The organism is Enterobacter cloacae complex sp. 2015409 (assembly GCF_041365315.1).
In the GTDB taxonomy this organism is placed as follows: Bacteria; Pseudomonadota; Gammaproteobacteria; order Enterobacterales; family Enterobacteriaceae; genus Enterobacter; species Enterobacter pseudoroggenkampii.
Genome location: NZ_JBFTVM010000002.1, coordinates 1 through 57671, shown reverse-complemented (window position 1 = coordinate 57671; position 57671 = coordinate 1). Strand labels below are relative to the sequence as shown.

Here is a 57671-nt window from a genome sequence, read left to right as displayed (position 1 = left end):
TCGAAACTCCTTAATGAGCAGAGACTTCTGCTGTTTGTTTTTCCGCATCTTCTTCAGCTCGCAGCGAACGGCCAGCGAAGAACATATAAGCCAGAGCAATCAGGATGATGACGGCCATAAAGACCACCCCGACGGAGGCAAAGCCCTGCATCATCGGCGGTGCCAGAATTGACCAGTCCGCCATGCCCATCCAGGCACTCATACCGGTGAGCTTCACCGCCCACACGCAACCAAAGATTTCCACCATGCCCATCACCAGGCAGATCTTGAGCGCCGCGCGCCAGCCGCCGAAGTGGTTAGCGAAGACGCCGATGGTGGCGTTGGAGAAGAACATCGGGATAAAGCCAGGAATAATCAGGATTGAGGAGCCGCAGCCGACCAGGATGCCCACCGCAATCAGCTGGCCGATGGTGCCCCACATAAAGCCCCAGACCACCGCGTTTGGCGCGAAGCTGTAGATAGCGGCACAGTCAATCGCCAGCACCGCACCAGGGATCAGGCGCTGCGAGATGCCGTTGAAGGCTTCCGACAGTTCGGCGACGAACATACGCACGCCCTGAGTGATGATGAAAATGGCCACCGCGAAGGAGAAGCCGGTCTGCAGGATATAAACCGTCCAGTGCGTTTTACCCGCCATCGCCTGAACAACGTCAATACCGAAGGAGAGCAGAATGGCGCCGAAGAAGATGGTCATCACAATCGCGGTTGAAACGATGTTGTCGTGGAAAATATTCAGCCAGCCCGGCAGCTTGAGGTCTTCAACGCTCTCTTCTTTTTTGCCCAGGTACGGTGCAACTTTATAGGCAATCCAGGAGGCAAACTGCTGCTGATGGCCGATGGAGAAACCGCAGCCGTCAGTCACTTCCTGAGTAGGCTTGTACATCATGTTAGAGGTGATACCCCAGTAGAGCGAGACCAGCACCGCGGTGCAGATAATCGTGGTCCACATTGGGTAGCCGAAGATATAGAGAGAAACCGCGATCAGCCCCGCCTGCTGGAACATGATGTGGCCGGTGAGCATGATGGTGCGAATGCCGGTAATACGGCGTAGCAGAACGTAGATGATGTTCAGCGCCAGGGCGAGCAGCACCGCATACCCCACCCAGCTATAGGCATCACCCATGCGTTCAATGGTCGCCATCATTGAGGCGTAAGTGTCAGAGATGGCACCGTTGATGCCATACACTTCGGACATTTTGGCGACGACCGGCTTAAAGGTGCTGGTCAGAATGCCTGACCCCGCCTGCAACAGCATGAAACCGATAATGGTTTTGATGGTGCCTTTAATAATCACGCTGACGCTTTTGCGCAGCAGGATATAACCCAGACACGTCACGATACCCAGCAGCAGCGGGGCGTTGGTCATTACCTGATTAAAGAACACGGTAAAGACGTTGTAGAGGATCTCCATAACTCTCTCCAGAAATGAGAACACGAGGGGCAATCCCTGTGTGGTTGGTGCCATCACTCTATTAATCACAAATAATCACCACAAGATTGCATTTGATTATTTGTGACGTATCACGCAATTTATTTCCATGATGTTAGTAATGATTTTCACTACCGTACATGAGAAATAAATTAACCTTTATAATTCATGCAATTAATGTTTAATACTGGATAGTCTAACAAGGAATAAGTGCAGAGTACGTGAAGTTGCGCAGATAAAATTCCGCATTTTTACCATTGCAAAGCGCATCAAATGGTGCCAGCATTAATCATAACAAATCACAATGTGATTATTTTTGATTAAACCAGGAGTCAAAACGATGAGTAAAGTGAACACCATCACCCGTGAGTCATGGATTCTGAGCACCTTCCCGGAATGGGGCAGCTGGCTGAATGAAGAGATCGAGCAGGAACAGGTTGCTCCTGGCACGTTTGCAATGTGGTGGCTGGGCTGTACCGGTATCTGGCTGAAATCAGAAGGTGGTGCCAACATCTGCGTCGATTTCTGGTGCGGCACCGGCAAGCAGAGCCACGGCAACCCGCTGATGAAAAAAGGCCATCAGATGCAGCGCATGGCGGGCGTAGAAAAACTGCAGCCGAACCTGCGTACCACACCGTTTGTGCTCGATCCGTTTGCCATTCGCCAGATCGACGCCGTCCTTTCTACTCACGATCACAACGATCATATCGACGTGAACGTGGCGGCTGCGGTGATGCAAAACTGTGCTGACGATGTGCCGTTTATCGGGCCACAGACCTGCGTGGATCTGTGGATCGGCTGGGGCGTGCCGAAAGAGCGCTGCATCGTGATGAAGCCTGGGGACGTGGTGAAAATTAAAGATATTGAAATTCACGCGCTGGACGCCTTTGACCGTACAGCACTGATCACCCTGCCTGCCGATCAGAAAGCCGCGGGTGTACTGCCGGACGGTATGGATGAGCGCGCGGTTAACTATCTGTTTAAAACCCCTGGCGGCTCCCTGTACCACAGCGGCGACTCTCACTACTCCAACTACTACGCGAAGCACGGTAACGAGCATCAGATTGACGTGGCGCTGGGCTCCTACGGCGAGAACCCGCGCGGTATTACCGACAAAATGACCAGCGCCGACATGCTGCGCATGGCGGAAGCGCTGAATACCAAAGTGGTGATTCCGTTCCACCACGATATCTGGTCAAACTTCCAGGCCGATCCGCAGGAGATCCGCGTGCTGTGGGAAATGAAAAAAGACCGCCTGAAGTATGGCTTCAAGCCGTTCATCTGGCAGGTCGGCGGCAAGTTCACCTGGCCACTGGACAAAGATAATCTCGAATATCACTACCCACGTGGTTTCGATGATTGCTTCACCATTGAGCCTGACCTGCCGTTCAAGTCCTTCCTCTGATTGTGCAGCCGCATCGCCAGACATGATGTCTGGCGATGTCATATTTCTTTTAGTAATTTCACGCTATTTCAAATATCATCTTTTCAAATCAATTCTTATCGGAATAGCTCATGACGGAAGCGCAACGGCATCAAATTCTCCTGGAACTCCTGGCGCAAACCGGGTTTATCACCGTCGAGAAAGTGATCGAACGTTTAGGCATCTCCCCGGCAACGGCGCGGCGGGATATCAACAAGCTGGATGAAAGCGGCAAGCTGAAAAAGGTCCGCAACGGCGCGGAAGCGATCAGCCAGCAGCGCCCTCGCTGGTCTCCGATGAATATTCATCAGGCGCAGAATCATGATGAAAAAGTGCGGATTGCCAGAGCCGCATCGCAGCTGGTGAATCCCGGCGAGAGCGTGGTCATCAACTGCGGCTCCACGGCGTTTCTGCTGGGCCGTGAAATGTGCGGCAAGCCAGTGCAAATCATCACCAACTACTTACCGCTCGCCAACTATCTCATCGACCAGGAGCATGAGAGCGTGGTGATCATGGGCGGGCAGTACAACAAAAGCCAGTCCATCACCCTTAGCCCTCAGGACAGCGAAAACAGTCTCTATGCCGGGCACTGGATGTTTACCAGCGGCAAAGGCCTGACGGCAGATGGCCTGTATAAAACCGATATGCTGACCGCGATGGCGGAGCAAAACATGCTTAACGTTGTGGGCAAGCTCGTTGTGCTAGTCGACAGCAGCAAAGTGGGCGAGCGCGCAGGGATGTTATTCAGCCGTGCCGAACAGATCGACATGGTGATCACCGGCAAAGGCGCCAACCCTGAGATCCTCCAGAAGCTGGAAGATCAGGGCGTAAAAGTGCTGCGCGTTTAAAGGTGCTGGCGGAAAAAAGCTACCGTGGCATCCAGCGCCGTTGGCGTGATGCGGTGGCGGACGCCCGCTTCCCACAGACAGGTCAGATTATCGTCCAGTTCTTCACTCATTAACGCCTGCTGCAGGCGGAAGGTTCCTTCGGGCGGGACCACATCATCCGCGTCACCGTGCCACAGCAGCAGCGGGCGATCCGCCACGCGCGGCAATGCCCGGGTCACTTCCCACTCTGCCAGCGTAGCGGTGATTTTCGTTAAATCCTGAGGGGGAAAAAGCGTCTTCGCCAGCGACGTAAAATAGCCCGAGCCCATCAGACAGGCGACAGACTTCACTTCAGGATGATGCGTCATAATCCCTAGCGCCGTCATACCGCCCATCGACGCCCCGGCGACAGCCAGACGATTGTCGGCCACCAGCCCTGCCTCATACAGCGCATCGCGCAGCCCGGCAAACTCGGTCAGACTCCCGTGCAGAATCTGCCAGAACTGCCCAAGACGCGCCTGTTCGTTACCCAAAAAGCGTGCGCCGTGGTCGGGTGCATCCGGCATCACCACGCGGAAACCCGCCTGCGCCAGCGCGACCGCAAAATAACTGTAAACCAGCTTCGATGAGGTAAACCCATGATAAAAAACCACAACAGGCAGCGGTTTATCACGTTTACCCGCTGGCATCGCGTGTAAAATTTCATGGTCGCCGAGGTGGCGTATTTCAATTTCAATCATTGTCGACCCTGTGCGAATGTATGATTCATAATGTTGAGAACTGGGTTACGCTTTCACGTCATTTTCATTCGAAATATACGTCCCAGATAACACTTCGGGAACATTCCCCCAAAACTAAATTCACAGACAACTACACTATGGCTATCAGGAAACGAGATATGGTTATGCGCAGGTTTGCTGCTTTATTGCTGGTGTTTCTGCTCAGTGGCTGTAGCGCGCTGCAGGGAACGCCGCAACCCGCTCCACCGGTCGCCGATCATCCACAGGAGATTCGTCGTAATCAGACGGAAGGATTACAACGAATGGGCACCATCTCCGCGCTGGTTCGCGGCTCTCCGGATGACGCAGAAGCGGCAATAAAAGCACAGGCCGTCGCCGCCAAAGCAGATTATTACGTCATCATTATGATCGACGAAACCATCATAACGGGACAGTGGTATTCCCAGGCCATTTTGTACCGGAAATAATGGTTTACCTTTGAACGAGATTTACACTGCTTTGCGTCCATAGAAATTTTCCTGTCCACAATAAACTCCATGCCCGCGTCAATGGAAGGGAGTTTATTTGCGAAGGATTGCCCGGCGGATACCGGATATATGTGAAATGGAGCTGACGATGAAACGAACTCTTGCTTTGACCTCACTGTTGCTCTCAGCAGGCCTGCTGAGCACCACCGCGCAGTCAGCAGAATTCGCCAGTGCTGATTGTGTGACTGGCCTGAATGAAATTGGCCAGATCTCCGTGAATAATATCTCGGGGAGCCCGCAAGACGTTGAACGTGTCGTGGCATTAAAGGCCGATGAGCAGGGTGCTTCATGGTATCGCATCATCCAGATGCAGGAAGATAACCATATCGACCACTGGCGGGTACAGGCCATTCTCTACGTGTAATCTCCCTCCTGATAAAAGCCACTTATTTTTAGTGGCTTTTCGTTTTTGCAAATTTTTTATCTTATAAAAAACAAATCAAGAACAACAAAATAACATTTTGTTACATTAAACCAGTAAACGTAATCCCCGCTCTGCCGTTGAAGAACCATACCTTTTCAATGATGAGCAATTTATGATCAACATTTTTCGCCGCGCAGGCCTGGGTGCGAAGCTGTCACTGCTTACCGGCGTCAGTGTCGCCACGCTGTTTCTGCTTTTCACTTTTCTGCTCAGTCAAAAAGCCAGCCAGCAGCTTGAAGCCCTTGCGGTAGAAGATCTGCATAATCAGTCCACCGGCATGGTCGACATGGTGCAGATGTTTAACACCAGCCTGAGTGAAGAGGTTGAGAGCTATACCCGTCTGTTCACCACCTTTTTACCGCAGCCCCTGAACATTGATGCTTCCCAAACCCAGACAATTAACGGGCTCAGCGTTCCGCTTCTGAAAGGCGGAGATACCGGGCTGCATGAAAACAACACGCTTTCGGACGCGTTCCTGAACCGTACGGGAGCCATTTCGACGCTGTTTGTACGCAGCGGAAACGACTTTGTTCGCGTAGCCACTTCCCTGCGTAAAGAGAACGGCGAGCGGGCAATGGGTACCGTTCTGGATAACGCCAGCCCGGCCTTTGCCGCCGTCAACAAAGGTGAAGTCTACCGCGGCCTGGCGCTGCTGTTTGGCAAACGCTACATCACCCAGTACCAGCCGGTTAAAAACGCCGAAGGACAGGTCATTGCGATCGTCTTTGTCGGGGTGGACATCACCCACTCCTGGAACGTCATGCGTGAGAAAATCCTCAACCGCCGCCTGGGCGAGAGCGGTCACTTCTTCGTGCTGGATCGCAGCAACGGCAAAACGCGCGGGCAATACCTTTTCCACGCCAGCGAAGAGGGAAAACTGCCGAAGTGGGACGGCACGACGCAGCAACAGCTTCTGAGTGATAAACCCGGCACGCTGGAGCGCGTAAGCGACGACGGCCGCACGCTGAAAATGGCTTATACCCCGCTGCCAGGCTGGAACTGGACTATCGTGGGTGAAGTGGATAAATCGGTGCTGCTCTCAAGCGTCACCGCCATGCGCGACGGTTTCCTCCTCGCCGGTACGGCATTGTCCATCCTGTTTGCTGGCCTGTTCGTGGTCCTGATTCGCCGCGTGCTGACCCGACCACTGCGCAATGTGATCCATCTTGCCCGGCAATATGCCGCAGGGGATCTCCGTTCCAGCCTGCCCGTGACGCGTCAGGACGAAGTCGGCCAGCTGATCGACGCCATCAACGGCATCGGTGGCGGCCTGCAAAAAATTGTCCTGCAGGTCCGCGAGGCCGCAGGTGAGATCCATTCAGGCACCAACGCGCTAGCCGCCGATACGGGCGAAATTTCAGAGCAGATCAACAAGCAGGCCAGCAGCGTGGAAGAGACCTCCGCCAGCATGGAGCAGCTGGCCGCCACCGTACAGCAAAATGCCGCCAACATGGAGCAAACGCAGCAGCTGGTGGGTGAAACCTCGCTCGCGGTTCATCAGGGCGGTGAGACAGTCACCCACGCGGTGTCGACCATGGACGACATTCGCGAAGCGTCAAAACGCATCGCAGACATCACGCGCGTGATCGAGTCCATTGCTTTTCAGACCAATATCCTGGCGCTGAATGCGGCCGTGGAAGCGGCTCGCGCGGGCGAGCACGGTAAAGGGTTTGCGGTCGTCGCGCAGGAAGTTCGCGCCCTGGCGGGACGCAGCGCTAACGCGGTGAAGGAGATTGAACAGCTGATTGGCGATACGCTCAGAAAAGTCAGTGAGGGTCATGCGCTGTCTGAACAGACGCGCCTGGCGATGGATGACATCATCATTCATATCGATAACATCAGCCAGCTGGTCACCGAGATTAACCATGCCTCACGCGAGCAGTCCGCCGGGATCGGTCAGGTGAACCTCGCCATGACCCACATTGGCGAAGCGTCGCATATCAATGCCGATCGCATCTCACGCAGCGAACAAACGGCTCAAACGCTGCGCGAGAAGGGTTCACACCTGGCTCAGCTGGTGAGCCTGTTCCAGCTAAAAGGCTAGCCGACTCTGCCCGTCGCACGCAGCAGCAGGTCACTTTGCACCTGCTCGCTCATCACCGTTCCGCCACGGGTATCCAGCATCATGCGGCACCACGCCTGCGCCACCGGAGGCGATGCGTGCCGCAGCATTTCGCTCCCGGCACTCAGCAAGAAAAGCTGCTGCGCAATTTCCCGCCCCTGCGCCTCCTGCGGTTTACGCAGTTTTTGCTGAAGCTGCCGCCAGCTGCGGTCGAAGTGTCTGTCCTGCCCTTTGACCTGTGCAAACTCATCGGCAAGCCGATCGTGTATACCCGGCTGCTTCGCCAGCACGCGCAGCACGTCCAGGCACATGATGTTGCCGGACCCTTCCCAGATGCTGTTCACCGGCATCTCGCGATACAGGCGGGGAAGTTCGCTCTCCTCGCAGTACCCGACTCCGCCCAGCGCCTCCATCGCTTCAGCGACAAACGGGATGCCCGCTTTACACACGCTAAATTTGGCGGCCGGGGTAAACAGCCGTGCCCATGCCGCCTCCTGCGGATCCGCGCGTTTATCCCACGCCCGCGCCAGGCGGAACAGCAGCGCCGTTTGTCCCTCCAGCACCAGCGCCATCCGGCTTAACACTTCGCGCATGAGCGGCTGATCGATAAGATTTTTGCCGAAGGTCTGACGCTGATGCGCATGGTACAGCGCCACGGAGAGCGCACGGCGCATCAGTCCGTGGCTGCCCAGCGCGCAGTCAAAGCGCGTCAGGCCGCCCATTTTGAGGATCTGCCGTACCCCTTCGCCTTCTTCCCCCAGCAGCCAGCCGGAGGCATCAAGGAATTCCACCTCGCTGCTGGCGTTGGAGCGGTTCCCGAGCTTGTCCTTAAGGCGCTCCAGCCGGACGGCGTTGCGCTGCCCGTCAGGTAAAAAGCGCGGCACAAAAAAGCAGGATAGTCCGCCCTTCGCCTGCGCCAGCACGAGATGCGCATCGCTTTGCGGGACGGAGAAAAACCATTTATGTCCCACCAGCCTATAACTGCCGTCGCTGCATTTTTCCGCTTTGGTGGTGTTGCTGAGCACGTCTGAGCCGCCCTGCTTTTCCGTCATCCCCATACCGATCAGCAGGCCGCGCTTTTGCGCGCCGGGCGCAAGATGAGGATCGTAGCGATCGCTGAGCAGCGGCGTCAGCCAGTCGTGAAAGGGTTTGGGGAGCGCCTGCTGCAGGAGCGGCGTAGCGGCAAACGTCATGGTGACAGGGCACAGCGTGCCCGCCTCCACCTGAGCATGAAGCACAAAGCGTGCGGCCCGCGCGACAAACGCCCCTTTACGCGCCTCCTCTTCCCACGCCAGGTTATGCACGCGGTTGGCACACAGGCCCTGCATCAGCAGGTGCCATGCCGGGTGAAAGCGGACGTCATCCAGCCGCTCACCGGTGGCGTCATAGCGAAGCAACTCCGGCGGATTCACGTTCGCCAGCCTGCCCAGCTCCAGCGATTCCGCCGTACCCAGCTGCTGACCAATGCTGGCGAGGAGTTCGATATCCCACTCGGCCCCTTCACGCGAGACCGCATCGCGCAGGGCGCAGTCGGAGAGGAAAAGGTTACTGTTGGAAAGCGGTGCAGGTTGATTGAAAACGGTATGGGTCTGCCAGTGCATGCTGTCTCCCTCCTTCAGTGGCAATGACGATAAGTATGGACAGACCGCGCACACGCTGCATGGGAGGGGAGTCACACGTTCACGATCCCGCTGATATCATTCGTGAAATAGCTCACAGAACATAAGAATAAACTATTTCATGACTTCGCTTTTGTTGAATAATTTATTCTTACCCTTTTCAGTGAGGATCGTTATGCAACCGGATGCGCACAAGCGAGCATTAATTGCAGGCTCCATTGGTAACTTTATCGAGTGGTATGAGTTTGCGGTCTACGGTTTTCTGGCGACCGTCATTGCGAAAAACTTCTTCCAGCTTGAAGGGGAAGCGGGGCTCACCAGCCTGATCCTCACCTACGCCTCGTTTGCCATCGCCTTCTTCTTCCGCCCGCTGGGTGCGGTGGTGTTTGGCCGCATCGGCGACCGGATTGGCCGTAAGCCGACGCTCATTATTGTGCTGGTGCTGATGACGCTCGCTACCGCCGCCATCGGCATTGTGCCGGTCTATGCCAGCATCGGGATTGCCGCGCCGCTCATTATTACGCTGCTGCGCATCCTGCAGGGACTGTTCGCGGGCGGTGAGTACGGCGGTGCGGTCTCGCTGATGACGGAGTTTGCCCCGCGCGGCAAGCGTGGGCTCTATGGCGCGTGGCAGTCGTTTACCGTGGCGCTGGGGCTGTTAGCGGGTGCAGGCATCGTGGCGCTGCTCTCTGCCCTCCTCACGCCGGAAGCCCTGCACGACTGGGGCTGGCGCATTCCTTTCTTCCTGGCGCTGCCCATGGGCGTCGTTGCGCTGTGGCTTCGTGTCAGTATGGAAGAGACACCCAGCTTTGTGCAGCAGCAGGATAAACCGGTTATCGCTCAGGCGGATACTGCCGCCACGCTCCGGGCCATCGCGATGGGGATTGGGCGCGTAATGGTCTGGTCTGCAGCGGGGTACACTTACCTGGTGATTATGCCGACCTATCTGCAGTCGGCGCTGCATACCGGGTTTAACCAGGCGCTGCTTATAGCGGTGATTTCGAATATTGGTTTTGCACTCACCATCATTCCGTCGGGGATCCTGAGCGACCGGATCGGGCGCCGCACGGTGATGATTATCGCCACCGCGCTGCTGCTGATCCTCGCCCTGCCGCTGCTGAAAATTCTTCAGGCAGAGTCGAGTACGCTGGCGGTGAAGGCTGTTGTGGTGTTGATTGCGGGCGGTCTGGTCGGGATGCTGGCAGGGCCAGGCCCGGCAATGCTATCTGAGATGTTCCCGACGCGCGTGCGCTATACGGGGCTGGGGCTGGCCTACTCGTTGTCGAACGCGATTTTCTCGGGATGCGCAGGGCTGATTATTACCGGGCTGATTAAGCAGACGGGCAACCTGGATATTCCGGCGTATTACGTGATGGCGACGGCGGTAGTGAGTATTTTCGCGCTGATGACGCTAAGTAAGGATGACCATTTGCGGTCGTTAGAGGAGTGAGTTTGTCACCGTCTGGTGCCCTCACCCCGGCCCTCTCCCACGGGGAGAGGGAGAAAACACAAAAGGCCGTCCTGTGGACGGCCTTGCTGTTTATTCTCCCCGCTGACGCACCGCTTCAAACAGGCAGATACCCGTCGCAACAGAAACGTTCAGGGACGACACGCTGCCCGCCATTGGGATGCTGATCAGCTCGTCACAGTGCTCGCGGGTCAGACGACGCATGCCTTCGCCTTCTGCCCCCATCACCAGCGCCAGACGGCCGGTCATTTTGCTCTGGTACAGAGTATGATCCGCTTCACCGGCGGTACCGACGATCCAGATGTTCTCTTCCTGCAGCAGACGCATGGTGCGCGCCAGGTTGGTCACGCGGATCAGCGGAACGTTTTCCGCCGCGCCGCAGGCCACTTTCTTCGCCGTCGCGTTCAGCTGCGCGGAGCGATCTTTCGGCACGATCACCGCGTGCACGCCCGCCGCATCGGCGCTGCGCAGGCACGCGCCGAGGTTGTGCGGATCGGTAACGCCATCGAGGATCAGGAAGAACGGGTTATCCAGCTCGGCAATCAGATCCGGCAGATCGTTTTCCTGATACTGGCGGCCCGGCTTCACGCGGGCAATGATCCCCTGGTGAACCGCACCGTCACTTTTCTCATCCAGGAACTGGCGGTTCGCCAGTTGGATCACCACGCCCTGCGCTTCCAGGGCGTGGATCAGCGGCATCAGACGCTTATCTTCACGCCCTTTCAGAATAAACACTTCCTGAAAACGCTCCGGTGCGCGCTCGAGAAGGGCCTGCACCGCGTGGATGCCGTAAATCATTTCACTCATTGATGGTTCTCGTAATAAGTATTTCCCCTCCCCCCGTCGGGGAGAGGGTCAGGGTGAGGGGAGACTTTACTCCGCCTGCTTTTTCTTGGCCGCGCGCTTCGCTTTGGTGGCAGCCGCTATTTTCTGCGTTTTCGCGGACGGTTTTTTCGCTGAACGGGCTTCTTTCTTCGCCGCCTTCGGCTTTTGCTTCTTCTCGCCGCGGAACGCGCTGTCCGGCTCGAAGTTTACCTTCTTGCCCGCCTGACGACGTTTACCGCCGCCCGGTTTACCGTTACCGGTTTTTTTCGCCCTTTCACGCTCGGTTTTCCCGACGTTACGCGGCGCACGCTCGCTGGAGATCAGGCTGAAGTCGATCTTACGGTCATCCATATTCACGGCTTCAACCTTCACTTCCACACGGTCGCCCAGACGATAGGTCTGGCCGCCAGATTCGCCAATCAGGCGCTGACCGACCTGGTCGAAGCGGTAGTAGTCGTTATCCAGGCTGGAGACGTGCACCAGACCGTCGATGAACAGCTCGTCCAGACGAACGAAGAAACCAAAGCCGGTCACGCTGGCAATCACGCCTTTAAAGACGTTACCCACCTGATCGAGCATAAAGTCACACTTCAGCCAGTCCGCCACGTCACGTGTTGCTTCATCAGCACGACGTTCGGTCATGGAGCAGTGCTGACCCAGCTGCAGCATCTCTTCCATCGAATAGTGGTAGCCACCGGTTTCGGTGGTGTTCCCTTTATGGCCCTGCTCCTGCGCCAGCAGATACTTGATCGCACGGTGCAGAGAGAGGTCAGGATAGCGACGGATCGGCGAGGTAAAGTGGGCGTAAGACTGCAGCGCCAGGCCGAAGTGACCGCGGTTTTCCGGATCGTAAATCGCCTGCTTCATTGAGCGCAGCAGCATCGTCTGCAGCATTTCTGCGTCAGGACGATCGCCAATGGACTCCAGCAGCTCGGCGTAATCGCGCGGCTCTGGCTTGTTACCGCCAGGCAGCTCCAGACCCAGTTCGGCCAGCACGGAGCGGAACGCGGTGATGGCTTCCGTCGACGGTTTATCGTGAATACGGAACAGCGCAGGCTCTTTGGCTTTCTCGACGAATCGTGCCGCCGAGATGTTCGCCAGAATCATACACTCTTCGATCAGCTTGTGCGCATCGTTACGCTGGGTCTGCTCGATACGCTCAATGCGGCGTTCCGCGTTGAAAATGAATTTCGCTTCTTCACTCTCAAAGGAGATCCCGCCGCGCTCTTCGCGCGCCTGATCCAGCGTTTTGTAAAGGTTATGCAGCTCTTCGATGTGTTTAACCAGCGGCGCGTACTGTTCGCGCAGATCCTGGTCGCCCTGCAGCATATGCCAGACCTTGGTATAGGTCAGACGCGCGTGCGAGCTCATCACCGCTTCGTAGAACTTGTAGCCGGTTAAGCGCCCTTTGGTGGAGATGGTCATCTCGCAAACCATACAGAGGCGGTCAACCTGCGGGTTCAGGGAGCACAGGCCGTTAGACAGCACTTCCGGCAGCATCGGCACGACCTGGGACGGGAAGTAGACCGAGGTACCGCGGCTGCGCGCTTCGTTATCCAGCGGAGTGTGCGGACGAACATAGTAGCTTACGTCTGCAATAGCGACCCACAGGCGCCAGCCGCCGCCGCGTTTTTTCTCGCAGTAGACGGCGTCATCGAAGTCGCGGGCGTCTTCACCGTCGATAGTGACCAGCGGCAGGGAGCGCAGATCCACGCGGCCCGCTTTGGACTCTTCCGGCACTTCTTCGCGCAGGCTTTCGATCTGCTCTTCAACCGCTTTCGGCCAGATGTACGGAATTTCATGGGTACGCAGCGCCATATCAACGGCCATTGTGGTGCCCATGTTGTCGCCAAGCACTTCGACGATTTTACCTACCGCTTTAGTGCGACGGGTTGGGCGCTGGGTGAGTTCCACCACCACAACAAAGCCCATGCGGGCGCCCATCACCTCTTCAGGTGGGATGAGGATGTCGAAGCTCAGACGGCTGTCGTCCGGCACCACGAAGCCCACGCCCGCGTCGGTAAAGTAGCGGCCAACGATCTGGCTGGTTTTTGGCACCAGAACGCGGACCACGCGCGCTTCGCGGCGACCTTTACGGTCAGCGCCCAGCGGTTGCGCCAGGATCTGGTCGCCGTGAATGCACATTTTCATCTGTTCAGATGAGAGGTACAGATCGTCTTTACGGCCTTCCACGCGCAGGAAGCCGAAGCCATCGCGGTGACCAATGACGGTGCCTTTCAGCAGATCGAGGCGTTCTGGCAGCGCATAGCACTGGCGGCGGGTAAAGACCAGCTGCCCGTCACGCTCCATTGCGCGCAGGCGGCGGCGAAGGGCTTCAATTTGCTCTTCACCTTCAATGTTTAGTTCAACGGCAAGTTCTTCACGATTGGCGGGTTTTTCGCGTTTTGTTAAGTGTTCAATGATGAACTCGCGGCTGGGAATAGGATTCGCGTATTTTTCGGCTTCGCGTTCCTGGAAAGGATCATGTGACATGTCGGTTCCTCCGTTGTCAGCTCCGGTGGAAATTTTCTTCATTCCACCAGCAATAATTTATAAAGCGGTTGATTCTCTTCAACCAAATCGGCCAGCGTGTAGTTATCCAGTTCCATGAGAAAACTTTGCACGGCCTTTGAAAGCGCCTTTTTCAGGCGGCAAGCGGGCGTGATGTGGCAGAACTCGCTGCTGCAGTTCACCAGAGACAGCGGCTCCAGTTCACGTACCACATCGCCCACACGAATACTCTGTGCCGGTTTACCGAGACGGATCCCACCATTCTTCCCGCGGACGGCAGCAACGTATCCGGCACGACTAAGTTGATTGATTATTTTGACCATATGATTACGGGATACGCCGTAGACCTCTGTAACTTCAGAGATACTGGTCATCTTCCCCTCGGGTAACGACGCCATGTAAATCAGCGCACGTAAGCCGTAATCGGTGAAACTTGTTAACTGCACATCAACCTCAGGAAAAAAGGGAAAACGCGGTCAAACCGCAGAGATATTCATTAATGATGATAAACCAGCCAGATAGTTAGCGGCTAATTTATTTGACAGACGGGGCGAAAAAGCGGAGATCCAGGAGCGTTCGCCGGATGGCGCTACGCTTATCTGGCCTACGGGTCACCCCGCAGGCCAGCATTCACGAAGATTATGCGTCGAACGGGTCGCGCAGGATCATCGTTTCAGTACGATCCGGGCCGGTAGAAATAATATCGATCGGCACTTCGGTCAGTTCTTCAATACGCTTGATGTAATCCAGCGCCGCCTGCGGCAGGCCGCTACGCTCTTTCACACCGAAAGTGGTCTCAGACCAGCCCGGCATGGTTTCGTAGATTGGCTCAATGCCTTCCCAGTCGTCAGCTGCCAGCGGAGTGGTGGTCACTTCGCGGCCGTCTGGCATACGGTAGCCTACGCAGATTTTCACTTCTTTCAGGCCGTCCAGTACGTCCAGCTTGGTCAGGCAGAAGCCAGAGAGGGAGTTGATCTGCACAGCACGACGCACTGCAACCGCATCCAGCCAGCCGGTACGACGACGACGACCGGTGGTCGCGCCAAACTCGTTACCCTGCTTGCACAGGAACTCGCCGGTTTCATCAAACAGCTCGGTCGGGAATGGACCCGCACCCACGCGAGTGGAGTACGCTTTGATGATGCCCAGAACGTAATCCACATAACGTGGACCCAGGCCAGAGCCGGTCGCCACGCCACCTGCAGTGGTGTTAGAGGAGGTAACGTACGGATAGGTACCGTGGTCGATGTCCAGTAGCGTACCCTGCGCGCCTTCGAACATGACGAAATCGCCACGCTTGCGCGCCTGGTCCAGCAGATCGGACACATCAACAACCATACCGGTCAGAATGTCAGCAATCGCCATGACGTCATCCAGCACTTTCTGGTAGTCAACAGCGTCAGCTTTGTAGAAGTTCACCAGCTGGAAGTTGTGATATTCCATCACTTCTTTCAGTTTTTCAGCGAAGGTTGCTTTGTCGAAGAGGTCACCTACGCGCAGACCGCGGCGCGCAACTTTATCTTCGTAAGCCGGGCCGATGCCACGACCGGTGGTACCGATCGCTTTCGCACCGCGCGCTTTCTCACGCGCGACGTCCAGCGCCACGTGATAATCCAGGATCAGCGGGCAGGCTTCGGAGAGCAGCAGACGCTCACGAACAGGGATACCACGGTCTTCCAGACCTTTCATCTCTTTCATCAGCGCAGCAGGAGACAGCACAACGCCGTTACCGATGATGCTGGTGACGTTATCACGAAGAATGCCTGATGGAATAAGATGGAGGACGGTTTTTTCACCGTTGATTACGAGAGTATGGCCTGCGTTGTGACCGCCCTGGTAGCGTACAACATATTTAGCCCGTTCAGTCAGAAGATCAACAATCTTCCCTTTACCTTCGTCACCCCATTGGGTGCCCAGTACGACGACGTTGTTACCCATTTTTTTCAAAATCACCGTTTGCTTAAAAATGGATTCTACCATCGCTTTTTCAGATATACAGCACTTTTTGACCTCAAAATACGCCGATTGCGCCTACTTTTTGATCAGCCAATCGTTTTCCTCAACATGTAGTAGATCACGATGCCCGCAACCACAAGACCACCGCCAAAACGACGCAAAATATTATCCGGCAGTTGGCTCATCGTGGCGATCATTCGACGCCAGGCGCGTGGATAGAGCATCGGTCCAAGGCCTTCCAGCACCAGGACCAAAGCCAGTGCGAGCCAGATCGTTGAATTCATTTTTATTCCTTATAAAAGAAAACCACCGCTCCGTTAAGAGCGGTGGTTTGAATACTCAAACGAGCCTGAGTTTATCGCGTTGCGTTAGTCGGCGTCTTCATATAACGGAAGAAATCGCTGTCCGGGCTGAGCACCATCACATCCTGGTTGCTCTGGAAGCTATTCTCGTAAGCACGCAGGCTACGGATAAAGGCGTAGAAGTCAGGATCCTGGCTGAAGGCATCAGCGAACAGCTTCGCCGCTTCGGCATCACCTTCACCGCGCAGGATACGGCCCTGGCGCTCAGATTCCGCCAGCGTCTTGGTGACTTCGTAATCCGCTGCTGCACGCAGCTTCTCAGCCTCTTCCTGGCCCTGTGAACGGTGACGACGGGCTACCGCTTCACGCTCGGCGCGCATACGGTTGTAAATCGCCTCAGACACTTCTGCTGGCAAGTTGATCTGCTTAATACGCACGTCAACCACTTCGATACCCAGCGCAGCCATACTGTTCGGGTTGATCACCGGCACTTTACCGTTGGTCTCCGCCTGAACGCGTTCAGCCGCTTTGGCAATCGCATCATCTGCTGCCGGGGTTGAAACTTCGTCTTCCGTGCCCGCGGTACCGGAGTTCAGGGCATCGCGAACTTCCAGGGTCAGACGACCACGGGAGTCGGTCACGATGTCTTTCACATCCAGACGACCAATCTCGGAACGCAGACGGTCAGAGAACTTACGTTTCAGCAGCACTTCTGCCTGAGAAACGTCGCCACCGCCCGTTGCCAGGAAGTAACGGCTGAAATCGCTGATGCGCCATTTGATATAGGAATCAACGATCAGGTCTTTCTTCTCTTTGGTCACGAAACGGTCAGCCTGGTTATCCATGGTCTGGATACGCGCATCAAGCGTTTTCACTGACTGGATGAACGGCACCTTGAAGTGCAGGCCCGGCTCGTAAATTACCGGGCGTTTGTCGCCATCACGCACGACGCTGCTGAACTGGAACTTGATCCCACGCTCGCCTTCTTTCACCACAAAGATCGAGGTATAAAGCACGACCAGTACGATGACGATGATCGCAATAACTGACTTACGCATCCTTATTCCCCCTGACGCTGGTAGTCGTTACGCTGCGCGTTAGCACGGCGTTGGTCCATAATGTCACCATCGTTCGAAGAAGGCGTTGTGTTCGTGCTGGCGCTGCCTGTTGAGGCTGGCGGCAGACGCAGCAGGTTGTTCGCGCCGCTGGTGTCGCCTTTCGCTGCTGGCGCAGAACTGCCTTTCAGCATCTGATCCAGCGGCAGAACCATCAGGTTTCCGCCTTTATTGTCGTTAACCAACACTTTGCGGGTGTGGCTCAGCACTTTTTCCATGGTCTCGATATAGAGACGCTCACGGGTAATTTCCGGCGCCGCTTTATATTCCGGCAGGATCTTCGCAAAGCGAGCCACTTCACCCTGAGCTTCCAGGATGGTCTGCGTCTTATACGCGCGCGCTTCTTCCAGAATACGCTGCGCCTGACCGTTAGCGCGTGGCTGAACTTCGTTGGTGTACGCTTCTGCTTCACGGATGTACTGCTGTTCGTTTTCACGGGCAGCAATCGCATCGTCAAATGCGGCTTTCACCTCTTCCGGCGGACGCGCAGCCTGGAAGTTGACGTCCAGCAGGGTGATACCCATGTTGTACGGACGAATGGTCTCTTCCAGCTCGCGCTGGGTATCGCTACGAATAACGGTACGACCTTCGGTCAGGATACGGTCCATGGTGTATTTACCGATCACACCGCGCAGGGCGCTGTCGGTCGCCTGACGCAGGCTGTCATCGGCGCTGGTCACGCTAAACAGATAACGCTCAGGATCGGTCACGCGGTACTGCACGTTCATCTCAACGCGCACCACGTTTTCGTCAGAGGTCAGCATCACGCCAGAGGCGGCCAGCTCACGAACAGATTCCACGTTTACCGCGGTCACGTCGTCAATGAAGGTCGGCTTCCAGTTCAGACCCGGCTCAACCAGATGGCTGAACTTGCCGAAACGGGTGACCACGCCGCGCTCTGCTTCTTTAATGGTGTAGAATCCGCTGGCTGCCCAGATGATGACCACCGCAGCGGCCACGATGCCCACTACGCGGCCACCCATTGGCGCGCGCGAACTCTGAGTGGAATTGCCACCCGAGCCAGAACCTTTTCCTCCGCCAAGGCCACCAAGCTTCTTGCTCAGCTTGCGGAAGATATCATCCAGATCCGGCGGCCCCTGCTCGCGACCACCTTTGTTGCCATTTCCCTCAGAGTTGCCGCCAGGTTTGCTGCTTCCCCACGGGTCGCGGTCTTGTCCGTTATTACCGGGCTGATTCCACGCCATGTATATGCTCCATATTTGTTATGCAAGGGCGAATTATTCAGGCATCCCCTTTCTGATCAGACGATATAGTCGACCAGCGCAGGTTCTTGTTTACAGAGGCGACGCCAGTCAACGATCGGCATACGCACCTGCATCCCCACGCTGCCGTCATCCTCCATCCACTCTTTTTCTATCGCCTGAAGCTGATAAAACCGGCTGCGCAGCCTGCCTTCCTGTGGCGGCAGTCGCAGCGTGTGCTGAGCTACCTCACCGGAAAGACGTTCTGTCAAAGCCTGGAAAAGCAGTGGCACACCAATACCGGTCTGGGCAGAAAGCCAGACCCGAATCGGTTTGTTCTCTTCATCTCTGTCGATACGCGGTTCGAAATCGTCCAGCATATCGATCTTATTCATGACCAACAGCGTTGGGATCTCATGGGCGTCGATCTCTTCGAGCACCACGTTTACCGCGTCGATGTTCTCCTGCACGCGCACGTCTGCCGCATCAATCACGTGCAGCAGCAGAGTCGCCTGTCGCGTCTCCTGCAGGGTGGCTTTAAACGCCGCCACCAGGTCATGCGGCAGGTGGCGGATAAACCCTACGGTATCCGCCAGCACCGTTTCACCGACGTCTGCAACGTCAATACGGCGCAGCGTAGGGTCCAGGGTCGCAAACAGCTGGTCTGCGGCATACACCTGGGCCTCGGTTATCTGGTTAAACAGGGTGGATTTACCGGCGTTGGTATAGCCCACCAGCGACACCGTCGGGATGTCGGCTTTCGTTCGCGCCCGACGTCCCTGTTCACGCTGTTTCTCTACACGTTCCAGACGTGAGAGGATCTGGGTAATTCGGCCACGCAGCAAACGACGGTCGGTTTCGAGCTGGGTTTCACCCGGGCCGCGCAAACCAATCCCGCCTTTTTGTCTTTCAAGGTGTGTCCAGCCACGCACCAGACGCGTTGCCAGATGGCGCAGCTGCGCCAGCTCAACCTGCAGTTTCCCTTCGTGGGTACGTGCACGCTGAGCAAAAATATCTAAAATCAAACCCGTGCGATCGATAACACGGCATTCGCAAAGGGCTTCCAGGTTGCGCTCCTGGGCTGGAGACAGCGCATGATCAAACAACACGACTGACGCGCCGGTTGCTTTTACGGCATCCGCAATTTCGACTGCTTTACCTTCACCAACAAAATACTTTGGGTGCGGCGCTTTACGGCTACCGGTAATCACCTGCATTGCTTCGACACCGGCGGAAGAGACCAGAGATTCAAACTCCTGGAGGTCTTCCATATCTTTGTCTTGCGAAAAATAGATGTGTACCAGCACCGCCTGCTCACCGGCATCATAACGGTCAAACAAGCGTAAACCTCTCTAAAAAGATCAGCGGGGAACGCAGGATCCCTGGCTCCCCGTGTGGATAACAGTGCGAAACCTTATTCGGTTTCGTCGCTGTCCTGCGCCGGCGTTGAAGAGCCCTGCGCGCTGCTGCCATGATGGTAGTTACTACCAGTGCCGCCGCCAGCGTTATTGCTGTGATGAGATACCGGACGGGACGGAACAACAGTAGAAATAGCGTGCTTGTAGACCATCTGACTGACCGTGTTTTTCAACAGAATCACAAACTGATCGAAAGACTCAATCTGACCTTGCAGCTTAATACCATTCACCAAATAAATAGAAACTGGAACACGTTCCCGACGCAATGCGTTCAGGAACGGATCTTGTAAAGATTGCCCCTTAGCCATTCTATCTTTTCCTTATATGCTTGTTTTGTACTTAGAACCTTGCGATTCTGAAAAATTGCGCACGATACGTCTCAATTGTACACATTCAGTGAGCGATATCACCAACAACCTCAATCACTTCGTTTAACGCCTGTTGCGGTTTTTCACTGTCTAACCAGTGAACGCCGTCCCAACCGCGCAACCAGGTGATCTGGCGCTTCGCTAACTGTCTCGTGGCGCAAACACCTCTATAAACCATTTCATCGTATGAAATCTCACCTTCAAGATACGACCACATCTGGCGGTATCCCACACAACGAATGGAAGGCATGTCCGTATGCAAATCTCCACGGGCAAATAGCGCCCGCACTTCTGCTTCAAAATCTGAAGCTAACATCTGATGAAAACGCTGCTCAATTCGCTGATGGAGCAGTTCACGGCTCGCCGGGGCGATGGCGAACTGATGCACCTGATACGGCAGAGCGTCTCCTGACGTTTGCGTCAGTTCCGTTAAAGTTTTACCCGAAATGAAAAAAACTTCCAGTGCCCGGGAAAGCCTTTGCGGATCATTTGGATGGATCCGTGCTGCGGCAACCGGGTCAATTTCCGCCAGTTGCTGATGCAAAACGTCCCAACCCTGCTCTGCCGCCTGCTGCTCAATTTTCGCTCTTATTTCCGGATCCGCGGATGGCAGGGGTGACAACCCCTCCAGCAACGCCTTGAAATAGAGCATGGTTCCGCCAACCAACAGCGGTATACGTCCCGCCGCCGTTATCTCGGCCATCTCGGCTAAGGCATCCCGGCGGAAATCCGCTGCGGAGTACGCCTGAGCCGGGTCAAGAATATCCAGCAAACGGTGCGGTGCCGCACGCAGCTCTTCTGCGTCAGGCTTCGCCGTGCCGATGTCCATCCCCCGGTAGATGAGGGCGGAGTCGACGCTAATCAACTCTACAGGCAAAACTTTACGCAACTCAATGGCGAGCGCCGTTTTGCCGGAGGCCGTTGGGCCCATTAAAAAAATTGCCTTAGGCAGGCTCGCCTTACTTGCGTCAATCATGTTTCAGGGCGTTCATCGCCGTTTGTAAATCAACAGGTTGTAATAACCCACCCGGCGGCGTTTTCACCAGATGCGGACAGAGGCGTTCCACCTCCGCCAGCACGCTAATGGCCTGCGCCATACTCCACGGCGTGTGTTCGCTTGCCAGATGGCGGGCGATCCACTGCGCGGTGTTGGCGGCATCAAACGCTGTTTGCTGCGCCAGGTAGCCTATCAGTTCAGGAATCAAGTTTTGTAAATTTTGTTGGCGTAAGGGTAAAGGCACTGCACGAATTGTCACATGTTGTGGTTCGAGCACAGTTTCAATACCCATCTGCGCCAGCTGCGACTCGGCGCGCTGCAATACCCTTGTTTCATCAGGGGATATTTTCAGGCGAACCGGAATTAACAACGGCTGCGCGCAGGCGGCATTTTCGCCAGGCGTGAGCTGCACCTGCTTAAGCCAGCGTTCGGCGACCGGCAGTGCCAGAAGCATCAATTTGCCGTCACGCTCAAGCAGTGCCATATCCGGCGCGATAATCGTCAGCACCCGGCCAAAACTCTGGCTATGGCCGTCCAGAGAAGGCTGAGCGGCCGGAATGTGCTCTTTACGTTCCACGGCTGGCGTTTCCAGCAGCTTGCGGTACAACGCGCCCTGCTGCTTCTGATAGCCAGGCTGGGCATTCGGATAGTTCGCGCCCGTTGGACGCGGCGCGCTACCAGCCGGGGAGTAACGCGGGGCTTCCGGTTCACGCGCAACGGCAGGCTCCGCAAAATGGTTGCGCCCTGCCGCCACACGGTTTTCGGGCAGCGGACGCGGTACAGTAGCGTCGTTCTCCAGCGGCAGCGTTGGCTCTGCCTGCTGCTGCAACACGGTGGCCACGCCCTGATAAATGAAGTCGTGAACCAGACGCGACTGGTGGAACCGCACCTCATGCTTGGCGGGATGGACGTTCACATCCACCTGATGGGGGTCGATTTCCAGATAAAGGACGAAAGCAGGCTGCTGATCGGCACCCAGTTTGTCTTCGCAGGCCTGGCGAATCGCGTGATTGATGAGACGGTCGCGCATCATGCGGCCGTTGACGTAGCAATACTGGATCTCCGCAAACGCAGCACTGCTCGCGTTTGGATCGGCAACCCAGCCGCGCAGCGCCAGATCGCCGTGCTGCCACTCAATGGCCAGGGCCTGTTCAAGGAACGGCGTACCGCAGATCGCCCCCAAACGGCGCTCTTTCTGTCCACCTTCTGCCACCGCGCGATACTGGCGCATCACCTTGCCGTTGTGGCTGAGGTTGATGGTGACATCGAATCGCGCCAGTGCGATACGCCGGATGATCTCGTCGATATGGCCGAACTCGGTCTTCTCGGTACGCATAAACTTGCGTCGGGCGGGGGTGTTGTAGAAGAGATCTAATACTTCAAGCGTCGTGCCGACAGGGTGTGCTGCGGGTTTAACCGTGACATCCATATCGCGCCCTTCGGCGTAAGCCTGCCAGGCTTCCTGCTGTTCGGCGGTACGGGAGGTCAGCGTTAAGCGCGAAACCGAGCTGATACTGGCCAGCGCTTCACCGCGAAAACCGAGGCTAATAATCGCCTCCAGGTCATCCAGAGAGGCAATTTTACTGGTGGCGTGACGGGCCAGCGCCAGCGCGAGCTCGTCTTTTTTAATGCCACAGCCGTTGTCGCGAATGCGAATAAGCTTCGCGCCACCGCGTTCGATATCAATATCGATGCGGGTTGCGCCCGCATCGAGGCTGTTTTCCACCAGCTCCTTCACCACCGACGCAGGGCGTTCCACCACCTCACCGGCGGCGATTTGGTTCGCGAGCTGCGGCGGTAGAACCTGAATCGGCATGAATTCTCCTTAGTTGGTCGCGGTCATCTCACCCGGCAGCGCTGCGCTGGCCGTCTGGCCAGCACCACTCTGTGGCGCAGACTGCAGCGGATGGGCATCAAAGTATTTACGCAGACCGTTATAAATCGCTTCGGCAATTTGCTGCTGGTAGCTGTCGCTTCCCAGCAGACGCTCTTCACCGTTGTTACTGATAAAGCCCGTCTCTACGAGGATGGACGGAATATCCGGCGAGCGCAGAACGCCGAGGCTGGCATGTTCCGGACGACGCTTATGCAGCACGCCAACGCTTTGCAGCTGGTTCAATACGTTAGTGGCGACATCATACCCGACGCGCTGAGAATGACCGAACTGTAAATCCAGCACCGCCTGGCTGAGGTACGGATCGGACTGGCTGTTCGCCAGCACGTCGCCCGCGCCGCCTAACAGTTCAGACTGCTTCTCATGCTCTTCCAGCCAGTTGGCCATTTCGCTGTTGGCGCGACGGTTAGACAGCACCCAAACCGAGGCGCCGGTCGCGCTACGATTCGGTGCGGCGTCCGCATGAATGGAGACCAGGAAATTCGCGTTTTGCTTACGCGCCACATCCGAGCGTCCCATTACGGAGATAAAGTAATCCCCGTCGCGGGTCAACACGCCTTTAAACATAGGGTCGTCATTGAGTAGCGAACGCAGTTTACGCGCGATAGCGATCGTCACGTTTTTCTCTCGCGTACCGCCAGGGCCAATCGCCCCCGGATCTTCCCCGCCGTGACCCGCATCAATGGCGATAATCACTTTGTCACCGCTGGCCGTCGCGCGTCGCGCGCTGGCAGCCGGACGCGTCACCGTATTGCTGCTGGTTGCCGCAGTAATGCGATCGTTCTGCGATTTAAACGGATTACGCGCAGGTTCAGAAGGACGGGGCGTATACACCGGTTCTTCCACACGCTTCGCTACGACCGGCGGCGGTGGAGGCGGTGGCGGTGCGTCGGCATTGATGGTAAAGACCACCGTATAGTTCGCCCCGTTTTGCTGTTTCACCGCCTTCGTTATGCCCTTTTCGGTCAGATCGACCACCAGGCGTAACGACTGGCTATCCTGCGGTGTTCCCGAACGGATACTTTTCACCAGGTTGTTGCCGCTGAACCGCAGCGGCAGCCCCTGGATCACGCCTGTCTGTTTGATATCCAGCGCCACGCTGTGGCTGTCTGGCTGTGAAAACGCATATTCAGGATCGCCCATAAAGCTGAACGTGATCCGGGCCTGGCTTTCGCCGTTCGATACCTGAATATCTGAGAGGTTTGCCGCCCCGGCCTGCGCGCACAGCAGCACGGTGGCAGCCAACAACCAACCTTTAACGCGATTTATCATCCCGTCATCCCTACGCTTAACCGGCCAGTCGCGCCAGTAAGGAACTGCCTGATGAGGAAACAGCACTGATGCGTGCCTCACGCCCTTGTGCCTGGTAATCTAAGTGAATTTCGACATCCGGGTCAGGCAGCACACCCGCACCTTGTTGCGGCCACTCCACCAGGCAAATGGCGTCGTTGGCAAAATAATCACGGATCCCCATAAATTCCAGCTCCTCAGGATCCGCAAGGCGGTATAAATCGAAGTGGTACACCATGAGATTTTCAAGGGTGTACGGTTCTACCAGCGTGTAGGTTGGGCTTTTGACATTCCCGTTATGCCCTAACGCCTGCAAAAAACCCCGGCTAAAGGTGGTTTTACCCGCACCTAAATCACCATACAGATAAATGACGGTTGCCCCCTGACAGGCCTGCGCCACGCGCTTGCCGAGTTCTAAAGTGGCTTGTTCATCAGGTAAAGGAATCGCTCGATTAGTCATTTTCTACGTCAATCACATCCGGGTTAACAACACGCCGCAGCGTGCAAAAAAGATCGGTGGCCAGCATACCGCGTGTACCGTAACGCGCAGCCAGTTTATCCGCCGCAACGCCGTGAGCCACGCAGCCCGCGCAGGCTGCATCATAAAGGGGAAGTTTCTGTCCAAGCAATGCGCCAATGATGCCGGAAAGCACATCGCCCATGCCGCCGCTCGCCATGCCCGCATTTCCAGCATCAATAATGCCCTGCGTCTCCTCACTGGCGACAACGGTTCCTGCCCCTTTCAAAACAGCAACACCTCCGTAACGTTTTACCAGACGCTGAGCAGAAAGTAAGCGATCGCTTTCAATTTCTGCCACGCTGCAGTTAAGCAGGCGCGCGGCTTCGCCGGGGTGTGGCGTCAGAATACGATTGTGACGCTTATACGGGTTTATTGCCAGAAGGTTAAGCGCGTCGGCATCCCACAGCATCGGTTTACGAAAATTCTCGACCTTTTGCAGAGCCTGTTTACCCCATGTCTGCTGCCCAAGCCCAGGGCCAATCACCACCACATCCGCCCATTCAAGGCTCTCTTCAAGCGACTGGGGCGTAAGCTCGTGCACCATCAGCTCCGGTCGGGCTGTAACGATCGGCGCAATATTTTCGATGCGAGTGAGTACTCGCACTAATCCGGCGCCGCTGCGCAAAGCCGCTTCGCCGGTCATGCGAATCGCACCTGCCGTACCATGGTCGCCGCCAATAATCACCAGCCGGCCGTGATCGCCCTTATGGGAGGTCGGCCGGCGCGGCGGGAGCCACGCAGCAAGCTGCGATGCATCAAAACGCGCGATGCGCATTTCCTGCCCGTCGAGCCAGCTCTCCAGCCCCAGCGCGCTGTGGTGCAGCACGCCGACGACATCCCGCGCTTTACCGGTCAGTAACCCCGGCTTGAGGGCGATGAAAGTCACCGTATGTGCAGCCTGAATCACCGCCCCCGGCGCCGCGCCGGTTTGTGCAATCAGGCCAGAGGGAATATCCAGGGCGACTACCGGCGCGGAATGTCTGTTAGCGTGTTCAATAAGTACGGCAATGTTCTCACGAGGCGCGCTGCGCAGCCCCGTGCCCAGCAGCCCGTCAACAATCAGATCCACCTCTTCCGGCCAGACGATATCAGGCGCATGGATCACACCGCCTGCGTTAAGCCACGCCTCCCGGGCCGCGCCGGCCTCTTCCGGCAGCGGTTTATCACTTTCGAGAGCCAGCAAGGTCACGCGGATACCTGCCGCAACCGCCAAACGGGCGACGACGTAGCCATCGCCGCCGTTGTTGCCGTGACCGCACAGAATCAGCCAGTGGGCGGCCTGCGGGTACGCGCTGCGGGCAACGTTAAACGCCGCCTCACCCGCGCGCAGCATCAGTTCATACAGGGTAATCCCGAGGCTGTCTGCGGCCTCTTTTTCGGCGCGCCGGAGGTCATCCGCATGCCAGATGGAATGTGGTATACTTGCGGGGTTTTTCTTCACCGTATGGTCCGTCATGTCACAGCCCCTCGATCTCAATGAATTAGCGCAAAAAATAAAACAGTGGGGTGCTGAGCTTGGCTTCCAGAAGGTGGGTATTACCGATACCGACCTTTCCGCCAGCGAGCCGAAACTGCAGGCCTGGCTGGACAAACAATACCACGGCGAAATGGAGTGGATGGCGCGCCATGGCATGATGCGCGCCCGTCCACACGAGCTTTTGCCGGGCACATTACGCGTCATCAGCGTGCGCATGAACTATCTGCCCGCCAACGCGGCCTTTGCGCGCACGCTAAAAAATCCCTCTTTGGGTTACGTCAGCCGGTACGCCCTGGGACGCGATTACCATAAGCTTTTGCGTAACCGTTTAAAAAAACTCGGGGAAACTATTCAGCAGCACTGTGTTTCGCTGAATTTTAGACCCTTTGTCGATTCTGCGCCTATTCTTGAGCGCCCGATTGCCGAAAAAGCCGGGCTTGGCTGGACAGGTAAGCACTCACTAATCCTCAGCCGCGACGCCGGATCGTTCTTCTTTCTGGGTGAACTGCTGATTGATTTACCGCTGCCGGTAGACGGCCCGGTAGAGGAAGACTGCGGCCGTTGCGTGGCCTGTATGACCATCTGCCCAACAGGCGCCATCGTTGAGCCTTACACCGTTGATGCCCGTCGCTGTATCTCCTACCTCACTATCGAACTGGAAGGGGCCATTCCAGAGGAGTTCCGACCGCTTATCGGCAACCGCATCTACGGCTGCGACGATTGCCAGCTCATCTGCCCGTGGAACCGCTATTCACAGCTTACGGACGAAGAGGATTTCAGCCCGCGTAAGGCGCTCCATGCGCCGCCGCTCATTGAGCTGTTCGCCTGGACCGAGGCCTGGTTCCTGAAGGTGACGGAAGGTTCGGCCATTCGCCGTATCGGGCATCTGCGCTGGCTGCGAAATGTGGCCGTCGCGCTGGGTAATGCCCCGTGGGATGAAGCGAACGTGCAGGCGCTTGAAAGCCGTAGAGGTGAGCACCCACTTCTTGATGAGCACATAGAATGGGCGATTGCGCAGCAAATTGAGAAACGTAATGCCTGCGTGGTCGAGGTGCAGCTACCGAAGAAACAGCGTCTGGTGAGGGTGATTGAAAAAGGGCTTCCGCGGGATGCCTGAACTATTCACAGCCTGTGAATAAAATTACAAACTCAAGCGCCATCTGGGCTGGAGAAGAGGTCAAGTGATCTCAATAACATTTTGAAATCAAATTTTATACTGTAAATACAGTGCGTTACGAAGATATTATTCACCCTGCTAAGTTTTAACCCGGTTTCGATTAAGCGCAGTTTCTGTGGATAACTCTGTTCACAATAGTATTTCAGAGACAACAGAAAACGTCCCAAGCGATGCTTTTCGCTGTGGATATTTTAGAGATGAAGAAGAATTTGGAGCGGGAAACGAGACTCGAACTCGCGACCCCGACCTTGGCAAGGTCGTGCTCTACCAACTGAGCTATTCCCGCTTGGGTGGTCCGTGCTGTGGAAGCACTTTCAAATTTTGGAGCGGGAAACGAGACTCGAACTCGCGACCCCGACCTTGGCAAGGTCGTGCTCTACCAACTGAGCTATTCCCGCTTGGGCAGTCTGTGCTGTGGAAGCACTTTCAAATTTTGGAGCGGGAAACGAGACTCGAACTCGCGACCCCGACCTTGGCAAGGTCGTGCTCTACCAACTGAGCTATTCCCGCAAATCTGCACTGCTTTTGTTGCTGTCGTAACGTGTAATTCTCTGTCGTTACGGGAGGCGCATTATACGAGAAATCCTTTTAGCTGCAACCCCCCTTAAAGCGATTTTTTCGAAATTAAGTTCAAATGCTTATTTAATAGGCAAGCTGAACAATTTAACGACAAAAACCCGGCCACGCAAGGCGCCGGATCGAAAAATCACAGCTTAATAAAGTTTTCGCGGTAGTAGGAAAGCTCCGCCACGGACTCTCGGATATCATCCATCGCCTGATGCGTGCCCTGTTTTTTAAAGCCGTCGAGGATTTCAGGCTTCCAGCGACGCGCCAGCTCTTTCAACGTGCTGACGTCCAGATAGCGGTAGTGGAAGTAAGACTCCAGCTCCGGCATGTACTTAAACAGGAAACGACGATCCTGGCCGATGCTATTCCCACAGATTGGCGATTTGCCTGCCGGAACCCACTGTTTCAGGAACTCAAGCGTCGCCAGCTCCGCCTCTCGGTCACCCATGGTGCTCGCCTTCACCCGCTCCACCAGACCGCTGCCGGTGTGGGTACGCACGTTCCACTCATCCATCAACGCCAGCTGGTCATCGGACTGATGCACCGCTATCGTTGGCCCTTCCGCCAGGATATTCAGGTTGGCGTCCGTCACCAGGGTTGCAATTTCAATAATGCGATCGCGCTCGGGATCCAGCCCGGTCATTTCGAGATCGATCCAAATCAGGTTGTTTTCATCCGCGCTCATGTTATTTTCCACCCTTCTCGCATAACCGGCAGTAGCAGGTTAACTAGTATTAATTAGAGTGTATCATAGAGGTTTTGCCCCCTACGGGCGACCAGGAGCCAGTGCGATTGAGTAAAAATAAACTCTCCAAAGGGCAGCAGCGCCGCGTGAATGCCAATCACCAGCGCCGTCTTAAAACCACTGCGGAGAAGGTCGATTACGACGACAACCTGTTTGGCGACCCAACGGAAGGCGTAGTCATCAGCCGTTTCGGTATGCACGCTGACGTGGAATCCGCCGATGGTGCGATTCACCGCTGCAACATCCGCCGGACCATTCGTTCTCTGGTGACCGGCGACCGCGTCGTCTGGCGGCCGGGTAAAGAGGCGGCGGAAGGCGTGACGGTAAAAGGCATCGTTGAAGCGGTCCATGAGCGCACGTCTGTGTTAACCCGTCCCGATTTCTACGACGGGGTCAAACCGATTGCCGCCAACATTAACCAGATTGTTATCGTATCGGCGATTTTGCCCGAACTGTCGCTCAATATTATCGACCGATATCTCGTCGCCTGCGAAACGCTGCAGGTTGAACCGATTATCGTGCTGAACAAAATCGATCTGCTGGACGATGACGGCATGGCCTTCGTCAATGAGCAGATGGATATCTATCGCAAAATTGGCTACCGCGTCCTGATGGTCTCCAGCTACACCAAAGATGGCCTGAAACCGCTGGAAGAGGCGCTTACCGATCGCATCAGCATCTTTGCGGGCCAGTCCGGCGTGGGCAAATCGAGCCTGCTGAACAACCTGCTTGGCCTCCAGCAAGAGATCCTCACCAACGATGTCTCTGATGTCTCGGGCCTGGGCCAGCACACCACCACCGCGTCACGCCTGTATCACTTCCCGCACGGGGGCGATGTCATCGACTCCCCGGGCGTGCGAGAGTTCGGTTTATGGCACCTGGAGCCGGAACAAATCTTTAACGGATTTGTCGAATTCCATGATTATTTAGGCGCTTGCAAGTACCGCGACTGTAAACACGATAACGACCCAGGCTGCGCTATCCGTGAAGCGGTTGAGAAAGGCGAGATCGCGGAGACCCGCTTCGAGAATTACCACCGTATTCTTGAGAGCATGGATCAGGTAAAAACGCGTAAAAACTTTTCTGATTCTGATAACTGACAACTAAGCTAAGCATCGCTAAAATCGTCCCCTTTTTTCAGGTTCCGGCGGCATAACGCCGGATCAGGAACGACAAAACAATGGCCTGGAGGCTACCTTGTTAAACGCATTTAAACTTTCGCTTCAATACATTCTGCCAAAACTGTGGCTCACTCGCCTGGCGGGCTGGGGCGCAAGCAAACGCGCGGGCTGGCTGACCAAACTGGTCATCGACCTTTTCGTAAAATATTACAAGGTCGACATGAAAGAGGCGCAGAAGCCGGACACCGCCAGCTACCGCACCTTCAACGAATTCTTCGTGCGCCCGCTGCGTGACGACGTGCGCCCGCTGAACACCGACCCTAACGTCCTGGTGATGCCGGCAGACGGCGTCATTAGCCAGTTGGGTAACATCGAAGACGACAAAATCCTGCAGGCGAAGGGCCATAACTACAGCCTGGAAGCGCTGCTGGCGGGTAACTACCTGATGGCGGATCAGTTCCGCAATGGTACCTTTGCCACCACCTATCTGTCACCGCGCGACTACCACCGCGTGCACATGCCGTGTAACGGTATCCTGCGCGAGATGATTTACGTCCCGGGCGATCTGTTCTCCGTGAACCACCTGACCGCGCAGAACGTGCCGAACCTGTTTGCCCGTAACGAGCGCGTCATCTGTCTGTTTGATACTGAATTTGGCCCTATGGCACAGATTCTGGTGGGTGCAACCATCGTAGGCAGCATTGAAACCGTCTGGGCAGGCACCATCACCCCACCGCGCGAAGGCGTGATCAAACGCTGGACCTGGCCTGCCGGTGAAGCGGAAGGCTCTGTGGCCCTGCTGAAAGGTCAGGAGATGGGTCGCTTCAAGCTGGGCTCCACCGTGATCAACCTGTTTGCGCCAGGCAAAGTGAAGCTGGCTGAACAACTCGAAAGCCTGTCGGTCACCAAACTGGGCCAGCCGCTGGCGGTCTCGACAGAAACCTTCGTGACGCCAGAGGCAGAACCTGCTCCGCTGTCACAGGAAGAGATCCAGGCCGAGCACGACGCCAGCCCGCTGGTTGACGACAAAAAAGACGAAGGCTAACAACAGAAGGATCGCTGACGTGCGCCCGATTATCGTTCTACTGATGGCCTGGTGCCTCAGCATGGGGGCGTACGCAGCGACAGCCCCCGACGCCAAACAGATAACCCAGGAACTGGAGCAGGCAAAAGCGGCCAAACCCGCTCAGCCAGAGACCGTCGAGTCGCTCCAGGCTGCCCTGAACGCGCTTGAGGAGCGGAAAGGCTCGCTTGAGCGCGCTCAGCAGTATCAGCAGGTTATCGACAACTTTCCCAAACTCTCCCAGACGCTGCGCGCGCAGCTCAATAATCTGCGTGACGAACCGCGCGATGTGCCGGCAGGCATGACCTCCGACGCGCTGAACCAGGAGATCCTGCAGGTCAGCAGCCAGCTTCTGGAAAAGAGCCGCCTTGCTCAGCAGGAGCAGGAGCGAGCGCGTGAAATTGCCGACTCCCTCAGCCAGCTTCCGCAGCAGCAAACCGACGCCCGTCGCCAGCTTAATGAAGTTGAGCGCCGCGTGGGTACGCAAAACGGCAACACGCCACAGGCGCAGGCCCAAAATCTGGGCCTGCAGGCAGAATCGGCTCGCCTGAAGGCCCTTGTCGATGAACTGGAGCTGGCGCAGCTTTCCGCCAATAACCGCCAGGAGCTGTCGCGAATGCGCTCTGAACTCGCTCAGAAGCAGAGCGAGCAGCTGGACGCTTACCTTCAGGCCCTGCGCAATCAGCTCAACAGTCAGCGCCAGCGTGAAGCGGAGCGTGCGCTGGAAAGTACCGAGCTGCTGGCGGAAAACAGCGATAACCTGCCTTCCGGCATCGTCCAGCAGTTTAAGGTCAACCGTGAGCTTTCTGCCGCGCTGAATCAGCAGGCGCAGCGTATGGATCTGGTTGCCTCGCAGCAGCGTCAGGCGACCAATCAAACCTTGCAGGTTCGTCAGGCATTAAACACCCTGCGCGAGCAGTCCCAGTGGCTCGGGTCATCAAACCTGCTGGGCGAAGCGTTGCGTGCCCAGGTCGCGCGCCTGCCGGAAATGCCTAAGCCGCAGCAACTGGATACCGAGATGGCCCAGCTGCGCGTTCAGCGCCTGCACTTTGAAGATCTCCTCAATAAGCAGCCGCAAATCCGCCAGATCCGTCAGGCTGATGGACAGCCGCTGACCAGCGAGCAAAACCGTATTCTGGAAGCCCAGCTGCGTACCCAGCGTGAACTGCTGAACTCTCTGCTGCAGGGCGGGGATACGCTGATTCTGGAGCTGACCAAGCTGAAGGTTTCTAACAGCCAGCTGGAAGATGCGCTGAAAGAGGTGAACGAGGCGACGCACCGTTATCTCTTCTGGACGTCCGACGTGCGTCCGATGACCTTCTCGTGGCCGATTGAGATTGTCCAGGACCTGCGCCGCCTGATTTCGCTGGACACCTTCAGCCAGCTTGGACAGGCCAGCGTGATGATGTTCACCAGCAAAGAGACCATTTTCCCGCTGCTGGGGGCGTTGATTCTGGTGGGCTTCAGCATTTACTCGCGCAGACATTTCACCCGTTTCCTCGAGCGTTCCAGTTCCAGGGTCGGGAAAGTCACCCAGGATCACTTCTGGCTAACGTTGCGCACCGTATTCTGGTCGATTCTTGTCGCCTCTCCGCTGCCGGTGTTGTGGATGACGCTGGGGTATGGCCTGCGGGAAGCCTGGCCCTATCCGCTCGCGGTAGCGATTGGCGATGGCGTCACCGCCACGGTGCCGCTGCTGTGGGTGGTGATGATATGCGCCACCTTCGCGCGCCCCAATGGCCTGTTCATCACCCACTTTGGCTGGCCGCGTAATCGCGTTGCGCGCGCCATGCGTTACTACCTGATGAGCATCGGGCTGATTGTGCCGCTGATTATGGCACTGATCATGTTCGATAATCTCAACGACCGGGAATTCTCAGGCTCGCTGGGCCGCCTCTGCTTTATGCTGATATGCGGGGCGCTGGCCATCGTCACGCTCAGCCTGAAACGCGCGGGTATTCCGCTCTATCTGGATAAATCCGGCAGCGGCGACAACATGTTCAACCGGCTGCTCTGGAACCTGCTGCTTAGCGCGCCGCTGTTTGCAATGCTGGCAGCCGCGGTGGGCTATCTGGCAACCGCGCAGGCGCTGCTGGCGAGGCTAGAAACCTCGGTGGCCATCTGGTTCCTGCTTCTGGTGGTGTACCACGTGATCCGCCGCTGGATGCTGATCCAGCGCCGCCGTCTGGCGTTTGACCGTGCCAAGCACCGCCGGGCGGAGATCCTCGCCCAGCGCGCGCGGGGTGAGGAAGAGCCAAACCACGTCAACAGTACGGAAGGCACGACGGAAGCGGACGAGGTCGAGCTGGATCTGGATGCCATTAGCACCCAGTCCCTGCGCCTGGTTCGCTCCATCCTGATGCTGATTGCCCTCCTCTCGGTCATCTTCCTGTGGTCGGAGATCCACTCCGCGTTCGGCTTCCTGGAGAACATCTCTCTCTGGGACGTGACCTCCACGGTGCAGGGTGTTGAAAGCCTGGAGCCGATTACCCTGGGGGCGGTGCTGATTGCCATTCTGGTGCTGATCATCACCACCCAGCTGGTGCGTAACTTCCCGGCGCTGCTGGAGCTGGCGCTGCTGCAGCATCTGGATTTGACGCCGGGTACGGGCTATGCGATCACGACCATTACCAAATATCTGATCATGCTGTTTGGCGGGCTGGTTGGCTTCTCGATGATCGGTATTGAGTGGTCGAAGCTCCAGTGGCTGGTGGCAGCGCTCGGTGTAGGGTTAGGTTTTGGTTTACAGGAGATCTTCGCCAACTTCATCTCTGGCCTGATCATTCTGTTCGAAAAACCGATCCGTATTGGCGATACCGTCACGATCCGCGATCTGACCGGCAGCATCACGAAGATCAACACCCGTGCGACGACGATCAGCGACTGGGATCGGAAAGAGATCATCGTGCCAAACAAGGCGTTTATTACCGAGCAGTTCATCAACTGGTCGCTGTCAGACTCCGTTACCCGTGTGGTGCTGACGGTGCCGGCACCGTCGGACGCCAACAGCGAAGAGGTTACCCAGATCCTCTACACCGCCGCTGAGCGCTGCTCGCTGGTGATCGACAACCCGGCGCCGGAAGTCTTCCTTGTGGATTTACAGCAGGGGATCCAGATTTTCGAGCTGCGTATCTACGCCGCCGAAATGGGACACCGTATGCCGCTGCGCCATGAGATCCACCAGCTGATTCTGGCGGGCTTCCGCGAGCACGGTATTGATATGCCGTTCCCACCGTTCCAGATGCGTCTGGAAAGCCTGGACGGGCGTAAAACGGGAAGAACGCTGACGTCAGCGGCGCGTACGCGCCCGGCGGGCAGTCTGTAACGCGTCTCCCCTCCCTTTCGGGAGGGGAATATTCCCGCTACGCCACTTCTGCGACGTATGCCATCGCGCGTCGACGGTAATTCTCATAAATCCCCATCGCCAGCAGCGAGAAGAAGATAGGGCCGCCCACCATCCACAGCGCGCTGTTCCAGTCGTTCGCCTCAATCACCGGCTGAATAATGGTGAAGATGTTGGCAAACGCCACCACCAGCACCACCACCGTGGTGGCCAGCAGCGTTGCCGCGCGGGTTTTGAAGATCACAAACGGACGTTCAAGGTCCTGCTTCGCCTTAAAGAACGGGAACGCCAGGGTCAGGAACAGGTACGGCAGGGTCATCGACACGTTTGCCATCAGGGTCAGCTTGTTGTAAAACGCAGACGCCGTATCGCCGCCAAATGACACCAGCAGAATGAACGCACATACCAGCAGGCACTGCATCCACATCGCGTTAGCAGGCATCCCCGTCGTGTTGAGCTGGGTCATGCGCGCAGGCCACAGCGCCTTCGGCGTACCCTGAATAATCGCTTTCAGCGGCGAATAGATCAGCGTGAAGAATGCGCCGGTATAGGCGAGGAACATCGACAGACCGGTAATACGCGCAAACCAAATGCCCAGCGTTGCCGCCGCATCCGGCGTCAGGTTCATCGCCTGCCCCAGCGTCATCCCCAAGCTTTTCATCAGCACATAGGTGATGTTCCCGAGGTTGGTGGTGCTGTTGCTCAACACCTGTTGCCAGTTGGTGCTGACCCCCCAGAGGAAAATCGCCAGCGAATAGCCGATGGAAATCACGATGGCGGCAAAAATAATGCCTTTCGCAAAGTTCTTTTCCGGGTTTTCCGTCTTATCAACCAGGCCGCCTACGGCTTCAATACCGCCGTAAGCGAAGATGGCAAACACCACGAAGGAGAGCATGGCGAGCCCGGACTGGTAGCCCGGATTCGGCGAGAAGGCAAAGTTAACCTCCTGCGCGAAGTGACCACCGTTCAGGCACAGGATAGCGATGCTCACCAGCAGCAGCACCAGGTTCAATCCCATCACCGAAATCCCGCCCACGGCGGTAATCCGGGCAATTTTATTGATGCCTTTAGACGCCACCAGCGTCACGACAACCATCCAGCATACCGCCAGAATCCCGACGACCTGCGTGGAGCTCAGCCCGGCTAACGACCAGACCTGGGTTTTATCGGCGCCGAAAACAAACGTCGAGAACGGCACCCAGACTTTAGCGGCCGTACTGACCATCCAGACGACGTAGGATGAAAACCACATAAACGTACCGATAAAGGCATAACGCGGGCCGACGCTGTTATTCATCCATGAGTAAATCCCGCCCTCTTCTTTCCGGTAAGCCGAGCCCATCTCCGCCATCATCAGCGCAAACGGGATAAAGAAGAACAGAGCAGAAACGATATAAAACGGCGTCGCGCTATAGCCCATCAGATAGAACGCGGAGGGGCTGTTGGCAAAGCCAAACACTGAGGTAAATATCATCAGGATGAGCCCGGTGAGGGTCATCTTTTTGAGTGAGTGGGACATAGAACCATCCAAAGCGGAATTAAACTGCGCGGATGGTAGCAGAAGACCAGACTAATATTGTGGCTATAAAGGCCAAATTAAGAAAAACACCCGTATATTGATAATAGGGCAGTTTTTAATGTGGCAGGGCCAAATGACCGAGTAGGCCGGGTAAGCGACAGCGCCACCCGGCAATTCTTTAAGCGCGATCGACCGTAAAGGCAATCACATCGCCCAGCTGCTCGGCGCCCAGCGCCAGCATCACCAGACGGTCAACACCCAGCGCCACGCCGGAGCAATCCGGCAGACCTGCTTTCAATGCTTCAAGCAGATTAACATCAATAGGCTGCTGCGGCAGACCGCGCGCGGCGCGCTTGCGGTTATCCTGCTCGAAGCGCTGCGCCTGCTCGCGAGCGTCGGTCAGTTCATGGAAGCCGTTCGCCAGCTCGATGCCTTTGTAATAGACCTCAAAACGCTCTGCGACACGATGATCTTCGGTACTGATCTGCGCCAGTGAGGCCTGGCTTGCCGGGAAGTGATAAACAAACGTCGGACGGTCTTTGCCAATCTGCGGTTCCACGCCGAAGGTGAACAGCAGCTGCAGCAGCGTGTCGCGATCCTCTTCGGTATCCGCCACGTTGCTCAGATCCAGTTTTGCCGCCACTTCGCGCAGCTGGGTTTTGTCCGCCGACAGCGGATCGATTTCCAGATGGCGCTGGAAAGCCTGCTGATAGGAAAGGGTTTCGGCTTCCGAGCAGTCCAGGACCTGCTGCAGCAGATCGTCCACCTCATTCATCAGGCGGTACATATCATAATGCGGGCGGTACCACTCCAGCATGGTGAATTCCGGGTTGTGGTGACGCCCCATCTCTTCATTACGGAAACTGCGGCACAGCTGATAGACCGGACCACACCCCGCCGCCAGCAGGCGTTTCATATGGTATTCCGGGCTGGTCATCAGATACAAATTCATGCCCTGAGAGTGGCCGGGGCCAACAAAACGGGTTTCAAACGGGACCAGATGAATATCCGTTACCGTTGCCTGACTCATGCACGGGGTTTCCACCTCCAGGACGCCGCGGTCGGCAAAGAAACGGCGAATCTCCGTCATAATTGCAGCGCGTTTTAACAGATTAGGGATGGATGCGCTCGGCTCCCAGGTGGCCGTTTCGCTCATGAGTTGTTCTCCGATTTCAGACAAGGGCACGAAGTCTACTCGTTAGCAGGGACAGAGACAAATTTTGCGCAGTAAAAAAGCGCATTTCATTTAGGTGAACAATTGCGTGACGTATTTCATCAATCTTCATGATAAATCGCCGGACAGAACAGCAAAAAAATCGAACACGTCAAATTTCCCTGACATCTACACGGTTATACTGTTTTACCCATAAAGGAGCAGTGGAAACGCTTTCGCAATCGTCCTTTTGGACGGGTGAACTACCTTTAGTTTGTCGCGTTGCGAAATAACAAAAATCTGGAGGAATGTCGTGCAAACTTTTCAGGCCGATCTTGCCGTAATAGGCGCTGGCGGGGCTGGATTACGTGCTGCGATTGCTGCAGCGCAAGCTAATCCCAACGCTAAAATCGCATTGATTTCAAAAGTCTATCCAATGCGCAGCCACACGGTGGCCGCAGAAGGAGGGTCCGCCGCCGTTGCGCAGGATCATGACAGCTTTGAATACCATTTCCACGACACGGTTGCAGGGGGCGACTGGCTTTGTGAACAGGATGTCGTTGACTACTTTGTGCACCATTGTCCAACGGAGATGACCCAGCTTGAGCAGTGGGGTTGCCCGTGGAGCCGCCGTCCGGACGGCAGCGTCAACGTTCGCCGCTTCGGCGGCATGAAGATCGAACGCACCTGGTTCGCTGCCGATAAGACCGGCTTCCACATGCTGCACACCCTGTTCCAGACCTCCCTTCAGTTCCCACAAATTCAGCGCTTCGATGAGCATTTCGTCCTCGACATTCTGGTGGATGATGGACACGCGCGCGGCCTGGTGGCGATGAATATGATGGAAGGCACGCTCGTCCAGATCCGCGCCAATGCGGTGGTGATGGCGACGGGCGGTGCGGGCCGCGTTTATCGTTATAACACCAACGGCGGCATCGTTACCGGCGACGGTATGGGTATGGCGCTCAGCCACGGCGTGCCGCTGCGCGATATGGAATTCGTGCAGTATCACCCAACCGGTCTGCCTGGATCCGGCATTCTGATGACGGAAGGCTGCCGTGGTGAAGGCGGTATTCTGGTCAACAAAAACGGCTACCGCTACCTGCAGGATTACGGCATGGGTCCGGAAACCCCGCTCGGCGAGCCGAAGAACAAGTACATGGAGCTCGGCCCGCGTGACAAAGTCTCTCAGGCTTTCTGGCATGAGTGGCGCAAAGGCAACACCATCTCCACGCCGCGCGGCGATGTGGTCTATCTCGACCTGCGCCATCTGGGCGAGAAAAAACTGCTGGAACGTCTGCCGTTCATCTGCGAGCTGGCGAAAGCCTACGTCGGCGTCGATCCAGTGAAAGAGCCGATTCCGGTACGCCCAACGGCGCACTACACCATGGGCGGGATCGAAACCGATCAGCAGTGTGAAACCCGTATTAAGGGTTTGTTCGCCGTCGGTGAATGTTCCTCCGTGGGCCTGCACGGCGCCAACCGTCTCGGCTCAAACTCGCTGGCCGAGCTGGTGGTCTTTGGCCGCATGGCGGGCGAGCGCGCGATGGAGCGGGCGGCAACCGCAGGTGAAGCCAACGGTGCCGCGCTGGATGCGCAGGTCGCAGAGGTTGAAAAACGCCTGAAAGATCTGGTGAACCAGGAGGGTAACGAGAACTGGTCTAAGATCCGCGACGAGATGGGCCTGTCGATGGAAGAAGGCTGCGGTATCTACCGTACCCCTGAGCTGATGCAAAAAACCGTCGACAAGCTGGCGGAACTGCAGGAGCGCTTCAAGCACGTGCGCATCACCGACACCTCCAGCGTATTCAACACCGACCTGCTCTACACCATCGAGCTGGGCCACGGTCTGAACGTCGCGGAATGCATGGCGCACTCTGCGCTGGCGCGTAAAGAGTCGCGTGGGGCCCACCAGCGTCTGGACGAAGGCTGTACCGAACGTGACGACGTCAATTTCCTGAAACACACTCTCGCCTGGCGCGATGCGGATGGCACCACGCGTCTGGACTACAGCGACGTGAAAATCACCACGCTGCCGCCGGCAAAACGCGTGTACGGTGCAGAAGCAGAAGCCGCCGAGAAGAAGGAGAAGGCGAATGGCTGAGATGCAAAAAATGAAAGTTGAAGTGGTGCGCTACAATCCGGAAGTGGACGCCGCACCGCACAGCGCTTTCTATGAAGTGCCTTATGACGAGCAAACCTCCCTGCTGGACGCGCTCGGCTATATCAAAGACAACCTGGCGCCAGACCTGAGCTACCGCTGGTCCTGCCGCATGGCGATCTGCGGCTCCTGCGGCATGATGGTCAACAAGGTGCCGAAGCTGGCCTGTAAGACCTTCCTGCGCGAGTACACTAAAGGTATTAAGGTCGAAGCGCTGGGCAACTTCCCGATTGAACGCGATCTGGTGGTCGATATGACCCACTTTATCGAAAGCCTGGAAGCCATTAAGCCGTATATCATTGGTAACCCACGCACGCCGGATCAGGGGCCAAACACCCAGACCCCGGCGCAGATGGCGAAATACCATCAGTTCTCCGGCTGCATCAACTGCGGTCTTTGCTACGCCGCCTGTCCACAGTTTGGCCTGAACAAGGAGTTCATCGGCCCGGCCGCCATTACCCTGGCGCACCGCTATAACGAGGACAGCCGCGACCACGGTAAAAAAGAACGTATGGCGCAGCTTAACAGCCAGAACGGCGTCTGGAGCTGTACCTTTGTGGGCTACTGCTCCGAAGTCTGTCCGAAGCACGTCGACCCGGCCGCCGCTATTCAGCAGGGTAAAGTGGAAAGCTCGAAAGACTTTCTTATCGCTACCCTGAAACCACGCTAAGGAGTGCATGATGACGACTAAACGCAAAGCCTATGTGCGGCCAATGCCGTCCACCTGGTGGAAAAACCTGCCGTTTTATCGCTTCTATATGCTGCGTGAAGGCACGGCGGTACCGGCGGTCTGGTTCAGCCTTGAGCTGATGTACGGCGTTTTTGCCCTCAAGCACGGTCCGGAAACCTGGGCCAACTTTGTCGGTTTTCTGCAAAACCCGATCATCGTTGTGCTGAACCTGATCGTGCTCGCGGCCGCGCTGCTTCATACCAAAACGTGGTTTGAACTGGCGCCAAAAGCGGCGAACATCATCGTTAAAGACGAAAAAATGGGGCCAGAACCGGTGATTAAAGGGCTCTGGGCGGTGACGATTCTGGTCACTGTGGTCATTCTGTTTGTCGCACTGTTCTGGTAAGGAGACACCTGTGATCAATCCAAATCCAAAACGTTCTGACGAGCCGGTCTTCTGGGGCCTGTTTGGCGCAGGCGGCATGTGGAGCGCCATCATCGCCCCCGTCATCATCCTGCTGGTCGGCATTATGCTGCCGCTGGGGCTGTTCCCGGGCGATGCGCTGAGCTACGAGCGCGTACTGGCGTTCGCGGGCAGCTTTATCGGTCGCGTGTTCATCTTCCTGATGATCGTCCTGCCGCTGTGGTGTGGTCTGCACCGTATTCACCATGCGATGCATGACCTGAAAATCCATGTCCCGAGCGGTAAATGGGTGTTCTACGGTCTGGCGACCATCCTGACCGTGGTGACGCTGATTGCCGTGGTCACCATCTGACGCTTCTGGCCCGCCATCCGGCGGGCCTTTTATTTCTGCATCTTTCCCACCAGCCACTGGGCAAACTCGCGCATTGCGGGCGTTTCTGTCCGTGACTGTAGTCTTGTCAGCCAGTAGCTGCCGAGGTCAATCTGCGTTGCAAACGGCTGCACGATGCGCTCGCTGCTGAGTAAATGGGTAAACATGTCGACAGGCGCAATGGCAATCCCGACGCCTGCCTGAGCCGCTTCCAGCATGGTCACGGACGAGTCAAACACCATCACCCGGTGCGTCGGCGAGGGAGGATGTTCACCCGCTGCCTGCATCCACGCAGCCCACTCGTCGCGTCGGTAGGAGCGAAGCAGGGTAAACTTCAGGATATCTGCCGGGCTTTTCAGGCAAGAGGCAATATCGGGTGTACAGAGCGCAGACAGCGGCGCGGCGCAAAGAAATTCAGCATCGGTTCCATGCCACGCGCCGCCACCGTAGCGAATGGTGTAATCAAGCCCTTCAGCCGCCGGATCGACGCGATTGTTATGGGTGGAAAGCTGAAGATCAATATGCGGATAGCAGCGGCGAAAGTCCGCGAGCTCTGAGAATAAAACACCCGTGGCAAAGGTCCCTACCACACCTATTTTGAGCTTCTCCTGAGCACGCTGGCTGGCAAAGCGATCCAACATTCCGGCGATACGATCGAACGAGTCATTCAGCACCGGCAGCAAATTCTCGCCTTCGGTGGTCAACATCAGCCCGCGCGAAACGCGGACAAACAGCTGGCAATTAAGGTGCTGCTCCAGCGCCTTTACGTGCTGGCTAATCGCGGAATGGGTGACGTTCAGCTCGATAGCGGCATGCGTAAAACTGAGGTGCCTGGCAGCAGCTTCAAACGCCCGCAGGGAATTAAGAGGAAGATAGCTGCGCGTCATAGTCTCGTCCGTTAGAAAAATTAACAGCTAATGCTAAATTTAACCGTTTGTCAGCCATAGTCAAATCCAACAGACTACAGCGGTCTGACGGGCCCGGACACTCCCTTGAACCGCTATTACGGAAGATAACTGATGATGAAAAAATCCCTAAGCTGTGCCCTGCTGCTCAGCACCGCCTGCTCGGTATTGGCTGCACCGATGTCAGAAAAACAGCTGGCTGAGGTGGTGGAACGTACCGTTACGCCGTTGATGAAAGCGCAGGCCATCCCGGGTATGGCGGTGGCGGTGATTTATCAGGGTCAGCCGCACTACTTTACCTTCGGTAAAGCCGATGTTGCGGCAAACAAACCTGTCACCCCACAAACCTTGTTCGAACTGGGCTCTATAAGTAAAACCTTCACCGGCGTACTGGGTGGCGATGCCATTGCTCGCGGTGAAATATCGCTCGGCGATCCGGTGACAAAGTACTGGCCTGAGCTGACGGGCAAGCAGTGGCAGGGGATTCGCATGCTGGATCTGGCAACCTATACCGCAGGCGGTCTGCCGTTGCAGGTGCCGGATGAGGTCACGGATACCGCCTCCCTGCTGCGCTTTTATCAAAACTGGCAGCCGAAGTGGAAGCCGGGCACCACGCGTCTTTATGCCAATACCAGCATTGGTCTTTTTGGCGCGCTGGCGGTCAAACCTTCCGGCATGAGCTATGAGCAGGCCATAACGGCGCGGGTCTTTAAGCCGCTCAAGCTGGACCATACGTGGATTAACGTTCCGAAAGCGGAAGAGGCGCATTACGCCTGGGGATACCGTGACGGTAAAGCGGTCCACGTTTCGCCAGGCATGCTCGACGCGGAAGCCTATGGCGTAAAAACTAACGTGAAGGATATGGCGAGCTGGGTGATGGTGAACATGGAGCCTGACTCCCTTCAGGATACTTCACTCAGGCAAGGCATTGCCCTGGCGCAGTCTCGCTACTGGCGCGTGGGGGCCATGTATCAGGGGTTAGGCTGGGAAATGCTTAACTGGCCGGTCGATGCCAAAACCGTAGTTGAAGGTAGCGACAATAAGGTGGCGCTGGCACCGTTGCCTGCGAGAGAAGTAAATCCTCCGGCACCGCCGGTTAAGGCCTCCTGGGTTCATAAAACAGGCTCTACCGGCGGATTTGGCAGCTACGTGGCCTTTATACCTGAAAAGCAGCTCGGCATTGTGATGCTGGCAAATAAAAGCTATCCGAACCCTGCACGCGTTGATGCGGCATACCGCATCCTCGACGCGCTGCAGTAAAACATTGCCGGGTGGCGGCTTCGCCTTACCCGGCCTACAAAATCCACGGTGTGACGCCGTACAAAAACCACATTTTCCTTGCCGTCATCTACACTTAACAAAAAACAGTAAGGAAACTCCTATGCGCATTTTGCCTGTTATCGCCGCGGTGACAGCCGCGTTTTTAGTGGTTGCCTGCAGTTCCCCTACCCCACCGCCTGGCGTTACCGTCGTCACGCCTTTTGATGCACAACGCTTCCTTGGAACATGGTATGAAATCGCGCGCCTCGACCACCGGTTTGAGCAGGGCTTAGAGAAGGTCACTGCGAATTACAGCCCGATGGATGATGGCGGTATTCAGGTGATCAACCGGGGCTATAACCCCGACCGGGAGATGTGGCAACAGTCGATTGGGAAAGCGTACTTCACGGGCGACCCGCGGCGGGCCGCGCTTAAAGTCTCGTTCTTTGGCCCGTTTTATGGCGGCTATAACGTGATCGCGCTCGACAGAGAGTACCGTCACGCGCTGGTCTGCGGGCCGGATCGCGACTATCTATGGATACTTTCCCGCACGCCAACACTTTCACCAGAAATGAAGCAGCAGATGCTGGACGTCGCGACCCGGCAAGGGTTTGATGTGTCAAAACTTATCTGGGTGAAACAACCCCATTAATGGGTGCTGAGCTTCAGCCCAACGATCCCGGCCACAATCAAGGCGAGGCTGGCGATACGCGCCAGACTCGCTGACTCTCCCAGCAGCAAAATGCCGGTGATAGCGGCACCCACCGCGCCAATACCCGTCCAGACGGCATAAGCCGTTCCCACAGGCAGAGAGCGCATCGCCCAGGATAACAGAACGATACTGACTATCATGGCGGTAACGGTAATGACGCTGGGCGTCAGGCGGGTAAATCCGTGGGTGTACTTGAGACCAATCGCCCATACCACTTCGAGCAGGCCAGCAATAAAAAGAATGATCCAGGACATGTCAGGCTCCTTAACTTAATACAAGTTGGGGCCGTCCCCGGTGAAAGAAACGCTTACGGGTCGTCCCGTAAGGCAGAGATTACGCCACCTATTGTGGTTAGCGTGCTATTTTTTTTCAATCATTTTTTGCTGAACACGTTAAGGCAAGAAATAGCCGCAGTATGGCGCGGAGTTCCGGCTTTTAGCACTCATCCGACTTCTCTATGATGATGTGCTTTCTGATGGCAGGAAGCCAAACCACTAGCCGACTGCGAATAAAATATGTTCAAAATTCTTTTGATTGACCGTTGTCACTTCACCCGCACGGGGTTTGAAGCATGGCTCAATCATTCCGGTTTGTTCCCGGGACACTACGTTGTGACCGGGCTGAATAATCTGTTTCTTGCCAGAGAACACATTCTGCAATGGAAACCTACGCTGGTTATTGCTGACCTGTACGGCTTCAGGCAGGACATTCACCATTTTCAGCAGCTTTCTTCTCTGCTTAACGCCAGTGAACGCTTACCGTTTATTTTGCTGCAATCGGGAGAGGACAGCGGCATGACAGACTGGCTCGGACAGTTCCCGGTGTGGTCGTCGTTGTTGAAAAACGCCAGTCTCGAAGAAGTGGCAACGGTTATCAACGACGCATTGATCTCGCGCTCATGCGCAGAAAGGCCAGCGGCGGCCGCCCCCTTGCTGACCCGGCAGGAAGAGAAAGTGCTGACATTGTGGATGGACGGCGCGAGCAATCAAAAAATTGCCGCTCACCTGAGTATCAATGGAAAAACGGTCTATACCTATAAACGCAATATCCGCATGAAATTGCATATGGATACGCGTTTTTCTCCGTTTTTATCCCTGCAGGAATCGGAAAGCTGACGGTACGAAACCCGGCTGGTCCCGTACCGTTTATTCATTACTGCTGAGCTTTTGTTGCTGCACCAGAGATTGCGCTACCACCTTCAGAAATATCCTGACCGACGCCACGCGTGGTATTACAGGCCGTTAACACTGAAGAAAGTACCAGGACTGAAAAGATCGCTGCAATTGTCTTCTTAACCATAATATCTTCCTTTTATAGCCAAAGTTGTTTTGTGTATAGCAACTTAAGAATAGACAAGATCCCGCCGGTTGACGGAAAAGGACGCATTTTTAGGAAAATTAGACGAACTTAGCTGGCGGCGTGAGAAATGATATGACCGAGATCCTGGATGTCTTGTCCCATTCCACGCGTGGTGTTACAGCCGGAAAGCAATGCGCAGGAAAGCGCTAACAGAAGCAGAATTTTAACGGTACGTTTCATCATCCCTGCCTGCAAGAATCAGGCGCAGCGGGCGCTGCGCCTTCAATCATACGTAAATTACTTCACGCGGGACACGTATTCGCCGGAGCGGGTATCCACTTTGATCACTTCGCCAGTCTGTACGAACAGTGGCACTTTAACCACGGCGCCGGTAGACAGTTTGGCTGGTTTACCGCCGGTACCTGCGGTATCACCTTTCAGACCTGGATCGGTTTCAACGATTTCCAGTTCTACGAAGTTTGGTGGGGTCACAGCGATAGGCTGACCGTTCCACAGGGTCACGATGCACTCAGCCTGATCCAGCAGCCATTTAGCGCTGTCACCTACCGCTTTCTCATCAGCAGACAGCTGTTCGAAAGTGGAGTTGTTCATGAAATGATAGAACTCACCGTCGTTGTACAGATAGGTCAGGTTCATATCAACAACATCAGCGCCTTCAGCGGAGTCAGTAGACTTGAAGGTTTTCTCAACACGGGTACCGGTCAGCAGACGGCGCAGCTTAACGCGTGCGAATGCCTGGCCTTTACCTGGTTTAACGAATTCGCTGGCTTCAACCGCGTACGGTTCGCCGTCCATCATGATTTTAAGACCAGCACGAAAATCGTTGCTATAGTACGTTGCCATAAGGCCCTCTAAATTTGTTAACTGGTAGCTAAGCCACAAAATGGCGCATATTGTAACCCTAAACACCCCGTCCAGAGAAGATTGGTTATCGCAACTTGCCGATGTAATCACCAGTCCTGATGAATTGCTGCGTCTTTTAGACCTCGATCAGCACCCAGAGTTGCTTGCAGGCCGCGAGGCAAAGCGCCTATTCGCCCTGCGCGTTCCCCGCGCGTTTGTGGCGCGGATGGAGAAAGGCAATCCCGACGATCCGCTATTAAAACAAACGCTTACTTCGCAGGATGAGTTTGTCACCGCGCCGGGTTATAGCACCGATCCGCTGGAAGAGCAGAACAGCGTGGTGCCCGGTTTACTGCACAAATATCTCAACCGCGCCCTGCTGCTGGTAAAAGGCGGCTGTGCGGTAAATTGTCGTTATTGCTTCCGTCGGCACTTCCCTTATGCCGAAAACCAGGGCAATAAACGCAACTGGCAGGTCGCGCTGGACTATATCGCCGCCCATCCGGAGCTGGATGAGATTATTTTTTCCGGCGGCGACCCGCTGATGGCAAAAGATCATGAGCTGGACTGGCTGCTGACTCAGCTTGAAGCCATCCCGCACATTAAGCGCCTGCGCATTCACAGCCGTTTACCGATTGTTATTCCGGCACGTATCACGGACGGCCTGGTGTCACGCCTGGAGCAGTCCCGATTGCAGGTGCTGCTGGTGAACCATATTAACCACGCGAACGAAATTGACGATGCGTTTCGCGCGGCGATGGCGCGACTGCGTAAAGCGGGCGTGACGCTGCTGAACCAGAGCGTGCTGCTGCGCGGCGTCAATGACAGCGCCCGCGTGCTGGCCGATCTGAGCAATGCCCTGTTTGATGCGGGCGTGATGCCCTATTACCTGCACGTGCTGGATCGCGTTCAGGGCGCGGCCCATTTCATGGTGACGGACGAAGAAGCCCGGCAGATTATGCGCGAACTGTTAACGCTGGTTTCAGGCTATATGGTGCCGAAGCTGGCACGCGAGATTGGCGGAGAGCCGAGCAAGACGCCGCTGGATTTGCAGCTGCGGCAGCACTAGTTTCCCCTCACCCTAACCCTCTCCCACAGGGAGAGGGAAAAAGGCAATCAGTTCGGGCACTTGTAGACCTGGCCGTTCATCTGGCTGGCGGTCGGGACGAAGCTGGACAGCATACTCTGCGTTGGGCTGCTCACGCCGTAAATCACGTTGCCACCCATTGCCGCAGCCTGGTTACGCAGGGCATTCGCCGCACCGCGCATAGAGCCACCTTCTTCGCCATGCTGACCAGACATCCAGTTGCTTTGCTCACCGGTTGCCGTGCCTAACAGCTGGCATTCACTGCCAGGCTTATCTTCCACAAAGCGAACGCCCTGGCCCGCTGCCGACAGCTCATTGCTGGAGCTACAACCCGCCAGCAGCAATGCTGCCCCTACAATCCCTGCACAGACTTTTACGCGCATGTTATTCCTCGTTTTCAATAAGCTGGACAGTAGTTGTCCGTGTGTAAATCTTATACCTAAAAGATGACCAAAAGAAAAACCCCCGAGCATTTCTGCCCGGGGGTTTTTCACATTCTACGACGTAGAGCGCACGATTACATCATGCCGCCCATTCCGCCCATGCCGCCCATACCAGCAGCACCTAAGTCAGGCGCATCGCCTTTTGGCAGGTCGGTCACCATGCACTCGGTGGTGATCATCAGACCAGCAACAGAGGCCGCGTACTGCAGAGCAGAACGGGTTACTTTAGTTGGGTCCAGGATACCGAAGTCGATCATGTTGCCGTATTCTTCGGTTGCCGCGTTGTAACCGTAGTTACCTTCGCCCGCTTTAACGTTGTTCGCCACAACAGATGGCTCTTCACCGGCGTTGGACACGATCTGACGCAGAGGCGCTTCCATTGCGCGCAGCGCAACTTTGATACCCACGTTCTGATCTTCGTTCTGAGCGGTCAGGCCAGCCAGTTTAGCGGCCACGCGCACCAGCGCAACGCCACCACCCGCAACCACGCCTTCTTCTACCGCAGCACGGGTCGCGTGCAGGGCATCGTCAACGCGTGCTTTTTTCTCTTTCATTTCAACTTCGGTCGCCGCACCGACTTTAATTACCGCAACGCCGCCAGCCAGTTTCGCTACGCGCTCCTGCAGTTTTTCACGGTCGTAATCGGAAGTCGCTTCTTCGATCTGCTTACGGATCTGACCCACGCGGCCCTGAATAGCGGCTTCTTCACCCACGCCATCGATGATGGTGGTGGTGTCTTTGTTGATCACAACGCGTTTCGCCTGGCCCAGGTCTTCCAGGGTCGCTTTTTCCAGCTCCATACCGATCTCTTCAGAGATCACGGTACCGCCGGTCAGAGTAGCGATATCCTGCAGCATCGCTTTACGGCGATCGCCGAAGCCAGGTGCTTTAACAGCAGCCACTTTCACGATGCCGCGCATGGTGTTAACCACCAGAGTTGCCAGCGCTTCGCCTTCAACGTCTTCAGCGATGATAACCAGCGGTTTGCCTGCTTTAGCAACGGCTTCCAGCACTGGCAGCATTTCGCGGATGTTGGAGATTTTCTTGTCAGCCAGCAGGATGAACGGGCTTTCCAGCTCAACAGCGCCAGTCTCTGGCTTGTTGATGAAGTATGGGGACAGGTAACCGCGGTCGAACTGCATACCTTCAACCACGTCCAGTTCGTCTTCCAGACCGGTACCGTCTTCAACGGTGATCACGCCTTCTTTACCGACTTTATCCATCGCTTCTGCGATCAGTTTACCTACGGTTTCGTCGGAGTTAGCGGAGATGGTACCAACCTGAGCAATGGCTTTAGAGTCAGAGCACGGTACGGACAGCGCTTTCAGTTCTTCAACAGCGGAGGCGACAGCTTTGTCGATACCACGTTTCAGATCCATTGGGTTCATGCCCGCAGCAACGGCTTTCAGACCTTCAGTGATGATAGCCTGCGCCAGAACGGTCGCGGTGGTGGTACCGTCGCCTGCAGCGTCGTTCGCTTTAGAGGCAACTTCTTTCACCATCTGCGCGCCCATGTTTTCGAACTTGTCTTCCAGCTCGATTTCACGTGCTACAGAAACACCATCTTTGGTGATGGTTGGCGCGCCGAAGGATTTATCCAGCACTACGTTACGGCCTTTCGGGCCCAGGGTCACTTTAACTGCATCTGCCAGTACGTTTACGCCGCGGAGCATTTTTACACGAGCGTCGTTACCGAATTTTACGTCTTTAGCTGCCATGTTCTTATTTCCTCAAATTCTCGTGCGTAAATTACGCTTCAACAATTGCCAGAATGTCGCTCTCGGACATGATCAACACTTCTTCATTGTCGATCTTCTCGGATTTCACGCCGTAGCCATCGTTGAAAATTACGATGTCACCAACTTTAACGTCCAGCGGCTGCACAGTTCCGTTTTCCAGGATGCGGCCCTTACCGACAGCGATGATTTCGCCACGCGTTGATTTGGCTGCTGCAGAACCGGTCAGAACGATGCCGCCAGCAGACTTGGTTTCAACTTCTTTACGTTTGACGATCACACGATCATGTAACGGACGAATACTCATTGATAGCTCTCCTTTGAGAAAGTCATTATCAGTTATGGATGACGCCGGCCCGCAAGCGGTTTTCCGACTAGTGCCCTGAGAGATGGGGATAGCTTTTTACCCCTTCAAGGGGGAGTTGAAAAAAAAATTTGCGAAAGTGTTACCATCGCCTCTCTTTTGGTACTGGCAGGGCGATGTCAATGAGTGGACTCAAGCAGGAGTTAGGGCTGGCGCAGGGCGTTGGCCTGCTCTCAACCTCCTTGTTAGGTACGGGCGTGTTTGCCGTACCGGCACTGGCGGCGCTGGTCGCGGGAAATAATAGCCTGTGGGCGTGGCCAGCGCTGATTGTACTGGTTTTCCCGATAGCCATTGTGTTTGCCATCCTGGGGAGGCATTTCCCCAGCGCGGGCGGCGTGGCGCACTTTGTCGGCCTGGCCTTAGGGCCGCGGCTGCAGCGTGTCACCGGCTGGCTGTTTCTCTCCGTCATTCCGGTTGGCCTTCCTGCGGCATTGCATATTGCGACCGGCTTTGGTCAGGCGCTGTTTGGCTGGCATAACGAGCAGTTATTGCTGGCTGAGTTGGGCACGCTGGCTATCGTCTGGTGGGTGGGCTCTCGCGGAGCCCGCTCCAGCGCCAACCTGCAGACGCTGGTTGCGGTGCTGATTGTCGCGCTCGTTGCCGCTATCTGGTGGGCGGGCGATATCACAATCAAGGAAATTCCCTTCCCGGCGGTGACAGACGTCGATCATTCACAGCTTTTCGCCGCGCTCTCCGTCATGTTCTGGTGTTTTGTGGGTCTGGAAGCCTTTGCCCATCTTGCCTCTGAATTTAAGCAGCCTGAGCGCGATTTCCCCCGGGCGCTGATGATAGGCCTGCTGCTGGCAGGCACGGTCTACTGGGCGTGTACCGTGCTGGTGTTGCACTTCCACGCGTTCGGCGCGGATCTCGCCGCCGCGGCATCGCTGCCGGGTATCGTGGTTAATCTGTTTGGTGTGAAGGCGCTGTGGATCGCCTGCGTCATCGGCTATCTGGCCTGTTTTGCCAGCCTCAACATTTATATCCAGAGCTTTGCCCGGCTGGTGTGGTCGCAGGCGCTCGACAAACCTGAGAATCGCCTCGCGCGCCTGTCTAAACGCCAGCTTCCGCTGAATGCCCTGAATGCCGTGCTGGGCTGCTGCGTGTTGAGCACGCTGTGTATTTACGCACTGAAGATCAATCTGGACGCGCTGATCGTCTACGCCAACGGCATTTTCATTATGATCTACCTGCTGTGCATGCTGGCGGGATGTCGTTTGCTGCAAGGTCGCTATAAAACACTGGCGGTCATCGGGGGTGGGCTTTGCCTGCTGTTGCTGGCGATGGTGGGATGGAAGAGTCTGTACGCGATTGTCATGCTGGCAGGACTGTGGCTGTTTTTACCGAAGCGCGATGCGCACCAGTAGCGCCCGGTAAGCGAAGCGCCACCGGGCAAATCTATCACCGATCGTCTTTATGGTCTAAACGGTCGTGCTGTTCATCTTTACGCTGATATTCCCCTTCAAAGGTATCGCCTGGCCCGGTGCTGAACCCACCGCCAGGCATACGGTTAAAGCGCAGATGCGGCAGCAGCTTCATGGTCAGGTGCTTTTGCACCGGCGGCAGAAGCAACAGAAGGCCGAGGAAGTCGGTGAAGAACCCCGGCAGGATCAGCAGCAGCCCCGCAATAATCAGCGATACGCTTTTGATCATCTCCGCTGCCGGGCTTTCGCCTGCGGCCATCTTCTCCTGCATTAACAGGAAATTTTTGAAACCCTGATTACGCACCAGCGACATGCCGATGACGGAGGTGAAAATCACCAGAATCAGCGTCAGCAGGACGCCCAGCACATGGGCAACCTGGATGAAAATGGAAATCTCAATGTAAACATAGAGAAAGAAAGCAATAAACGGTATCCAGCGCACTGGCATCTCCTGTGTGGCAAGGGCCGGCGGGCCCCTGTCTGAATGTGTTCGCGACGCGCGTTTGTATGAGATGGTGACGGTTAGCGAAAATTCAATCAGTTTGCACGGATATTTTTTTTGGAAATATTAAAGCGGTGACCCATTTCACAGATTAATAATTATCATGGAATCGGCTCGATAATAAGTGATCCAGCTTACGGCAATTCGCTATCATCAGCATATGATCTCGAACATCTGGCTGATTGAGGGAATAATCGTCGGCCAGAAAATATTCAAAACCACATAAATACTGTGTGTTTAGTACAATCCATCGGCAGCTTGAAAAGAAGGTTCACATGTTAAACAACATTCGTATCGAAGAAGACTTGTTGGGTACCAGGGAAGTTCCAGCGGATGCCTACTACGGTGTTCACACTCTGAGAGCGATTGAAAACTTCTACATCAGCAACAGCAAAATCAGCGACATCCCTGAGTTTGTCCGTGGCATGGTGATGGTGAAGAAAGCCGCAGCCCTGGCCAACAAAGAGCTGCAAACCATTCCTAAAAGCGCGGCAAATGCGATTATCGCAGCCTGCGATGAAGTGCTGAACAACGGCAAATGCATGGACCAGTTCCCGGTTGACGTCTATCAGGGCGGCGCGGGCACCTCCGTCAACATGAATACCAACGAAGTACTGGCAAACATTGGCCTGGAGCTGATGGGTCACCAGAAAGGTGAATACCAGTACCTTAACCCGAACGACCACGTTAACAAATGCCAGTCCACCAACGACGCTTACCCTACCGGCTTCCGTATCGCGGTGTATGCCTCTGTAGTGAAACTGGTGGATGCGATCAACCAACTGGGTGATGGCTTCCAGCGTAAAGCGGTTGAGTTCCAGGACATCCTGAAAATGGGTCGTACCCAGCTGCAGGACGCGGTGCCGATGACCCTCGGCCAGGAATTCCACGCGTTTAACGTGCTGCTTAACGAAGAGACCAAAAACCTGCTGCGCACCTCCGAGCTGCTGCTGGAAGTGAACCTGGGCGCAACCGCCATCGGTACACGTCTGAACACCCCGGATGGCTATCAGCAGCTGGCGGTACAGAAGCTGGCTGAAGTCTCTAACCTGCCGGTTGTGCCTGCAGAAGACCTGATTGAAGCGACCTCCGACTGCGGCGCCTACGTCATGGTACACAGCGCCCTGAAACGTCTGGCAGTGAAACTGTCCAAAATCTGTAACGACCTGCGCCTGCTTTCCTCCGGTCCGCGCGCTGGCCTGAACGAAATCAACCTGCCAGAGCTGCAGGCGGGTTCGTCCATCATGCCGGCCAAGGTGAACCCGGTTGTGCCAGAAGTGGTGAATCAGGTTTGCTTCAAAGTCATCGGTAACGATACAACCGTGACCATGGCCTCTGAAGCGGGTCAGCTGCAGCTGAACGTGATGGAGCCAGTGATTGGCCAGGCGATGTTTGAATCTATCCACATCCTGACCAACGCCTGCTACAACCTGCTGGAAAAATGCATTAACGGCATCACAGCGAATAAAGAAATCTGTGAGGGTTATGTCTATAACTCCATCGGGATCGTCACCTACCTCAACCCGTTCATCGGTCACCACAACGGTGACATCGTCGGTAAGATTTGTGCCGAAACCGGTAAGAGCGTACGTGAAGTGGTGCTGGAGCGCGGGCTGTTGACCGAAGCGGAGCTGGACGATATCTTCTCGGCCCAGAACCTGATGCACCCGGCATATAAAGCAAAACGATATACCGATGAAAGCGAACAGTAACCGTTCAGGCTAGGCTTCTTAAGGCACGTCACTTGTGACGTGCCTTTTTTCTTTTTAGGCGTTACCGAAATACAACAATTCAATATCAACTTGTTAATAAGCAAGGAAGGTCCTTATGTTTGGAGCAGAACTCGTCATCGTCTTGTTGGCGATTTATTTGGGAGCAAGACTCGGGGGTATCGGCATCGGTTTTGCTGGTGGTCTCGGGGTGCTCGTTCTTACCCTTATCTTTCAGATTAAACCCGGCGCAATCCCGTTTGACGTTATCGAAATCATCATGGCCGTTATTGCCGCTATCGCCGCCATGCAGGTGGCAGGCGGTATGGACTACCTGGTGAGCCTGGCGGAGCGTATGCTGCGCCGCCATCCAAAATACATTACCTTCCTTGCCCCGCTGGTGACCTGGTTTATGACCATTCTCGCCGGTACGGGCCACACCGCCTTCTCCACGCTGCCGGTGATTACCGAAGTGGCGAAAGAGCAGGGTATCCGTCCGTCTCGTCCGCTCTCTATTGCCGTCGTCGCGTCCCAGATTGCGATTACCGCCTCGCCGATTTCCGCTGCGGTGGTCTTCTTCGCCGGTATCCTTGAACCGATGGGCGTGAGCTACCTGACGCTGCTGGCGATCTGTATCCCGGTGACGCTGATTGCAGTGATGATTACTGCCGTGCTGTGTAACTTCCTCGGCGCTGAACTGAAAGACGATCCGGTTTATCAGGAGCGTCTGGCAAAAGGTGAAGTGAGCCTGCGCGGCAGCCAGGTCTTCGAGCTGAAGCCACATGCGAAGCGCTCCGTGCTACTGTTCCTGATTGGGATTGTCGCCGTCATGTTCTATGCGACCGCCATCAGCGATACCGTGGGCCTGATCCAGAACCCGGTCCTGCCGCGTAACGAAGCGATTGTGGTGTTCATGCTGACCATCGCAACACTGATTAGCATCACCTGTAAAATCGACACCAGCGAAGTGCTGAACGCCAGCACCTTCAAATCCGGTATGAGCGCCTGCGTGTGCGTGCTGGGTGTGGCGTGGCTCGGTGATACCTTCGTGAAAGCGCACATCAGCGACATTCAGACCGTAGCAGGCGACCTGCTGCACAACTATCCGTGGCTGCTGGCGGTGGTGCTGTTCTTTGCCGCTACCCTGCTTTACTCCCAGGCGGCGACCACCAAAGCGCTGATGCCTGCGGCACTGATGCTGGGCGTTACCCCGCTGACGGCGATTGCCTCTTTCGCGGCGGTTTCTGCCCTGTTCGTTCTGCCAACCTACCCAACCCTGCTGGCGGCGGTGGAGATGGACGACACAGGCTCAACCCGTATCGGTAAGTATGTGTTTAACCATGCGTTCCTGATCCCGGGCGTGGTTGCCATTTCGCTTTGCGTGATCCTCGGCTTTATCATTGGCGGCGTGGTGCTGTAAACGATGAGTGGTTGTAAAAATAGTTAAAATCGGGCCGCTCTGCGGCCCGTTTCATTAATGACCAATCGCCTTGCGTGATATAGTGAAGACTTTCGTGATGAGGAGGTCGACTTGTGAACACGCCTGATGCTGTTGTCGTACTGTGTACCGCCCCTGATGAAGCCTCTGCCCAGGATCTCGCCGCCAAAGTGCTGGCCGAAAAACTGGCTGCCTGCGTGACGCTCCTCCCCGGCGCTACCTCTCTTTACTATTGGGAAGGTAAGCTGGAGCAAGAGTACGAAGTTCAGATGTTGCTCAAAACCAATCTGGCGAATCAGCAGGCTCTCCTGGACTGCCTCAAATCTCATCATCCTTACCAAACCCCGGAGCTGCTGGTCCTGCCAGTGGTTCATGGCGATAACGACTATCTCTCATGGCTCAACGCTTCCTTACGCTGATCCTGCTGCTGTGCAGCACGTCAGCTTTTGCCGGGTTGTTTGACGCGCCCGGCCGTTCGAACTTCATCCCTGCCGACCAGGCTTTCGTTTTCGATTTTCAGCAAAACCAGCATGACCTTACGCTCAACTGGCAGGTGAAAGAGGGTTATTACCTCTATCGCAAGCAGGTAAGCATTACACCTGCTCAGGCCAGCGTGGGCGCTTTACAGATGCCCTCTGGCGAGTGGCATGAGGACGAGTTCTACGGCAAGAGTGAAATCTACCGCCAGCGCCTGAGCGTGCCTGTTACGGTGAATCAGGCGGATAAAGGTGCGACCCTGACGGTGACCTATCAGGGGTGCGCGGACGCGGGATTCTGCTATCCGCCTGAAACGAAGGTCGTTCCGCTCAGCGAAGTTAAGGCTGCCGCCGCTTTCTCCCCTCTCCCCTCTGGGGAGAGCGGTAAAAGTGAAGCCGCGTCAGACCTTCCGTTCTCCGCGCTGTGGGCCTTGCTGATCGGTATCGGCATTGCCTTTACGCCGTGCGTGCTGCCGATGTATCCGCTCATCTCTGGCATCGTGCTGGGCGGTAAGCAACGGCTTTCCACCGCCCGCGCCCTGCTGTTGGCCTTTATTTATGTGCAGGGCATGGCGTTGACCTACACAGCCCTTGGCCTTGTGGTTGCCGCTGCCGGGTTACAGTTCCAGGCCGCACTGCAGCATCCTTACGTCCTTATTAGCTTGTCGGTGGTGTTTATCCTGCTGGCTCTGTCGATGTTCGGCCTGTTTACCCTGCAGTTACCGTCATCTCTGCAAACTCGCTTAACGCTAATGAGTAATCGCCAGCAGGGTGGCTCGGCCGGCGGGGTATTCGCAATGGGAGCCATCGCTGGTTTAATTTGTTCCCCTTGCACCACCGCACCGCTGAGCGCCATCCTGCTCTATATTGCCCAGAGCGGGAATCTGTGGCTTGGCGGCGGTACGTTGTACCTTTACGCGCTGGGCATGGGCCTGCCGCTGATTCTGGTCACGGTTTTCGGCAATCGACTTCTGCCGAAGAGCGGCCCGTGGATGGAGACGGTGAAAACCGCGTTTGGCTTTGTGATTCTGGCGCTGCCGGTGTTCCTCCTCGAGCGTATCATCGGCGACGTCTGGGGTTTGCGTCTGTGGGCGATGCTCGGCGTAGCATTCTTCTCCTGGGCGTTTATCGTCAGTCTGGGGGCGAAAAAAGCGTGGATGCGCCTGGTGCAAATCCTCCTGCTCGCCGCCGCGCTGGTGAGCGTGCGTCCTCTTCAGGACTGGGCGTTCGGCTCGCCGGTAGGCCAGACGCAGGCGCATCTGAACTTCATCCAGATTAAGAACGTTGATGAGCTCAACAGCGCGCTCGCACAGGCAAAAGGCAAACCGGTGATGCTCGATCTCTATGCCGACTGGTGCGTTGCCTGCAAAGAGTTTGAGAAATATACCTTTAGCGATCCGCAGGTGCAAAGCGCCCTGAAAGAGACCGTTTTGCTTCAGGCGAACGTGACCGCCAATAATGCGCAGGATAAGGCTCTGCTAAAGCAGCTTAACGTGCTCGGGCTGCCAACCATTCTGTTCTTCAATCAGCAGGGCCAGGAGCAGCCAGAAAAGCGTGTAACCGGGTTTATGGATGCAGCGGCATTTAACGCGCATTTGCGCAATCGCCAACCGTAAACAACACTTTAAACGGGACAAACCGTTGGGAATAGCGGAGGAGATAACCGTGCAACGTGAAGACGTACTGGGACAAGCCCTGCAATTACTTGAGATTCAAGGGATCGCCAGCACCACGCTTGAGATGGTAGCCGACCGTATCGATTACCCCTTGGATGATCTTAAGCGCTTCTGGCCGGATAAAGAGGCGCTCGTTTATGATGCCCTGCGCTATCTCAGCCAGCAGGTTGATGTCTGGCGCAGGCAGCTGATGCTGAATGAAGAACTGACTGCGGAACAAAAGCTGCTGGCGCGCTATACCGCCCTGACGGAATGTGTCAGCAACAACCGGTACCCGGGTTGTCTGTTCATCGCCGCCTGCACTTATTTTCCCGACCCAGGCCATCCTGTCCATCAGCTGGCGGATCAGCAAAAACGGGCGGCACATGACTTCACCCACGAGCTACTGACCACGCTGGAAGTGGATGACCCGGCAATGGTGGCGAAACAGATGGAGCTGGTGCTGGAGGGCTGCCTGAGCCGCATGCTGGTGAACCGTAGCCAGGCCGACGTGGATACGGCGCACCGGCTGGCGGAAGATATTCTGCGCTTTGCTCAGTGCCGTATGGGCGGGGCATTGACGTAAGCGAACCTGTTAAATTCGACGTATTCGGCGCGTAAACCGCCAGATTGCCGCAAACTTAAGCAGTTGAACAGCTTTTCCCGAAATAATGTTGACGCTAGAGCGTGATTGCGGTTTAATGCGCTCCGTTGCCCGGATAGCTCAGTCGGTAGAGCAGGGGATTGAAAATCCCCGTGTCCTTGGTTCGATTCCGAGTCCGGGCACCATTATTTAAAGAACCCAGCCTATGGCTGGGTTTTTGCTTTTCTGCGTTTATCAAAACCTTCCCTGTTTTTATATTCCCGTTTCTCTTTCCAGTAAGATCGTGCGGTCTGGTCTGCCCGGTGGTGCTGCGCTTACCGGGCCTACGGATTTTGCAGGCAGGATAAGGCGAAGCCGCCATCCGCCATGATTTCTGACGCACAAAGCAAAAAACCCCGCACCTTACGGTACGGGGTTCTTCTAATTGATGCCTGGCAGTTCCCTACTCTCACATGGGGAGACCCCACACTACCATCGGCGCTACGGCGT

Annotated in this window: 53 protein-coding genes and 4 tRNA genes; 25 read left to right on the top strand and 32 right to left on the bottom strand. The window is 56.0% G+C overall.

Annotated features, from left to right (window positions below):
* Positions 1-10: 10 nt before the first annotated feature.
* Positions 11-1411, bottom strand: a complete 1401-nt coding sequence (gene ulaA, locus ACDO57_RS13925) for a PTS ascorbate transporter subunit IIC (protein WP_024907322.1) — start codon at positions 1409-1411, stop codon at positions 11-13.
* A 358-nt stretch (positions 1412-1769) separates the two neighbouring features.
* Between ulaA and ulaG the strand changes: the two genes are divergently transcribed.
* Both ulaG and ulaR read left to right on the top strand, forming a co-directional pair.
* A complete protein-coding gene (ulaG, locus tag ACDO57_RS13920) occupies positions 1770-2834 on the top strand; it encodes an L-ascorbate 6-phosphate lactonase (RefSeq protein ID WP_010427455.1) in 1065 nt (354 codons plus the stop codon).
* A gap of 110 nt (positions 2835-2944) precedes the next feature.
* Positions 2945-3700: an HTH-type transcriptional regulator UlaR gene (ulaR, locus tag ACDO57_RS13915; RefSeq protein WP_024907324.1), complete on the top strand. Its 756-nt coding sequence runs from the start codon at positions 2945-2947 to the stop codon at positions 3698-3700.
* On the opposite strand, the gene yjfP is transcribed toward ulaR, so the two are convergent.
* A complete protein-coding gene (gene yjfP, locus ACDO57_RS13910) occupies positions 3697-4419 on the bottom strand; it encodes an esterase (protein ID WP_370884146.1) in 723 nt (240 codons plus the stop codon). The two genes, ulaR and yjfP, sit on opposite strands and share 4 nt — an antisense overlap.
* 137 nt (positions 4420-4556) lie before the next feature.
* Between yjfP and bsmA the strand changes: the two genes are divergently transcribed.
* From bsmA to ACDO57_RS13895, 3 genes are all read left to right on the top strand, one after another.
* Positions 4557-4886 carry a biofilm peroxide resistance protein BsmA gene (bsmA, locus tag ACDO57_RS13905; protein WP_024907326.1) on the top strand — a complete coding sequence of 110 codons (330 nt, stop codon included), beginning with the start codon at positions 4557-4559 and terminating at the stop codon, positions 4884-4886.
* Between the two features lie 136 nt (positions 4887-5022).
* Complete coding sequence (gene yjfN / locus ACDO57_RS13900) at positions 5023-5310, top strand: DUF1471 family protease activator YjfN (RefSeq protein WP_032645202.1); 288 nt, start codon at positions 5023-5025, stop codon at positions 5308-5310.
* A 172-nt stretch (positions 5311-5482) separates the two neighbouring features.
* On the top strand, positions 5483-7414 hold the full coding sequence (locus ACDO57_RS13895; RefSeq protein ID WP_370884145.1) for a methyl-accepting chemotaxis protein: 1932 nt from the start codon (positions 5483-5485) through the stop codon (positions 7412-7414).
* Here ACDO57_RS13895 and ACDO57_RS13890 read toward each other — a convergent pair.
* A complete protein-coding gene (locus ACDO57_RS13890; RefSeq protein ID WP_370884144.1) occupies positions 7411-9033 on the bottom strand; it encodes an isovaleryl-CoA dehydrogenase in 1623 nt (540 codons plus the stop codon). The genes ACDO57_RS13895 and ACDO57_RS13890 overlap by 4 nt on opposite strands.
* Positions 9034-9226: 193 nt before the next feature.
* On the opposite strand from ACDO57_RS13890, the gene ACDO57_RS13885 reads away from it, so the two are divergent.
* Entirely contained in the window at positions 9227-10501 is a 1275-nt protein-coding gene (locus ACDO57_RS13885) for an MFS transporter (protein ID WP_370884143.1), read from the top strand.
* Positions 10502-10591: 90 nt separating this feature from the next.
* On the opposite strand, the gene rlmB is transcribed toward ACDO57_RS13885, so the two are convergent.
* The 14 genes from rlmB to nnr all read right to left on the bottom strand — a co-directional run bounded on the left by rlmB (position 10592) and on the right by nnr (position 26373).
* Complete coding sequence (gene rlmB / locus ACDO57_RS13880) at positions 10592-11326, bottom strand: 23S rRNA (guanosine(2251)-2'-O)-methyltransferase RlmB (protein ID WP_048989501.1); 735 nt, start codon at positions 11324-11326, stop codon at positions 10592-10594.
* A gap of 66 nt (positions 11327-11392) precedes the next feature.
* Positions 11393-13837 carry a ribonuclease R gene (gene rnr, locus ACDO57_RS13875; RefSeq protein WP_148770159.1) on the bottom strand — a complete coding sequence of 815 codons (2445 nt, stop codon included), beginning with the start codon at positions 13835-13837 and terminating at the stop codon, positions 11393-11395.
* Positions 13838-13875: 38 nt separating this feature from the next.
* Positions 13876-14301, bottom strand: coding sequence for a nitric oxide-sensing transcriptional repressor NsrR (nsrR, locus tag ACDO57_RS13870; protein WP_023334253.1), 426 nt, complete (start codon positions 14299-14301; stop codon positions 13876-13878).
* Between the two features lie 193 nt (positions 14302-14494).
* Positions 14495-15793 carry an adenylosuccinate synthase gene (locus tag ACDO57_RS13865; RefSeq protein WP_024907332.1) on the bottom strand — a complete coding sequence of 433 codons (1299 nt, stop codon included), beginning with the start codon at positions 15791-15793 and terminating at the stop codon, positions 14495-14497.
* Positions 15794-15897: 104 nt separating this feature from the next.
* Positions 15898-16095, bottom strand: a complete 198-nt coding sequence (locus tag ACDO57_RS13860) for a DUF2065 domain-containing protein (RefSeq protein WP_003855996.1) — start codon at positions 16093-16095, stop codon at positions 15898-15900.
* Positions 16096-16166: 71 nt separating this feature from the next.
* Positions 16167-17171, bottom strand: coding sequence for a protease modulator HflC (gene hflC, locus ACDO57_RS13855; protein ID WP_024907333.1), 1005 nt, complete (start codon positions 17169-17171; stop codon positions 16167-16169).
* Positions 17172-17173: 2 nt separating this feature from the next.
* Positions 17174-18433: an FtsH protease activity modulator HflK gene (hflK, locus tag ACDO57_RS13850; protein ID WP_157188504.1), complete on the bottom strand. Its 1260-nt coding sequence runs from the start codon at positions 18431-18433 to the stop codon at positions 17174-17176.
* A 56-nt stretch (positions 18434-18489) separates the two neighbouring features.
* Entirely contained in the window at positions 18490-19770 is a 1281-nt protein-coding gene (hflX, locus tag ACDO57_RS13845) for a ribosome rescue GTPase HflX (protein WP_023310136.1), read from the bottom strand.
* 74 nt (positions 19771-19844) lie between these two features.
* A complete protein-coding gene (hfq, locus tag ACDO57_RS13840; RefSeq protein WP_023334248.1) occupies positions 19845-20156 on the bottom strand; it encodes an RNA chaperone Hfq in 312 nt (103 codons plus the stop codon).
* A gap of 85 nt (positions 20157-20241) precedes the next feature.
* The gene (miaA, locus tag ACDO57_RS13835; RefSeq protein WP_032651346.1) at positions 20242-21192 is read right to left on the bottom strand and encodes a tRNA (adenosine(37)-N6)-dimethylallyltransferase MiaA; all 951 of its coding nucleotides are present in this window, start codon (positions 21190-21192) and stop codon (positions 20242-20244) included.
* Entirely contained in the window at positions 21185-23029 is a 1845-nt protein-coding gene (mutL, locus tag ACDO57_RS13830) for a DNA mismatch repair endonuclease MutL (RefSeq protein WP_290094334.1), read from the bottom strand. Before mutL ends, miaA begins: the two co-directional genes overlap by 8 nt.
* A 9-nt stretch (positions 23030-23038) precedes the next feature.
* The gene (amiB, locus tag ACDO57_RS13825; protein ID WP_048989509.1) at positions 23039-24379 is read right to left on the bottom strand and encodes an N-acetylmuramoyl-L-alanine amidase AmiB; all 1341 of its coding nucleotides are present in this window, start codon (positions 24377-24379) and stop codon (positions 23039-23041) included.
* A 16-nt stretch (positions 24380-24395) separates the two neighbouring features.
* Complete coding sequence (tsaE, locus tag ACDO57_RS13820) at positions 24396-24857, bottom strand: tRNA (adenosine(37)-N6)-threonylcarbamoyltransferase complex ATPase subunit type 1 TsaE (protein WP_013095283.1); 462 nt, start codon at positions 24855-24857, stop codon at positions 24396-24398.
* The gene (gene nnr, locus ACDO57_RS13815; protein ID WP_370884142.1) at positions 24850-26373 is read right to left on the bottom strand and encodes a bifunctional ADP-dependent NAD(P)H-hydrate dehydratase/NAD(P)H-hydrate epimerase; all 1524 of its coding nucleotides are present in this window, start codon (positions 26371-26373) and stop codon (positions 24850-24852) included. The genes tsaE and nnr overlap by 8 nt, the downstream gene beginning before the upstream one ends.
* On the opposite strand from nnr, the gene queG reads away from it, so the two are divergent.
* The gene (gene queG / locus ACDO57_RS13810; RefSeq protein WP_061716098.1) at positions 26372-27511 is read left to right on the top strand and encodes a tRNA epoxyqueuosine(34) reductase QueG; all 1140 of its coding nucleotides are present in this window, start codon (positions 26372-26374) and stop codon (positions 27509-27511) included. The two genes, nnr and queG, sit on opposite strands and share 2 nt — an antisense overlap.
* 270 nt (positions 27512-27781) lie before the next feature.
* Here the strand turns inward: queG and ACDO57_RS13805 are convergent.
* From ACDO57_RS13805 to orn, 4 genes are all read right to left on the bottom strand, one after another.
* Positions 27782-27857, bottom strand: a tRNA-Gly gene (locus tag ACDO57_RS13805).
* 36 nt (positions 27858-27893) lie between these two features.
* Positions 27894-27969, bottom strand: a tRNA-Gly gene (locus ACDO57_RS13800).
* Between the two features lie 36 nt (positions 27970-28005).
* Positions 28006-28081, bottom strand: a tRNA-Gly gene (locus ACDO57_RS13795).
* Positions 28082-28277: 196 nt separating this feature from the next.
* Positions 28278-28823 (bottom strand): oligoribonuclease, encoded by a 546-nt coding sequence (orn, locus tag ACDO57_RS13790; RefSeq protein ID WP_008502926.1) that lies wholly within the window; start codon positions 28821-28823, stop codon positions 28278-28280.
* 107 nt (positions 28824-28930) lie between these two features.
* On the opposite strand from orn, the gene rsgA reads away from it, so the two are divergent.
* The 3 genes from rsgA (at position 28931) to mscM (ending at position 34392) form a co-directional block, all read left to right on the top strand.
* The gene (gene rsgA / locus ACDO57_RS13785; protein WP_008502927.1) at positions 28931-29983 is read left to right on the top strand and encodes a small ribosomal subunit biogenesis GTPase RsgA; all 1053 of its coding nucleotides are present in this window, start codon (positions 28931-28933) and stop codon (positions 29981-29983) included.
* 97 nt (positions 29984-30080) lie between these two features.
* A complete protein-coding gene (asd, locus tag ACDO57_RS13780; RefSeq protein WP_370884141.1) occupies positions 30081-31049 on the top strand; it encodes an archaetidylserine decarboxylase in 969 nt (322 codons plus the stop codon).
* A gap of 19 nt (positions 31050-31068) precedes the next feature.
* Complete coding sequence (mscM, locus tag ACDO57_RS13775) at positions 31069-34392, top strand: miniconductance mechanosensitive channel MscM (protein WP_061716099.1); 3324 nt, start codon at positions 31069-31071, stop codon at positions 34390-34392.
* A gap of 37 nt (positions 34393-34429) precedes the next feature.
* On the opposite strand, the gene yjeM is transcribed toward mscM, so the two are convergent.
* Both yjeM and epmA read right to left on the bottom strand, forming a co-directional pair.
* Positions 34430-35929 (bottom strand): glutamate/gamma-aminobutyrate family transporter YjeM, encoded by a 1500-nt coding sequence (gene yjeM / locus ACDO57_RS13770; protein ID WP_370884140.1) that lies wholly within the window; start codon positions 35927-35929, stop codon positions 34430-34432.
* A gap of 178 nt (positions 35930-36107) precedes the next feature.
* Positions 36108-37085 carry an elongation factor P--(R)-beta-lysine ligase gene (gene epmA / locus ACDO57_RS13765; RefSeq protein ID WP_370884139.1) on the bottom strand — a complete coding sequence of 326 codons (978 nt, stop codon included), beginning with the start codon at positions 37083-37085 and terminating at the stop codon, positions 36108-36110.
* Between the two features lie 310 nt (positions 37086-37395).
* Here epmA and frdA point away from each other — a divergent pair, with 310 nt between their 5' ends.
* From frdA to frdD, 4 genes are read left to right on the top strand one after another with little or no spacing between them, the layout of a single operon-like run.
* Complete coding sequence (gene frdA / locus ACDO57_RS13760; RefSeq protein WP_370884138.1) at positions 37396-39186, top strand: fumarate reductase (quinol) flavoprotein subunit; 1791 nt, start codon at positions 37396-37398, stop codon at positions 39184-39186.
* The gene (locus tag ACDO57_RS13755; protein ID WP_023310124.1) at positions 39179-39913 is read left to right on the top strand and encodes a succinate dehydrogenase/fumarate reductase iron-sulfur subunit; all 735 of its coding nucleotides are present in this window, start codon (positions 39179-39181) and stop codon (positions 39911-39913) included. Before frdA ends, ACDO57_RS13755 begins: the two co-directional genes overlap by 8 nt.
* A 10-nt stretch (positions 39914-39923) precedes the next feature.
* The gene (gene frdC, locus ACDO57_RS13750; RefSeq protein ID WP_024907347.1) at positions 39924-40319 is read left to right on the top strand and encodes a fumarate reductase subunit FrdC; all 396 of its coding nucleotides are present in this window, start codon (positions 39924-39926) and stop codon (positions 40317-40319) included.
* A gap of 10 nt (positions 40320-40329) precedes the next feature.
* Positions 40330-40689 (top strand): fumarate reductase subunit FrdD, encoded by a 360-nt coding sequence (gene frdD / locus ACDO57_RS13745; protein ID WP_013095272.1) that lies wholly within the window; start codon positions 40330-40332, stop codon positions 40687-40689.
* Between the two features lie 29 nt (positions 40690-40718).
* On the opposite strand, the gene ampR is transcribed toward frdD, so the two are convergent.
* Positions 40719-41594 carry a LysR family transcriptional regulator AmpR gene (ampR, locus tag ACDO57_RS13740; RefSeq protein WP_024907348.1) on the bottom strand — a complete coding sequence of 292 codons (876 nt, stop codon included), beginning with the start codon at positions 41592-41594 and terminating at the stop codon, positions 40719-40721.
* 132 nt (positions 41595-41726) lie between these two features.
* Here ampR and blaACT point away from each other — a divergent pair, with 132 nt between their 5' ends.
* Positions 41727-42872 (top strand): ACT family cephalosporin-hydrolyzing class C beta-lactamase, encoded by a 1146-nt coding sequence (gene blaACT, locus ACDO57_RS13735; protein WP_048990209.1) that lies wholly within the window; start codon positions 41727-41729, stop codon positions 42870-42872.
* 121 nt (positions 42873-42993) lie between these two features.
* On the top strand, positions 42994-43524 hold the full coding sequence (locus ACDO57_RS13730; protein ID WP_024907350.1) for a lipocalin family protein: 531 nt from the start codon (positions 42994-42996) through the stop codon (positions 43522-43524).
* Here the strand turns inward: ACDO57_RS13730 and sugE are convergent.
* A complete protein-coding gene (gene sugE / locus ACDO57_RS13725) occupies positions 43521-43838 on the bottom strand; it encodes a quaternary ammonium compound efflux SMR transporter SugE (RefSeq protein WP_008502938.1) in 318 nt (105 codons plus the stop codon). The genes ACDO57_RS13730 and sugE overlap by 4 nt on opposite strands.
* A gap of 261 nt (positions 43839-44099) precedes the next feature.
* Between sugE and ACDO57_RS13720 the strand changes: the two genes are divergently transcribed.
* Entirely contained in the window at positions 44100-44699 is a 600-nt protein-coding gene (locus ACDO57_RS13720; RefSeq protein ID WP_024907351.1) for a LuxR C-terminal-related transcriptional regulator, read from the top strand.
* 37 nt (positions 44700-44736) lie between these two features.
* On the opposite strand, the gene ecnB is transcribed toward ACDO57_RS13720, so the two are convergent.
* The 3 genes from ecnB to efp form a co-directional block, all read right to left on the bottom strand.
* Positions 44737-44883: a lipoprotein toxin entericidin B gene (gene ecnB / locus ACDO57_RS13715; RefSeq protein ID WP_003025482.1), complete on the bottom strand. Its 147-nt coding sequence runs from the start codon at positions 44881-44883 to the stop codon at positions 44737-44739.
* Positions 44884-44991: 108 nt separating this feature from the next.
* A complete protein-coding gene (locus ACDO57_RS13710; protein WP_048990206.1) occupies positions 44992-45123 on the bottom strand; it encodes an entericidin A/B family lipoprotein in 132 nt (43 codons plus the stop codon).
* A 57-nt stretch (positions 45124-45180) separates the two neighbouring features.
* A complete protein-coding gene (gene efp, locus ACDO57_RS13705; protein ID WP_010427766.1) occupies positions 45181-45747 on the bottom strand; it encodes an elongation factor P in 567 nt (188 codons plus the stop codon).
* Positions 45748-45787: 40 nt separating this feature from the next.
* On the opposite strand from efp, the gene epmB reads away from it, so the two are divergent.
* On the top strand, positions 45788-46816 hold the full coding sequence (gene epmB, locus ACDO57_RS13700) for an EF-P beta-lysylation protein EpmB (RefSeq protein WP_049123429.1): 1029 nt from the start codon (positions 45788-45790) through the stop codon (positions 46814-46816).
* A 47-nt stretch (positions 46817-46863) separates the two neighbouring features.
* On the opposite strand, the gene ACDO57_RS13695 is transcribed toward epmB, so the two are convergent.
* From ACDO57_RS13695 to ACDO57_RS13685, 3 genes are all read right to left on the bottom strand, one after another.
* Positions 46864-47217: a DUF4156 domain-containing protein gene (locus tag ACDO57_RS13695; RefSeq protein WP_023310115.1), complete on the bottom strand. Its 354-nt coding sequence runs from the start codon at positions 47215-47217 to the stop codon at positions 46864-46866.
* 134 nt (positions 47218-47351) lie between these two features.
* Positions 47352-48995: a chaperonin GroEL gene (gene groL, locus ACDO57_RS13690; protein WP_023310114.1), complete on the bottom strand. Its 1644-nt coding sequence runs from the start codon at positions 48993-48995 to the stop codon at positions 47352-47354.
* Between the two features lie 31 nt (positions 48996-49026).
* Positions 49027-49320: a co-chaperone GroES gene (locus tag ACDO57_RS13685; RefSeq protein ID WP_003855929.1), complete on the bottom strand. Its 294-nt coding sequence runs from the start codon at positions 49318-49320 to the stop codon at positions 49027-49029.
* A 179-nt stretch (positions 49321-49499) separates the two neighbouring features.
* Here ACDO57_RS13685 and yjeH point away from each other — a divergent pair, with 179 nt between their 5' ends.
* Entirely contained in the window at positions 49500-50741 is a 1242-nt protein-coding gene (gene yjeH / locus ACDO57_RS13680; RefSeq protein ID WP_370884137.1) for an L-methionine/branched-chain amino acid transporter, read from the top strand.
* Between the two features lie 34 nt (positions 50742-50775).
* On the opposite strand, the gene ACDO57_RS13675 is transcribed toward yjeH, so the two are convergent.
* The gene (locus ACDO57_RS13675; RefSeq protein ID WP_024907356.1) at positions 50776-51240 is read right to left on the bottom strand and encodes an FxsA family protein; all 465 of its coding nucleotides are present in this window, start codon (positions 51238-51240) and stop codon (positions 50776-50778) included.
* A 335-nt stretch (positions 51241-51575) separates the two neighbouring features.
* On the opposite strand from ACDO57_RS13675, the gene aspA reads away from it, so the two are divergent.
* The 6 genes from aspA to ACDO57_RS13645 all read left to right on the top strand — a co-directional run bounded on the left by aspA (position 51576) and on the right by ACDO57_RS13645 (position 57367).
* The gene (gene aspA, locus ACDO57_RS13670; RefSeq protein WP_370884136.1) at positions 51576-53012 is read left to right on the top strand and encodes an aspartate ammonia-lyase; all 1437 of its coding nucleotides are present in this window, start codon (positions 51576-51578) and stop codon (positions 53010-53012) included.
* A 115-nt stretch (positions 53013-53127) separates the two neighbouring features.
* A complete protein-coding gene (locus ACDO57_RS13665; RefSeq protein ID WP_024907357.1) occupies positions 53128-54429 on the top strand; it encodes an anaerobic C4-dicarboxylate transporter in 1302 nt (433 codons plus the stop codon).
* Between the two features lie 113 nt (positions 54430-54542).
* A complete protein-coding gene (cutA, locus tag ACDO57_RS13660) occupies positions 54543-54866 on the top strand; it encodes a divalent cation tolerance protein CutA (protein WP_014168278.1) in 324 nt (107 codons plus the stop codon).
* A complete protein-coding gene (locus tag ACDO57_RS13655) occupies positions 54842-56539 on the top strand; it encodes a protein-disulfide reductase DsbD (protein ID WP_370884135.1) in 1698 nt (565 codons plus the stop codon). The genes cutA and ACDO57_RS13655 overlap by 25 nt, the downstream gene beginning before the upstream one ends.
* 49 nt (positions 56540-56588) lie before the next feature.
* Entirely contained in the window at positions 56589-57164 is a 576-nt protein-coding gene (locus tag ACDO57_RS13650) for a transcriptional regulator (RefSeq protein ID WP_032651314.1), read from the top strand.
* Between the two features lie 127 nt (positions 57165-57291).
* A tRNA-Phe gene (locus tag ACDO57_RS13645) sits at positions 57292-57367 on the top strand.
* Positions 57368-57671 lie beyond the last annotated feature (304 nt).

What these genes read in the sequence shown, in the direction of transcription:
- ulaA (WP_024907322.1), bottom strand. Translation starts at nt 1,411, where the DNA reads ATGGAGATCCTCTACAACGTCTTTACCGTGTTCTTTAATCAGGTAATG.
- ulaG (WP_010427455.1), top strand. Translation starts at nt 1,770, where the DNA reads ATGAGTAAAGTGAACACCATCACCCGTGAGTCATGGATTCTGAGCACC.
- ulaR (WP_024907324.1), top strand. Translation starts at nt 2,945, where the DNA reads ATGACGGAAGCGCAACGGCATCAAATTCTCCTGGAACTCCTGGCGCAA.
- yjfP (WP_370884146.1), bottom strand. Translation starts at nt 4,419, where the DNA reads ATGATTGAAATTGAAATACGCCACCTCGGCGACCATGAAATTTTACAC.
- bsmA (WP_024907326.1), top strand. Translation starts at nt 4,557, where the DNA reads ATGGCTATCAGGAAACGAGATATGGTTATGCGCAGGTTTGCTGCTTTA.
- yjfN (WP_032645202.1), top strand. Translation starts at nt 5,023, where the DNA reads ATGGAGCTGACGATGAAACGAACTCTTGCTTTGACCTCACTGTTGCTC.
- ACDO57_RS13895 (WP_370884145.1), top strand. Translation starts at nt 5,483, where the DNA reads ATGATCAACATTTTTCGCCGCGCAGGCCTGGGTGCGAAGCTGTCACTG.
- ACDO57_RS13890 (WP_370884144.1), bottom strand. Translation starts at nt 9,033, where the DNA reads ATGCACTGGCAGACCCATACCGTTTTCAATCAACCTGCACCGCTTTCC.
- ACDO57_RS13885 (WP_370884143.1), top strand. Translation starts at nt 9,227, where the DNA reads ATGCAACCGGATGCGCACAAGCGAGCATTAATTGCAGGCTCCATTGGT.
- rlmB (WP_048989501.1), bottom strand. Translation starts at nt 11,326, where the DNA reads ATGAGTGAAATGATTTACGGCATCCACGCGGTGCAGGCCCTTCTCGAG.
- rnr (WP_148770159.1), bottom strand. Translation starts at nt 13,837, where the DNA reads ATGTCACATGATCCTTTCCAGGAACGCGAAGCCGAAAAATACGCGAAT.
- ACDO57_RS13865 (WP_024907332.1), bottom strand. Translation starts at nt 15,793, where the DNA reads ATGGGTAACAACGTCGTCGTACTGGGCACCCAATGGGGTGACGAAGGT.
- ACDO57_RS13860 (WP_003855996.1), bottom strand. Translation starts at nt 16,095, where the DNA reads ATGAATTCAACGATCTGGCTCGCACTGGCTTTGGTCCTGGTGCTGGAA.
- hflC (WP_024907333.1), bottom strand. Translation starts at nt 17,171, where the DNA reads ATGCGTAAGTCAGTTATTGCGATCATCGTCATCGTACTGGTCGTGCTT.
- hflK (WP_157188504.1), bottom strand. Translation starts at nt 18,433, where the DNA reads ATGGCGTGGAATCAGCCCGGTAATAACGGACAAGACCGCGACCCGTGG.
- hfq (WP_023334248.1), bottom strand. Translation starts at nt 20,156, where the DNA reads ATGGCTAAGGGGCAATCTTTACAAGATCCGTTCCTGAACGCATTGCGT.
- miaA (WP_032651346.1), bottom strand. Translation starts at nt 21,192, where the DNA reads ATGATTGACGCAAGTAAGGCGAGCCTGCCTAAGGCAATTTTTTTAATG.
- mutL (WP_290094334.1), bottom strand. Translation starts at nt 23,029, where the DNA reads ATGCCGATTCAGGTTCTACCGCCGCAGCTCGCGAACCAAATCGCCGCC.
- amiB (WP_048989509.1), bottom strand. Translation starts at nt 24,379, where the DNA reads ATGATAAATCGCGTTAAAGGTTGGTTGTTGGCTGCCACCGTGCTGCTG.
- tsaE (WP_013095283.1), bottom strand. Translation starts at nt 24,857, where the DNA reads ATGACTAATCGAGCGATTCCTTTACCTGATGAACAAGCCACTTTAGAA.
- queG (WP_061716098.1), top strand. Translation starts at nt 26,372, where the DNA reads ATGTCACAGCCCCTCGATCTCAATGAATTAGCGCAAAAAATAAAACAG.
- nnr (WP_370884142.1), bottom strand. Translation starts at nt 26,373, where the DNA reads ATGACGGACCATACGGTGAAGAAAAACCCCGCAAGTATACCACATTCC.
- orn (WP_008502926.1), bottom strand. Translation starts at nt 28,823, where the DNA reads ATGAGCGCGGATGAAAACAACCTGATTTGGATCGATCTCGAAATGACC.
- yjeM (WP_370884140.1), bottom strand. Translation starts at nt 35,929, where the DNA reads ATGTCCCACTCACTCAAAAAGATGACCCTCACCGGGCTCATCCTGATG.
- epmA (WP_370884139.1), bottom strand. Translation starts at nt 37,085, where the DNA reads ATGAGCGAAACGGCCACCTGGGAGCCGAGCGCATCCATCCCTAATCTG.
- ACDO57_RS13755 (WP_023310124.1), top strand. Translation starts at nt 39,179, where the DNA reads ATGGCTGAGATGCAAAAAATGAAAGTTGAAGTGGTGCGCTACAATCCG.
- frdC (WP_024907347.1), top strand. Translation starts at nt 39,924, where the DNA reads ATGACGACTAAACGCAAAGCCTATGTGCGGCCAATGCCGTCCACCTGG.
- ampR (WP_024907348.1), bottom strand. Translation starts at nt 41,594, where the DNA reads ATGACGCGCAGCTATCTTCCTCTTAATTCCCTGCGGGCGTTTGAAGCT.
- blaACT (WP_048990209.1), top strand. Translation starts at nt 41,727, where the DNA reads ATGATGAAAAAATCCCTAAGCTGTGCCCTGCTGCTCAGCACCGCCTGC.
- ACDO57_RS13730 (WP_024907350.1), top strand. Translation starts at nt 42,994, where the DNA reads ATGCGCATTTTGCCTGTTATCGCCGCGGTGACAGCCGCGTTTTTAGTG.
- sugE (WP_008502938.1), bottom strand. Translation starts at nt 43,838, where the DNA reads ATGTCCTGGATCATTCTTTTTATTGCTGGCCTGCTCGAAGTGGTATGG.
- ACDO57_RS13720 (WP_024907351.1), top strand. Translation starts at nt 44,100, where the DNA reads ATGTTCAAAATTCTTTTGATTGACCGTTGTCACTTCACCCGCACGGGG.
- ecnB (WP_003025482.1), bottom strand. Translation starts at nt 44,883, where the DNA reads ATGGTTAAGAAGACAATTGCAGCGATCTTTTCAGTCCTGGTACTTTCT.
- ACDO57_RS13710 (WP_048990206.1), bottom strand. Translation starts at nt 45,123, where the DNA reads ATGAAACGTACCGTTAAAATTCTGCTTCTGTTAGCGCTTTCCTGCGCA.
- efp (WP_010427766.1), bottom strand. Translation starts at nt 45,747, where the DNA reads ATGGCAACGTACTATAGCAACGATTTTCGTGCTGGTCTTAAAATCATG.
- epmB (WP_049123429.1), top strand. Translation starts at nt 45,788, where the DNA reads ATGGCGCATATTGTAACCCTAAACACCCCGTCCAGAGAAGATTGGTTA.
- ACDO57_RS13695 (WP_023310115.1), bottom strand. Translation starts at nt 47,217, where the DNA reads ATGCGCGTAAAAGTCTGTGCAGGGATTGTAGGGGCAGCATTGCTGCTG.
- groL (WP_023310114.1), bottom strand. Translation starts at nt 48,995, where the DNA reads ATGGCAGCTAAAGACGTAAAATTCGGTAACGACGCTCGTGTAAAAATG.
- ACDO57_RS13685 (WP_003855929.1), bottom strand. Translation starts at nt 49,320, where the DNA reads ATGAGTATTCGTCCGTTACATGATCGTGTGATCGTCAAACGTAAAGAA.
- yjeH (WP_370884137.1), top strand. Translation starts at nt 49,500, where the DNA reads ATGAGTGGACTCAAGCAGGAGTTAGGGCTGGCGCAGGGCGTTGGCCTG.
- aspA (WP_370884136.1), top strand. Translation starts at nt 51,576, where the DNA reads ATGTTAAACAACATTCGTATCGAAGAAGACTTGTTGGGTACCAGGGAA.
- ACDO57_RS13665 (WP_024907357.1), top strand. Translation starts at nt 53,128, where the DNA reads ATGTTTGGAGCAGAACTCGTCATCGTCTTGTTGGCGATTTATTTGGGA.
- ACDO57_RS13655 (WP_370884135.1), top strand. Translation starts at nt 54,842, where the DNA reads ATGGCTCAACGCTTCCTTACGCTGATCCTGCTGCTGTGCAGCACGTCA.